General features: G+C 37.7%; 53 protein-coding genes (1 of these 53 running past the window's edge). 35 read left to right on the forward strand and 18 right to left on the reverse strand.

Annotation, left to right across the window (positions count from 1 at the left end):
- Positions 1-211: 211 nt before the first annotated feature.
- The 5 genes from DF947_RS00005 to DF947_RS00025 all read left to right on the forward strand — a co-directional run bounded on the left by DF947_RS00005 (position 212) and on the right by DF947_RS00025 (position 3999).
- Positions 212-562, forward strand: coding sequence for a nuclear transport factor 2 family protein (locus tag DF947_RS00005; RefSeq protein ID WP_262510056.1), 351 nt, complete (start codon positions 212-214; stop codon positions 560-562).
- A 24-nt stretch (positions 563-586) separates the two neighbouring features.
- Positions 587-1642 (forward strand): alpha/beta hydrolase, encoded by a 1056-nt coding sequence (locus DF947_RS00010; RefSeq protein WP_109927654.1) that lies wholly within the window; start codon positions 587-589, stop codon positions 1640-1642.
- Positions 1643-1657: 15 nt separating this feature from the next.
- The gene (locus DF947_RS00015) at positions 1658-2374 is read left to right on the forward strand and encodes a carboxymuconolactone decarboxylase family protein (RefSeq protein ID WP_109927655.1); all 717 of its coding nucleotides are present in this window, start codon (positions 1658-1660) and stop codon (positions 2372-2374) included.
- 81 nt (positions 2375-2455) lie between these two features.
- A complete protein-coding gene (locus DF947_RS00020) occupies positions 2456-3517 on the forward strand; it encodes an alpha/beta hydrolase (RefSeq protein ID WP_109927656.1) in 1062 nt (353 codons plus the stop codon).
- 11 nt (positions 3518-3528) lie between these two features.
- Positions 3529-3999 carry a cupin domain-containing protein gene (locus DF947_RS00025; RefSeq protein ID WP_109927657.1) on the forward strand — a complete coding sequence of 157 codons (471 nt, stop codon included), beginning with the start codon at positions 3529-3531 and terminating at the stop codon, positions 3997-3999.
- Positions 4000-4023: 24 nt separating this feature from the next.
- Here the strand turns inward: DF947_RS00025 and DF947_RS00030 are convergent, their stop codons facing one another.
- A complete protein-coding gene (locus DF947_RS00030; protein ID WP_109927658.1) occupies positions 4024-4626 on the reverse strand; it encodes a Crp/Fnr family transcriptional regulator in 603 nt (200 codons plus the stop codon).
- A gap of 171 nt (positions 4627-4797) precedes the next feature.
- Between DF947_RS00030 and DF947_RS00035 the strand changes: the two genes are divergently transcribed.
- From DF947_RS00035 to DF947_RS00045, 3 genes are all read left to right on the forward strand, one after another.
- Positions 4798-5865, forward strand: a complete 1068-nt coding sequence (locus DF947_RS00035) for an SDR family oxidoreductase (RefSeq protein ID WP_109927659.1) — start codon at positions 4798-4800, stop codon at positions 5863-5865.
- A gap of 167 nt (positions 5866-6032) precedes the next feature.
- Positions 6033-6782 carry a glucose 1-dehydrogenase gene (locus DF947_RS00040; RefSeq protein WP_109927660.1) on the forward strand — a complete coding sequence of 250 codons (750 nt, stop codon included), beginning with the start codon at positions 6033-6035 and terminating at the stop codon, positions 6780-6782.
- A 68-nt stretch (positions 6783-6850) separates the two neighbouring features.
- Positions 6851-7432 (forward strand): TetR/AcrR family transcriptional regulator, encoded by a 582-nt coding sequence (locus tag DF947_RS00045; RefSeq protein ID WP_109927661.1) that lies wholly within the window; start codon positions 6851-6853, stop codon positions 7430-7432.
- 30 nt (positions 7433-7462) lie between these two features.
- On the opposite strand, the gene DF947_RS00050 is transcribed toward DF947_RS00045, so the two are convergent.
- The 6 genes from DF947_RS00050 to DF947_RS00075 form a co-directional block, all read right to left on the reverse strand.
- Positions 7463-9298 carry an ABC transporter ATP-binding protein gene (locus DF947_RS00050; protein WP_109927662.1) on the reverse strand — a complete coding sequence of 612 codons (1836 nt, stop codon included), beginning with the start codon at positions 9296-9298 and terminating at the stop codon, positions 7463-7465.
- A 241-nt stretch (positions 9299-9539) separates the two neighbouring features.
- Positions 9540-9866 (reverse strand): hypothetical protein, encoded by a 327-nt coding sequence (locus tag DF947_RS00055; RefSeq protein WP_146202850.1) that lies wholly within the window; start codon positions 9864-9866, stop codon positions 9540-9542.
- Positions 9867-10201: 335 nt separating this feature from the next.
- Positions 10202-11125, reverse strand: coding sequence for a helix-turn-helix domain-containing protein (locus DF947_RS00060; RefSeq protein ID WP_109927664.1), 924 nt, complete (start codon positions 11123-11125; stop codon positions 10202-10204).
- 16 nt (positions 11126-11141) lie between these two features.
- Complete coding sequence (locus DF947_RS00065; RefSeq protein WP_109927665.1) at positions 11142-12068, reverse strand: NAD(P)H-binding protein; 927 nt, start codon at positions 12066-12068, stop codon at positions 11142-11144.
- Positions 12069-12118: 50 nt separating this feature from the next.
- Positions 12119-13009: an SDR family oxidoreductase gene (locus DF947_RS00070; RefSeq protein ID WP_109927666.1), complete on the reverse strand. Its 891-nt coding sequence runs from the start codon at positions 13007-13009 to the stop codon at positions 12119-12121.
- Between the two features lie 181 nt (positions 13010-13190).
- Positions 13191-14048, reverse strand: a complete 858-nt coding sequence (locus DF947_RS00075; RefSeq protein ID WP_109927667.1) for a helix-turn-helix domain-containing protein — start codon at positions 14046-14048, stop codon at positions 13191-13193.
- Positions 14049-14248: 200 nt separating this feature from the next.
- Here DF947_RS00075 and DF947_RS00080 point away from each other — a divergent pair, with 200 nt between their 5' ends.
- The 7 genes from DF947_RS00080 (at position 14249) to DF947_RS00110 (ending at position 23744) form a co-directional block, all read left to right on the forward strand.
- On the forward strand, positions 14249-14737 hold the full coding sequence (locus DF947_RS00080; protein ID WP_109927668.1) for a hypothetical protein: 489 nt from the start codon (positions 14249-14251) through the stop codon (positions 14735-14737).
- Positions 14738-15018: 281 nt separating this feature from the next.
- Entirely contained in the window at positions 15019-15600 is a 582-nt protein-coding gene (locus DF947_RS00085) for a hypothetical protein (RefSeq protein WP_109927669.1), read from the forward strand.
- A gap of 186 nt (positions 15601-15786) precedes the next feature.
- Entirely contained in the window at positions 15787-16350 is a 564-nt protein-coding gene (locus DF947_RS00090; protein WP_240615280.1) for an RNA polymerase sigma factor, read from the forward strand.
- 99 nt (positions 16351-16449) lie between these two features.
- Positions 16450-17559: a FecR family protein gene (locus tag DF947_RS00095; protein ID WP_109927671.1), complete on the forward strand. Its 1110-nt coding sequence runs from the start codon at positions 16450-16452 to the stop codon at positions 17557-17559.
- A 189-nt stretch (positions 17560-17748) separates the two neighbouring features.
- Positions 17749-21015 (forward strand): SusC/RagA family TonB-linked outer membrane protein, encoded by a 3267-nt coding sequence (locus tag DF947_RS00100; protein WP_158526200.1) that lies wholly within the window; start codon positions 17749-17751, stop codon positions 21013-21015.
- 11 nt (positions 21016-21026) lie between these two features.
- A complete protein-coding gene (locus DF947_RS00105) occupies positions 21027-22454 on the forward strand; it encodes a RagB/SusD family nutrient uptake outer membrane protein (RefSeq protein WP_109927673.1) in 1428 nt (475 codons plus the stop codon).
- 24 nt (positions 22455-22478) lie between these two features.
- Complete coding sequence (locus tag DF947_RS00110) at positions 22479-23744, forward strand: TlpA family protein disulfide reductase (RefSeq protein WP_109927674.1); 1266 nt, start codon at positions 22479-22481, stop codon at positions 23742-23744.
- A gap of 149 nt (positions 23745-23893) precedes the next feature.
- Here the strand turns inward: DF947_RS00110 and DF947_RS00115 are convergent, their stop codons facing one another.
- From DF947_RS00115 to DF947_RS00130, 4 genes are all read right to left on the reverse strand, one after another.
- A complete protein-coding gene (locus DF947_RS00115; RefSeq protein ID WP_109927675.1) occupies positions 23894-24412 on the reverse strand; it encodes a GNAT family N-acetyltransferase in 519 nt (172 codons plus the stop codon).
- 71 nt (positions 24413-24483) lie between these two features.
- Positions 24484-24873, reverse strand: a complete 390-nt coding sequence (locus DF947_RS00120) for a VOC family protein (protein WP_109927676.1) — start codon at positions 24871-24873, stop codon at positions 24484-24486.
- A gap of 207 nt (positions 24874-25080) precedes the next feature.
- The gene (locus DF947_RS00125) at positions 25081-25863 is read right to left on the reverse strand and encodes a response regulator transcription factor (protein WP_109927677.1); all 783 of its coding nucleotides are present in this window, start codon (positions 25861-25863) and stop codon (positions 25081-25083) included.
- The gene (locus DF947_RS00130) at positions 25848-29024 is read right to left on the reverse strand and encodes a ligand-binding sensor domain-containing protein (RefSeq protein WP_109927678.1); all 3177 of its coding nucleotides are present in this window, start codon (positions 29022-29024) and stop codon (positions 25848-25850) included. The genes DF947_RS00125 and DF947_RS00130 overlap by 16 nt, the downstream gene beginning before the upstream one ends.
- A 639-nt stretch (positions 29025-29663) precedes the next feature.
- Between DF947_RS00130 and DF947_RS00135 the strand changes: the two genes are divergently transcribed.
- From DF947_RS00135 to msrA, 8 genes are all read left to right on the forward strand, one after another.
- A complete protein-coding gene (locus tag DF947_RS00135; protein ID WP_240615281.1) occupies positions 29664-32795 on the forward strand; it encodes a SusC/RagA family TonB-linked outer membrane protein in 3132 nt (1043 codons plus the stop codon).
- A 19-nt stretch (positions 32796-32814) separates the two neighbouring features.
- A complete protein-coding gene (locus DF947_RS00140; RefSeq protein ID WP_240615282.1) occupies positions 32815-34272 on the forward strand; it encodes a RagB/SusD family nutrient uptake outer membrane protein in 1458 nt (485 codons plus the stop codon).
- Positions 34273-34310: 38 nt separating this feature from the next.
- The gene (locus DF947_RS00145; RefSeq protein WP_109927679.1) at positions 34311-35363 is read left to right on the forward strand and encodes a glycoside hydrolase family 2 TIM barrel-domain containing protein; all 1053 of its coding nucleotides are present in this window, start codon (positions 34311-34313) and stop codon (positions 35361-35363) included.
- Positions 35364-35389: 26 nt separating this feature from the next.
- Positions 35390-37105: an arylsulfatase gene (locus tag DF947_RS00150; protein WP_109927680.1), complete on the forward strand. Its 1716-nt coding sequence runs from the start codon at positions 35390-35392 to the stop codon at positions 37103-37105.
- Between the two features lie 132 nt (positions 37106-37237).
- The gene (locus tag DF947_RS00155; RefSeq protein WP_109927681.1) at positions 37238-38101 is read left to right on the forward strand and encodes a sugar phosphate isomerase/epimerase family protein; all 864 of its coding nucleotides are present in this window, start codon (positions 37238-37240) and stop codon (positions 38099-38101) included.
- 89 nt (positions 38102-38190) lie between these two features.
- On the forward strand, positions 38191-38376 hold the full coding sequence (locus DF947_RS00160) for a hypothetical protein (protein WP_109927682.1): 186 nt from the start codon (positions 38191-38193) through the stop codon (positions 38374-38376).
- A 239-nt stretch (positions 38377-38615) separates the two neighbouring features.
- On the forward strand, positions 38616-39077 hold the full coding sequence (locus DF947_RS00165) for a PA2169 family four-helix-bundle protein (RefSeq protein WP_109927683.1): 462 nt from the start codon (positions 38616-38618) through the stop codon (positions 39075-39077).
- Between the two features lie 152 nt (positions 39078-39229).
- Positions 39230-39721 (forward strand): peptide-methionine (S)-S-oxide reductase MsrA, encoded by a 492-nt coding sequence (gene msrA / locus DF947_RS00170; RefSeq protein ID WP_109927684.1) that lies wholly within the window; start codon positions 39230-39232, stop codon positions 39719-39721.
- A gap of 160 nt (positions 39722-39881) precedes the next feature.
- Here msrA and DF947_RS00175 read toward each other — a convergent pair whose 3' ends face one another.
- Entirely contained in the window at positions 39882-40112 is a 231-nt protein-coding gene (locus DF947_RS00175; protein WP_109927685.1) for a hypothetical protein, read from the reverse strand.
- A 293-nt stretch (positions 40113-40405) separates the two neighbouring features.
- Here DF947_RS00175 and DF947_RS00180 point away from each other — a divergent pair, with 293 nt between their 5' ends.
- Both DF947_RS00180 and cysM read left to right on the forward strand, forming a co-directional pair.
- Complete coding sequence (locus tag DF947_RS00180) at positions 40406-41218, forward strand: serine O-acetyltransferase (RefSeq protein WP_109927686.1); 813 nt, start codon at positions 40406-40408, stop codon at positions 41216-41218.
- Between the two features lie 7 nt (positions 41219-41225).
- Positions 41226-42098 (forward strand): cysteine synthase CysM, encoded by an 873-nt coding sequence (gene cysM / locus DF947_RS00185; RefSeq protein ID WP_109927687.1) that lies wholly within the window; start codon positions 41226-41228, stop codon positions 42096-42098.
- A gap of 188 nt (positions 42099-42286) precedes the next feature.
- Here cysM and DF947_RS00190 read toward each other — a convergent pair whose 3' ends face one another.
- Entirely contained in the window at positions 42287-43381 is a 1095-nt protein-coding gene (locus DF947_RS00190) for an AI-2E family transporter (protein ID WP_109928455.1), read from the reverse strand.
- Between the two features lie 138 nt (positions 43382-43519).
- Here DF947_RS00190 and DF947_RS00195 point away from each other — a divergent pair, with 138 nt between their 5' ends.
- Complete coding sequence (locus DF947_RS00195) at positions 43520-46780, forward strand: glycosyl hydrolase (RefSeq protein WP_109927688.1); 3261 nt, start codon at positions 43520-43522, stop codon at positions 46778-46780.
- 14 nt (positions 46781-46794) lie between these two features.
- Here the strand turns inward: DF947_RS00195 and DF947_RS00200 are convergent, their stop codons facing one another.
- Positions 46795-47970: a chondroitinase-B domain-containing protein gene (locus DF947_RS00200; RefSeq protein WP_109927689.1), complete on the reverse strand. Its 1176-nt coding sequence runs from the start codon at positions 47968-47970 to the stop codon at positions 46795-46797.
- Positions 47971-48174: 204 nt separating this feature from the next.
- The gene (locus tag DF947_RS00205) at positions 48175-48603 is read right to left on the reverse strand and encodes a DUF1810 domain-containing protein (RefSeq protein WP_109927690.1); all 429 of its coding nucleotides are present in this window, start codon (positions 48601-48603) and stop codon (positions 48175-48177) included.
- A gap of 247 nt (positions 48604-48850) precedes the next feature.
- Between DF947_RS00205 and DF947_RS00210 the strand changes: the two genes are divergently transcribed.
- On the forward strand, positions 48851-49438 hold the full coding sequence (locus DF947_RS00210) for a DUF4142 domain-containing protein (RefSeq protein WP_109927691.1): 588 nt from the start codon (positions 48851-48853) through the stop codon (positions 49436-49438).
- Between the two features lie 132 nt (positions 49439-49570).
- On the opposite strand, the gene DF947_RS00215 is transcribed toward DF947_RS00210, so the two are convergent.
- Positions 49571-49822, reverse strand: coding sequence for a hypothetical protein (locus tag DF947_RS00215; protein ID WP_109927692.1), 252 nt, complete (start codon positions 49820-49822; stop codon positions 49571-49573).
- 118 nt (positions 49823-49940) lie between these two features.
- On the opposite strand from DF947_RS00215, the gene DF947_RS00220 reads away from it, so the two are divergent.
- The 4 genes from DF947_RS00220 to DF947_RS00235 all read left to right on the forward strand — a co-directional run bounded on the left by DF947_RS00220 (position 49941) and on the right by DF947_RS00235 (position 52706).
- Positions 49941-50177, forward strand: a complete 237-nt coding sequence (locus DF947_RS00220) for a hypothetical protein (protein ID WP_109927693.1) — start codon at positions 49941-49943, stop codon at positions 50175-50177.
- Between the two features lie 23 nt (positions 50178-50200).
- Positions 50201-51049: an SDR family oxidoreductase gene (locus DF947_RS00225; RefSeq protein WP_109927694.1), complete on the forward strand. Its 849-nt coding sequence runs from the start codon at positions 50201-50203 to the stop codon at positions 51047-51049.
- Between the two features lie 27 nt (positions 51050-51076).
- Positions 51077-51901: an ion transporter gene (locus DF947_RS00230; protein ID WP_109927695.1), complete on the forward strand. Its 825-nt coding sequence runs from the start codon at positions 51077-51079 to the stop codon at positions 51899-51901.
- A gap of 79 nt (positions 51902-51980) precedes the next feature.
- Entirely contained in the window at positions 51981-52706 is a 726-nt protein-coding gene (locus tag DF947_RS00235; protein WP_240615283.1) for a competence protein CoiA family protein, read from the forward strand.
- 34 nt (positions 52707-52740) lie between these two features.
- Here the strand turns inward: DF947_RS00235 and DF947_RS00240 are convergent, their stop codons facing one another.
- A complete protein-coding gene (locus DF947_RS00240; protein WP_109927696.1) occupies positions 52741-53094 on the reverse strand; it encodes a hypothetical protein in 354 nt (117 codons plus the stop codon).
- 239 nt (positions 53095-53333) lie between these two features.
- On the opposite strand from DF947_RS00240, the gene DF947_RS22145 reads away from it, so the two are divergent.
- Positions 53334-53504 (forward strand): hypothetical protein, encoded by a 171-nt coding sequence (locus tag DF947_RS22145; RefSeq protein ID WP_158526201.1) that lies wholly within the window; start codon positions 53334-53336, stop codon positions 53502-53504.
- Here the strand turns inward: DF947_RS22145 and DF947_RS00245 are convergent, their stop codons facing one another.
- Entirely contained in the window at positions 53505-53891 is a 387-nt protein-coding gene (locus DF947_RS00245; RefSeq protein ID WP_109927697.1) for a transmembrane 220 family protein, read from the reverse strand.
- 164 nt (positions 53892-54055) lie between these two features.
- Between DF947_RS00245 and DF947_RS00250 the strand changes: the two genes are divergently transcribed.
- The 3 genes from DF947_RS00250 to DF947_RS00260 all read left to right on the forward strand — a co-directional run.
- On the forward strand, positions 54056-56035 hold the full coding sequence (locus DF947_RS00250) for a sialate O-acetylesterase (protein ID WP_109927698.1): 1980 nt from the start codon (positions 54056-54058) through the stop codon (positions 56033-56035).
- Positions 56036-56160: 125 nt separating this feature from the next.
- Complete coding sequence (locus tag DF947_RS00255; RefSeq protein ID WP_109927699.1) at positions 56161-57027, forward strand: OmpA family protein; 867 nt, start codon at positions 56161-56163, stop codon at positions 57025-57027.
- Between the two features lie 191 nt (positions 57028-57218).
- Positions 57219-57671, forward strand: the 5' portion of a protein-coding gene (locus DF947_RS00260; RefSeq protein WP_109927700.1) for a helix-turn-helix domain-containing protein. Its footprint extends 336 nt past the window's final position; the window shows 453 of its 789 coding nt (coding positions 1-453); the start codon lies at positions 57219-57221; the stop codon falls past the right edge of the window.

The following is a 57671-nucleotide window of genomic DNA, read 5'->3' on the forward strand; positions in this document are numbered from 1 at the left end:
TAGCAGGCTTAAAACGGCTATAAATCAGTCAAGTGCACACTTTTACCGCTATATACTGGCCACTTTAGCTGAAAAGAAAGTGGCCACTTTGAGTAAAAAACGGTGGCCACTTTTTGGATAATCCCCATTCATTTTCATTGCTGGCCTACAATATGCCTCGGCTCAAGAAAATACAAACACTGTTAAGGCCATCTCCAAACAGGAGCAACAATTGTTAGATTTATCCAAACAAAAATGGCTTTGGATGGCAGATAAAAATGCAGATACCCTTGCTCATTTGTTCCACGAAAAAGCTGTTTTTGTGCATATGGGCGGCTCTTGGGGTAGAGAACGTGAGCTCAATGTGATCAAAAGCGGTGGCATTTGGTACAAAAAAGCAGATATACTCAACGCATCTGTACAGGTTATTGGAAATACGGCGGTATTGCTTAACAGAATTACACTGCTTGCTGTAGTTGGTGGGAATGAGGTAACCAATCCCTTTATCGTAACCGAAGTTTATGTCAACGAAAATGGCAACTGGCAACTTGCTTCTCTATCCTTTACCAAAACGTCTACCTAATTTTAATCCACTAAAACGGAAATCATGAATGTAAAATTAAGTTCAGCGATATTAGTTACTATATTGGGTGTATGTACCTATACATATGGACAAAAGCAAAAACCATTAATTTTATCCTCGCAGGGCACTTTTTCTGCAGGCGGCACAGTGGCAAAAAGCGAAGGAACATTTGATCCCTTAAAAGCTTGGAATGTACCACAGGGCGGACAAAGTCGCCATGGTGATCATGCTGATGTATTCTATCAAATTCCTATAAAATCTAAAAAGCTTTCGATGGTGTTTCTGCACGGTTACGGACAATCTCGCCGAAGCTGGCAAACTACGGCCGATGGTAGGGAAGGTTTTTCGGATATGTTCCTGCGTAAAGGTTACAGCACTTACTTAGTAGATCAACCCGGTCGCGGTTTGGCAGGGCAGGCTACCAAACCTGCACAGATAACGGCAATACCAGACGATCAAACTTGGTTTACCCAGTTCCGTATTGGATTGTATCCAAATTTTAACGAGGGCGTACAATTTCCAAAAGACAGCTTGTCGCTCGATAAGTTTTTCAGAATGATGACACCGAATACGGGTGCTGTTGAAGAGGCCACAATAGTCAATTCTATGTCGGCAGTGTTTGATAAATCTGGTAAAGGCATTTTATTTACGCATTCTGCAGGTGGAGCTCCGGGCTGGAAAACAGCAATCAAAAATGAAAATGTAAAAGCAATTGTGGCATTTGAACCTGGTGGCTTCGTATTTCCGGAAGGACAGGTGCCAGAGGGCAATCGAGGCGGTAGGGGTATACCTATGGAGGATTTTAAAAAACTGACTAAAATTCCTATCGTAATTTATTTTGGCGATTATATTCCGGAAACAGAAACAAATGCTGCATCGTTAAATTTTTGGCGTAATGTATTGGCTACGGCTAGGCAATGGGCCAAAGTTGTTAATGCAAATGGTGGCGATGCTGCTGTAGTTCATCTTCCGGAAATTGGCATTAAAGGCAATACGCACTTCATCATGTTAGACTTGAACAGCAAAGAAATTGCAGACCACCTGATGAGGTGGCTAAAAGAAAAAGGGCTTGATAAGTAGCATTAAAAGAAAACAATGATACAAATAAGATATTTAGGTTTAATTGCAATGATGGTAGGCACGTTTCAGTTTAGTAGCAAAGTAAAAGCCCAAGGACTTAACGCGAAGGAGAAAAGCATTATCTCCATTTCTTCACTTACCGCAAAAGGTAAATTAGAAAACCTCAAAACAGAACTAAATACAGGACTCGAGGCAGGTTTAACGGTAAATGAAATCAAAGAAATATTGGTGCATTGTTATGCCTACTGTGGTTTTCCAAGAAGCATCAGCGGATTGCAGACTTTTATAAAAGTGATGGAAGAGCGTAAGGCAAAAGGAATAAAAGACAATCTGGGTGCTGAAGCCTCGCTGATTACAAATGAAAGCAGCAAATACGAACGCGGTAAAAAGATATTAGGCGAACTAACTGGTGTGCCTCAACCAGAGCAACTTTCGGGTTATGCCGCATTTGCACCAACTATTGATACTTTTTTAAAAGAACACCTATTTGCTGATATTTTTGAAAGGGATATTTTAACCTATGCGCAACGCGAACTGGTTACCATTTCGGTCATCAGTGCCATTGGTGATGCAGAGCCCATGTTGCAGAGCCATCTTGGTATTTCATTAAAAGTAGGTACGGCACCCATGAAATTGAATGAGTTTATAGAAGTTATCAAATTAAAAGTTGGAGAAAAAGAAGCGCATTCAGCTCGTAAAGTGTTGGATGAAGTATTAAAAGGCAAAAGATAATCTCAAATGAAAACATCATAATTTATCCCATGAGAAAGGGAAACAATTATCGCTTCATCAACGTTAAAAAACAATAAATAGATGAAAAAATTAACATCAATCATAGCAATAGCCATATCTATGTCGGGCACAGATATAGCCAACGCACAGTCTGAACAAAAAAAGAATCAGCAAAATCCTTTTACATTGGTATATGATGATGCAATTACCAAGAATGAAAAGGGTAAAGTAAATATCCATCCCGTTACATATAAACTTAATGGTATAAAAATCGCTGCCAATGTATATACACCAGCAGGTTATGACACGTTAAAAAAATACCCTGCAATAGTTGTTGCACATCCGAATGGTGGTGTAAAAGAACAAACTGCGGGATTGTATGCGCAACATTTGGCAGAAGCAGGTTATATCACCATTACGGCAGATGCAGCCTATCAAGGCGCAAGTGGTGGGGAACCACGCCATACCGATAAACCTGCGTTTAGAACCGAAGATATCAGTGGCATGGCAGATTTTATTAGCGGTTACGCAGGTGTAGATGCTAAGCGTTTGGGTGCATTGGGGATCTGTGGCGGTGGCGGTTATACCTTGAAGGCGGCACAATCGGATAAACAGCTGAAAGCTGTTGCTACACTGAGTATGTTTAATTCAGGTGAAGTAAGGCGAAATGGATTTCAGAATTCCCAGCTGGGTACAATTCAAGAACGCTTAAGGGAAGCAACTGATGCTCGTACGCAGGAGGCGGCTGGTGGTCAAATCATTTATGCAGGCGTTGCAAGCATCACGGATGAAGAAATTGCCAAAACCCAAACAGATTTATATCGAGAAGGATATGAGTACTACTACCGTACCCATGCGCACCCTAATTCTACGTTTTTATATACCAAGAGTAGCTTGCTCGATTTGATGGCCTGGGATGCCACTGCTGGTATCGACTTAATTATTCAGCCATTATTGATGATGGCAGGAAGTAAGGCGGATACAAAATATATGACTGATGAAGCATTTGGCAAGGCGATTAACGCAAAAAGTAAGGAGCTTTTTATTATAGACGGTGCTTCACACATACAAACGTACTGGAAACCAGCGTATGTTGCCCAGGCCGTTGGCAAATTAATAGATTTCTATCAGCATCATCTGTAAAACTTTATAGAATGAAACTTATATTCAAGTGTTTAGGTCCACTTTTATTTCTTGCAATAACAGCAAATGGTCAAAAGAATAAATCGGAAAATCCTCCTGTTTTTCCACTTGGCAATAAAGTGACCAATGGTAATTTCACAGGAAACGTTTGGTTGCAGATGTTGGTTCTAAATGATACCATCTACAATAGCAATATCGGTTCAGTAACCTTTGCTCCAGGAGCAAGAAGCAAATGGCATTTCCACCCGGGTGGGCAATTGTTATTGGTTACAGAGGGGAAAGGGTTATACCAAGAGAAAGGAAAGCCCATTAAATTGATTAAGAAGGGTGATGTAATCAAATGCCCACCAAATGTTGTACACTGGCATGGCGCAACGCCTACCGATGATATGACACATATTGCTATTGGTACAAATTCACAAAAAGGGAATGTAGTTTGGATGGATTATGTTTCCGATTTTGAGCACAAGTCGTTTAAATAACATTTTTTTATTTCATCTAATTTCTCACAACTTAGCGCCCGATTCATCTTTTTTGTAAGCAAGATTTCTTTTGATTCGGCTAAGCGTTTCTGGGGCTATGCCTAAATAGGAGGCAACCATATTTTGTGGTATTCTGCTAATCATTTCAGGATTGGATTCCAGTAACTGAACATACTTTTGTTCCGCAGTATGGGTAATTGAGCTCATCAGACGACGCTCTTTAGTGACTAAGCTGTTCTGGAACAATATCCTAAAATAGCGATCCATAATGGGCACCTGAATGGTGATTTCGTCATAATCAGATCTGGAAATCATATACAATTCAGTGTCTTCAATCGCATCTATATTAAAAAGCGCAGGTTCTTTAGATAGAAAGCTGTTGAAATCCGAAATCCACCATCCTTCCCAGCCAAAAACACTCATGTGCTCGTCGCCTTTTTCATCTACATTGTAGGTTCTTATTAACCCTTTGGCAACAAATGAAAGATACTTGCAGATGTCCCCATCCTGGAGGAGGTATTGCTTTTTGCGCAATCTCTTTTTAATAAAGAAAGCGGTAATTTTTTCTTTATCAAGAGGGCTAAGATTAACCTTTTTTTCGATATGATTAAACAGTATTTCGATCATCTTGGAATTCTCTGCCCAAATATAATTTATTCAGCGTAACTATTGTTTCCAAAACCACAAACCGCTTGATTTAGATTAAGTGTTTTAGTTGATTCAGGTCATTTGTGGCTGGTTAGGGCTACATTATTTTTGTTGAATAAATAAACACGTATATCAATAAAACGATAAGAAATGGATAAAATAGCATTGGTAATAGGTTCGAGTGGCATTACTGGAAGCAATTTAGTTGAAAAACTGATCTCTTACGGGTGGGAAACTTACGGCCTAGCCAGAAAGCCCAATACAGACAACAGCAAACTTAAGCCCATATCTGCCGATCTTTTGGATATTGAAAGTCTTAAGCTGGCCTTACAAGAGGTAAAACCTACACATGTTTACATTACTACATGGATGCGTAACGAGACCGAAAAAGAAAACATTAAGGTGAACGGGCAAATGGTTCGGAATATTCTTGATGTACTTTCGGAAAAGGGTTCGGTAGTGCATGTAGCCTTGGTAACAGGCTTGAAACATTATTTAGGTCCGTTTGAGGCTTATGCCAAAGCGGGATTTTTGCCTGAGACCCCTTTAAGGGAAGAGCATCCTAGACTTGATCTGGAGAATTTTTACTATGCGCAGGAGGATGAGGTATATGCTGCGGCTGAACGAGATGGATTTACCTGGAGCATTCACCGGCCACATACGGTTATTGGAAAGGTAATTGGCAATGCCATGAATATGGGTACAACTTTAGCCGTTTATGCCTCAATTTGTAAAGAAGAGGGTAGGCCTTTTGTGTGGCCCGGATCTGCTGCCCAATGGAACGGCTTATCTGACGTAACCGATGCCCGATTGTTAGCGGAGCACCTGATATGGGCATCTATTACTGACGTTGCACGCAACGAAGCTTTTAATGTAGTTAATGGAGATGTATTCCGTTGGAGCAGATTATGGAATCGTTTAGCGGCTTTTTTTGATATAGAAGCTGTTGGATATGGTAACCAAATTAAACCATTAGAAAAAGAAATGGCCAACGATGTAGACACCTGGCGTAAAATTGCCGAAAAGTACAAACTTAAAGAAACTGATTTAAGTCGCGTAGCCACAGCTTGGCATACAGATCTTGATTTGGGTAGGCCAATAGAAGTGATGACAGATATGACTAAAAGTAGAAAATTAGGATTTTTGGTTTATCAAGATACAGAAGAAACATTTTTCGAGCTATTTGAGGAACTGAGGAACGCTAGATTAATTCCATAATGAGCTGTTACTTAGATGAAACAAGTATTTTATTAAAATGTCGTTTTTATCAAACTTCCAAATTTGTCATTCAAAACTAATAATAAATAATAACGGAACAATCGTTCCTGAATAGTTTATATGTTTGCGGAACGATTGTTCCACTAAAGGAATGACAGCAGATAGATATGAAAAAATTAGAAAATAAAATAGCCGTAGTTACTGGCGCATCAAAAGGTATTGGTGCCGGTATTGCTAAAAGTCTTGCAGCAGCAGGTGCAAGTGTTGTTGTAAATTATGCTTCAGCAAAAGCTGGTGCAGATCAGGTAGTTGAAGAAATTAATGCAGCGGGTGGTAAAGCAATTGCCATTCAGGGCAATGTTTCAAGTGTATCGGATCTTGATAAATTATTTGAAGAAACCCATAATACTTTCGGTGCGGTTGATATTTTGGTAAACAATGCGGGCGTTTATCAATTTGGTGCCATTGAAGAAATTACAGCGGAAGACTTTCACCGTCAGTTTGATACCAATGTACTTGGTTTATTGTTGAGTACACAAGGCGCACTTAAACACTTTAATTCAGCTGGTGGGAGCATTATTAACATTGGATCGGCAGTGACTGCGATAACTCCAGTAGCAAGTTCTATTTATACAGCAACCAAAGGCGCCGTAGATTCCATTACCCATGTATTGGCCAAAGAATTGGGCGCTAAGAAAATCCGTGTAAACTCTATTAATCCTGGTATGGTCGAAACGGAAGGAACACATACAGCTGGTTTTATTGGCAGCGATTTCCAAAAAGAAGCCATTGCTTCTACGCCTTTAGGTCGTGGTGGAAACCCAGATGATATTGCCGATGTTGCCGTATTTCTTGCTTCGGAAGATTCGCGTTGGTTAAGCGGCGAGATTCTCATCGCAAGCGGAGGCGTAAGGTAAGGCTTCGTTTTACGAGAATTAATTTAAAATGAATAGCTTTGCTTTATTAAGCAAGGCTATTTCTGGTTATGGCAAGAACGAAAGATTTTGATGAGAATGTAGTGCTGACAAAGGCAATTCAACTGTTTTGGCATAAGGGCTACAATGCTACCTCTATGCAGGATTTGGTGGATGGGCTGGGAATTAGCCGCTCGAGTTTGTACGATACCTATAGCGATAAGCATACCCTGTTTCTAAAAGCATTGGAAAGTTACCAGATGGCTGGAAACGCAAAAATAAATGAAATTATAGCTCAATCGAGTTCTGCAAAAGAAACCGTAATTAAATTGATGGAACTTGCTACCAATGAATTGGTTGGCGATAAACAACAAAAAGGCTGTTTTATGGTTAATGCTGAGGTGGAAGTTGCGCCCCATGATCAGGAAGTGAGCCAATTGGTCTGCCAAAATGAACAGCACATGGAAGCCGCTTTTTTCCAAGTGATAAAAAAAGGTCAAGAAAGTGGAGAAATCAAAAATAATCAAGATGCATTGGTGTTGGCTAAATTCATCTTCAATGCAGTAAAAGGCATGCAGGTTACCGCTAAATCCAGTCCTGATGCCATAAGCTTTGCGAATATTATTAGGCTAACTGTAGCGGTATTGGATTAAGTGGTAAACTTCAGATTGTATTGTAGATTATTATTTATAACCCCTTGCCTGTAAGTTAAAAAGCTCTGCGTATCTGCCACCCGACTTTAGGAGTTGATCATGCGTTCCCGATTCCAATAGCGTTCCCTTTTCCAAAACCAAAATCCGATCGGCTAGGCGAGCAGTAGAGAAACGATGGGAAATCAATACGGCAGATTTTCCGGTTGTGAGCTGCGCAAAACGCTGAAAAACCTCATACTCTGCTCTGGCATCCAGTGCAGAAGTGGGCTCATCTAAAATCAGTACCTGAGCATCTTTCATATATGCTCTTGCTAAAGCCACTTTTTGCCACTCGCCACCAGAAAGTTCGATACCATCGTTAAATTTCCTGCCCAGCCATTGCTGATAAGCGCCAGGTAGTTTTTGAGCAAGCTGATCTGCAAGGCTTAGTTCGGCCGCTGTTTTTACCAATTGTTCGTTATCAATTTCCTTAATGTTGCCAACTGCAATGTTTTGATAAAAAGTCATCTGGTAACGAATGTAATCCTGGAAAATAATGCCCAGGTTATGTCTTAAGTCATCCAGATCATAACTTTTTAAATCTTTTCCGTCTAACAGAATGCGCCCTTCACTGGGATCATACAATCGGGCGAGGAGTTTTACCAAGGTGGTTTTACCTGCACCATTCTCGCCAACAAGCGCTAATTTTTCTCCAGGTTTGAGTTCGAAGCTTAAATTCCTGTTTGCCCATCTATCGCTATTGTGGTATTGGAAACCTACATTTTCGAATACGAAACCCGATTGTATCGGATTTGGAAAAGGCAAGGCGTCTTTTGGTTTGGTGATTTTCGGTTTTATTTCAAAAAAATCAATAAAATCTTGCAGATAAATGGCGCCCTGAGAAACCATTGTAAACCTCGAAAGCATGGTTTCCATTAAACTGCTCAGTTGACGAAATGATCCGGCCAAGAAGGTTAGGTTTCCAACCGTTGATTTTCCGGTAACCGTTTCGTAAACAATAAATCCATAGGCTGCATAATAGCCGATGGTGCCTAAAATGGAAAAAAATGTTCCCCAAAGCGAACGGCGAACGGCCAACTTACTATTGTCTTTATAAAATTTATCCGATAGGGTTTTAAACCTGTTCATGATGAAATCTGAAAGGCCAAAAATCTTAACTTCCTTTGCAGTTTCATCGCTGGCACCCAAGTAACGCACATAATCGAGTTCTCTCCGTTCTGGTGTTTGACTCCGGGATAGCGCATAATTCTTGCTGTTAAAATACGATTCGCCCAGAAACGAGGGAATAATGGCCAGTACCAATAACAGAATCAGCCAGGGGTTAAAGGCAATTAATCCTGTTAGGAGAAAAGCCATAGAAATTAAATCCTGTATCTGGCTCATCACTTGTGAAAGCATGACACTTCTGCCCACTGTTTGTTGCCTTGCACGTTCCAGCTTATCATAAAATACAGAATCTTCGAATTGATCTAGGTCGAGGGTGGCGGCATGCTCCATAATTTTCATGGAGGTATAATTTGAAAACTGATCACCCAAAAGGCTATCCGTCAGGTTGATCATCCGACTCAGCGCATCGTTCATTATGGCTAGGAAGAACTGCAAGCCTACCAATTCCCAAAGCCGATGCATATTGCCACCTGTGGCGCTGGTGCTCAAGACCACAACTTCGTCTATAATCAGTTTCCCAACATAGAGCAATGCAACAGGCATGGCAGAGCGCAAGATTCTAAGGCTAAAACTGATGATGGTTTTACTTGGACTGCTTTGCCAAACCAGTTTAAATAGACTTGGTAAATTCCTTAAGGAAGAGAGTCGTTCTTTAAATGTAATGTTTTCGACAGGGATAGTATTTATTTTCTTCGCCATAATAATCGGTACAAGGCAAAGCTAATTTATTGAAGGACTAGTTTTTTATATTATTTGTAAAAAATAGGTGGTTTTAATCGAGGTTGTTTTGGATCAGTCGCTGTAAAATGGCTCTTAATTTTCTATTGATTAAGCTTCTGATTTTAGGGTGAGGCAGTTTCCATTTAGCCAAAGCGTCTCGCTTGGATTTAGTTAAATCAAAAACTCTAATCCATCTCTGCAAGCGTGCACACCTTCTAAATCATGTTATAACTTTTACCTGTTTTTTTTCCATATGGAAGAGCGCTAGGCCGATCAGCGGAAAAGCCAAAAGCGGAATCATGTAATCGAAGTTGCACTGTACAATGTCATAATTTACAACTGTACCGATGGTATTGTCGTTGTAGTTTGTGGTAAAACCACAATTTTCCAAAGTGAGGCCTGTAATGGAAGCATACTGGAACGCACCACCTACTGGACAGGATCCTCCATAAAGACCAAGAGCTGTTGCGGGATCGCTATCGAACTGTGGACGATTTCCCAGTCCGAAGGGGCCTGGTATATTGGTAATCTTACCAGTATAAACCACGCTTCCAATTCTGCAACCCTCGGCGGCAATGACTTCGCATAACGGGTGGAATATACAAGATACAAACAGTAAAAAAATTTTCATCATCATTTCCCAAATCGGCCTGAAAGCCTGGTTGATGATCAAAGGTATAGGCCTAATAGGCGCTAATGGGTATTCATTATATTCATTGTAAGCTCTGTTTTAAACAACTGTAGGAATAGCAAAGCGGTTTTTAGATGTGGTGCGTTCTTTTAATCCGTATAAATACGGTTAAGGATACCACAGTGCATGTCGTTCATTATTTTAGGATAAGTGAACAGCTGTTATGATCATTATCTTAACCTATTGGATATTCAGTTAAAGGAATGCCTAAACTCCAGTGGCGAAAGACTTGTTTTGGTTTTGAAAAGCTTGCTGAAAGATTGTAAATGCTCGAATCCCAGTTCGTAGGCAATTTCGCTTACAGATAGTTTTGTGGTGGAGAGCTTTTCTTTGGCCAGCTCAATTAGCTTATTATGAAGATGTTGTTGTGTATTTTGCCCGGTTAGGGATTTGAGTAGGCTACTCAGGTAACCTGGGGATAGGTTTAGCTTTTCGGCAATATAGGTTACGCTGGGCAAACCTTGTTTAGCAAGGGTACCACTATAGAAATAGGCATCTAGCAGATCTTCCAATTTGGTTAAAATTTCGTGGCTGGCCATTTTACGGGTTATAAACTGGCGCTGATAGAACCTTTCCGAATAGGTAAGTAGGAGCTCGAGTTGGGCAATAATTACACTTTGGCTAAATCGATCGATATTTGCATGGTATTCCTGTTCGATATTTTGAGCGATGGTGGTAATCATGTTTTCTTCCTTATCTGATAAATAAAGCGCCTCGTAAACCGAATAATTAAAAAATTCATATTGTTTAATGCCTTTGGCTAAAGATGTATTCCACAGAAAATCGGGGTGGATCAGAATCATCCAACCCTCGGGGCGATGCAAGGTGGCACCCTTTTCGATTTCCATTCCAAAAACCTGCCCTGGCGACATAAAGAACAATACTCCTTCATCGAAATCACTGGTCTGTTGCCCATATTTGAATTTGGCATTTTGAACCCTTTTCATGGAGATGGAGTAAAAGTCGTAAATCAAACTGAATGAACCTTCGGCGAGAGGCCTGTTTAGGTCTTGCATGTTTACCAAGCTTATAAGTGGGTGAGCAGGTTTGGGTAAACCTGCCGCCCGATGATACTCGGTAATGGAATGAAAATGGAAAAGCGGATTGTTGCTCATGTTAAATTAAAGTTCGTTAATTTTTGTGATAAGCTTCGGCAAATTCCTGAGCAAAATCGATGAGCATAATTTTGCCCATTTTTGGATTATTTTGACGAAAGTTTTCCAGGGCTTTGCCACTGTGCATGGCGGCCTGCATCTCGACCAGCATTTCGGCCAGTTTTTCAGGCAATTTGGCCATCTTAAGTCCTCTTAGCATTTCCTTATCAGAAAGCAAAACCCATTTTAGCCAGGGTTTACCTATTGCATTGCCAATAATCTTGGCTGCCTCATTGCAGGTCATTTCTTCACTGCCCACATAGCGAATGGTTTTCTCTTCCGGCAACAACAGCAATTCTTCTGCTGCGGCATCTGCAATATCCTTTGGCGATACAAAAACGATGCGGTCTTCTCCACCGTAATTCCCCATCAGCAAACCGGTTTTACCTGTTAGTAAGGCACGAAGACCAAAGTAACGCAAGGTCAGGAATTTCCCGATTAGGCCTTTTCCCTTGATTAAATCTATAGATTGATAGAAATTGGTGTAAAAAGCTGCAGGCCTCAAAATGGTTACCGATGTCTCTAATCCATCGAAGATATCTTCAATATTTTCTCCATTAATTAGGTCTGCTGACCAACCGCTTAGGAATACCAGGCGTTTTGTTTTGGATTCCCTTAAGGGCTGTGCATAGTTCTGGCTAATGTTGTGAAAATATCCGACTAGGTCTGGTTCAGTGAAACTGAGTGGGATCATTGCATAAACAGCATCTGCGCCTTTGAAGGTATTCGTCAAAAACCTAACATCAGATATTGAGCCGATAGCAGGTATTGCACCAAGGTTTTCGATTGCGTTGTGTTTTTTCGGATCGCTGCTCACTACGGTTACTTCATGGCCCTGTCTAATTAGTATTTCTGTTAACGGGAAGCTGATGTTGCCTAAAGAACCGGTTACGATGATTTTCATTTTTGGAAATTGTTTAATGCCATAATTTTTAACGGCAAGCCTTTGATTTTTTATTTGGAATATATCCCTTGTTCAATATCAGTAAGTAGGGTAGCATGTGTAGGAACCCAGCTTAATTGATCTTGTGTCCACTTGCTTGAGGCTGGACAATCGATTGCTGCCATGTGCGAAAACCATCCAAAATGTTCTACGGCTGCTTCTGGAGCAATTGATTTTACAGGTAGACCGAGCTGTTTTCCAATGGCTTCGGCAATAGATTTGACTGTAATGGCTTCTTCAGCCACTGCATGATAACGGGCGCTTGGGGTAGCATGTTCAAAAGCCAAGCGGAATAAACGGGCAGCATCCAAACGATGTACGGCGTTCCATTGGTTTAGTCCATCGCCTATGTAGGCAGAAAAGCCTTTTTCTTTTGCGATGTTGACCATTATGGGTATAAAACCATGTAGATCTTCATTGCCATGTACCGATGGGGACAGGCGAATGACTGCTGCACTAACCCCTTTTTGAGCTACAGCATCTGCAGCCTGTTCGGAAGCACGAGGCCAAGCCGGGTTAAAGGCTGGAATGATATCTTCGGTGGCAAGTCTTCCGGGGCTCACCAAAGCGGTACCCGAAGTCACAATAAAGGGACGGTTTGAGCCTTCCAATACATTCCCAATGGTTTCGATCGCAATTTTATCGACCTCGCAAACTTCAGCGAATCGGGTAAAATCATGAATAAAACCGGCATGGATTACGCCGTCTGCCTGGGCGGCGCCACTGCGTAAACTATCTAGATCTTCAAGATCACCGCGGTGCACGGATGCACCGGCATCCATTAGTTTTTGGGCCGAAGCATCTGAACGGGCCAATCCCAAAACCTGATGACCGGCCTCTATTAACTCCTGTACTATTGCAGTACCAATGAAGCCTGTGGCTCCTGTGACAAATATGCGCATAAATGATTTTCTTTTGTTTATACAAAGAAACATCGTTTTTGCCAGGTCTATTTAGCCAAATCTGTGTTTGTTTTAGCCGAAATCATGAAAGATTAGCCTCGCATAATCATTCATATCGAAAGGTTTGGTACAATTGATTTTCTCTTTGGATAAATTGATACGCACCACAGAATTTACATAATTAAAGGGCTGGTTTTTTTTGCTGGCGATAACTTGTAGGGGTGGCGTTGTATTTTTCATTGAAGCTTTTGGTAAAATTTGCGAGGTCGTTAAAGCCACAGTTAAAGGCAATGTCGGTAATGCGTTCTGTAGAAGCCAAAAGGAGTTCAGCTGCTTTTTCTAGCTTTTTAGCTTTTATATAATTGGCGGGCGTATCGTTGTATAATCGTGCGAATTCTCTTTTAAATGAAGAGATGCTTAAATTGTTTTGTGCTGCAAGTTCTTCGATCGAAAGTTGAGAGAATAAATTTGCTTCAATGATTTGATTAAAGGTATACTTATTTGGCGAAAAGAGCTGTGATAAAATAACTTGTATAGCATTGGCATTCTGTGTTTGAGAAAGCAAAAGAATGATTTCCTTAAATTTCAAAATTAAGATATCCTCGTTAACCAAAGATGGGTTTTCAAAGTAAAACAGTAATCCTTCAATGTATTTTAATATTAAATAATCGTTGCTTATTTTTTCGCTTGATTTGTTCGATACCGGATTAATGGGCGCCTGGAGCAACGTAGGCAATTCTCTCTCATAGATTTTCTTTAAAATATCTGGATAAAAGGTAACGATTACAATTTCACAATTGCGGTTTGAACTGGAATTTTGAATCTGTTTGCCAGAATTGATGCAGTTTAGAAATAATGAATAATTGGTTGGAATGTTTATTTCCTCTTCATCTATCTGGTAATTAACCTCTCCTTCCAATACATACAAAAAGCAAGCCCGATCCGTAACCGGAAATTCAAATTTGAAAGGGGGCTTGAGTACAATTTTTTGTATTAACGATTTCCCAAATAAATCGAATTTTTTATAGTCGTTTACCATATCAACTGAAGTTGCTTTTTAAAATGAACCAATTTGCCAAAAAATTGGACTAATGTACAAAGTTCGGCTTTCTTTTCTTTAAGAGCTTTGTGGTGTAAAAGAAATGAGTAAACACCAAAAATTAAAACAAGGCTTAGCTTTTCTTTTTGGCCACTTATTTCTCAAGCATAAAATTATTTAATATTTAAAAATAAAACCTCATGGGACTATCAAATTTAGGCATTTTTCACACGGCCGTTGGCGTTGTTGCAATTGTATCGGCAGTTGCGTCTTATATCAAGTTCGGCAAAATCAATTTAGCTGCATGGTCTGGGAAGATCTATTTTTATGGCACTGTAATTACTTCCTTAACGGCTTTAGGCATATCCAAACATGGCGGATTTAATGCTGGGCATGTATTTTCCTTATTAATTGCAGTTTTAGTATCTGTGGCCTTTCTTCTTTATCACAAGAAAGCAGGCCATAACCGAAGCAGGTATTTTGAAAATTTTTGTCTATCCTTTAGCTTTTTTCTATCCTGGATACCTACGGTTAACGAAACCTTTACGCGTATCCCAATTGGACACCCTTTGGCGAAAGCACCAAGCGATCCCATTATCGGCATAACCCTGCTTATTCTCTTGGTATTGTTTATTGCTGGATCTATTTATCAGTATAGAAAGCAAAGAAAACTAAATTTAGGGAGATAGGTTTTTAAAATAGTTTCTTAATCATTTGAAAGGTAATTTAGGGTGGCATTGGTTCGGAAGCCCTGGTCCATCGGCACTCCATTGGAGCTATTAGTTACCAATTCCCGATATAAAAAATCGGGAATTTCCACTATTATCGGTTTTTTTACTTAGCTTCTTCCAGAAGACAAATTATCGCTTATAATTATAACGAATTGTAAATCAACCTTAGCGAATTGTAAAAGGCCGAATCAATTTTAATATTAAATTGTTTTCTTCAGACATTGAAATTTGAGATTATTATGAAAAAATATTTACTCCTGTTTATTACCCTCATTTCTTACAGCTTTGGTTTTGCCCAAGAAAAACTGATAAAGGATATCGATTTGGACGGTATAAAAGACACTGTTTATATTGACGTTAAAGGTTTTATTGTTTGCCAACTATCGACTCAAAAATTTAAGAAAATAAAAAGTAAGGTAATAGAAATCATGAATGATAATTCTAGAATTTCGGGTACGAAAAATGGTTTTGAGTTCCGCAACAATTGGATGCGAGCGGGTTATGCCAACCAGTTTCGCTACAATAAAGCGTTAAAGAAAGTACAGCTTATTGGTATGAGCAGATATGAATTTGGCAACGCTGCAAATGATGGAAGTGGCGAATCGAGCGTGAATTTGCTTAATGGGGATTATCTTGGCAATTGGAATTACTTTAGTGTTGCCAAAAACAAACTAATTAAAATTCCAACCATCAAAGCAAAAATGGTTTTTGCGAAAATTTATCTCGAAGATTTTGGAGAAGAAACCTATTTTAATTTTTCTGATAGGTGTACAAAATTATATGAACAGGGCAAGGCAAAAACGCAGAAAGTAAAAGGTTGATGCTAAAACCTACTTATGGATCTAAAGATTGCTTCACTTTGGAACAGCTTTATCTAACATAAATAATAGGCAGAATGAAGCGTATAAGTAAGCCACTACTACTGTTTAGTTTTGGGCTTTTAAACGAATACGTTATTTTTTATGTTAATTTAGTGTTACTTTCGTGTTGTGGAATCTCCTTATAACTTGTTGACAGATAATGAGCTGCTTGCGCTTTTGAACAAAGGTGATGAAAACGCATTTTCTGTTATCTACGAACGTTATTGGCCCTTACTGCTTAGGCATGCTAAACGGATGCTATCGGATGATGAAGACGTGAGGGATGTTTTGCAGGAAGTTTTTTCCAAACTTTGGAATCAGGCATTCGATCTTGAAATTAACACCACACTTGCATCTTATTTATATGCGCTGACTAGAAACCGAATACTAAATGTCATCGCTCATCAGAAAGTAAGAACAAACCATATAGACTCGCTTAGTAGTTTTATGGAAAATGAACAGGTTGCGACAGATTATTTGGTTAGAGAGCGACAGTTAAGTTTGTTAATTGAAAAGGAGATTGCCTTATTGCCCGAAAAAATGCGTGTAATTTTTGATTTAAGCAGGAATAAACATCTTTCTTATAAGGAAATTGCTCAAAAATTATCTATATCGGAGAATACGGTTAAAAAACAGATCAACAATGCCTTAAAAATACTTCGTTTAAAGCTTGGTCTCGTAGCTTTTATTACTTTTCTACTGTTGAAATAATTTTTTTTAAAAAAAAATATTAATTTCTTCTTATACTAAGCTTCCGCTGAACTGTCTTATACTCGGGCAACATCTTCATTTAAGGATTGCCTCTTTTATATGAGTAAAGAAAAAGCCGAACAGTTATTGAAAAAATTTGTTGAGGGCAGATGCACACCTTACGAAAAGGCAATTGTAGAGTCTTGGTATATTTCTTTTTCTACTGAACAAAAAGTTTCGATTGAAGACGAAGATTATGAGGGAATGAAAGCCGAGGTATTTCAGTCTGCACTTGCACAAAAAACTGTTACCTCACAGAAATCTTATCGCTTATGGCCACGATGGGTTGCGGCTGCCGGTATCGTAATTGCAATATCGGCAGGGTTGATGCTTATGAAAACTAGAAGCACTCCTGCAATGGTTACAGCATTTGAAACTCGACACATTAAGGCCGGGAGCAGCAAGGCAGTATTGGTTCTCGCTGATGGCACACAGATTAACCTTGGAGAAGCGCTTTCAAGAACACCGGTTTTGATTGGTAAAACTCAGGTTGCATTGGATGAAAGCGGACGACTTGTTTATCAGGCATCGGAAAAGGGGGGAGTGAGTACCGATTTCAATACCATTTCGACACCCTTGGGCGGACAATATGAAATTATTTTGCCAGATCAAACCCATGTTTGGTTAAATGCATCCTCTTCCTTACGTTTTCCAACTCGCTTTAACGGAGATTTTAGAACCGTAAATCTTACCGGAGAGGCCTATTTTGAAGTGGCACATAATGCTGCTCAACCCTTTCATGTAAACAGTAACGGACAATTGATCGAAGTTTTAGGCACTCATTTTAATGTAGAAAGTTATACGGGAGGAGCTACCATATCAACGTTGTTAGAAGGAAGCGTTCGCATCAACAACAACGTGCTTTTACACCCTGGCGAACAATCGGTGAATGATGGACTAAAAATTATCACACAACCTGCGATAACTGGTGAGGCAACTGCGTGGAAAGATGGAAAATTTAAGTTCACAAACAAAAACATTAAGGTTATTATGCGGGAGATTGCAAGGTGGTATAATGTAGAGGTAGCCTATCAAGGTGATGTTGACGGCAAAAGTTTTTCTGGTAGCGTTTCTCGATTTGATCAAATCCATAAAGTGCTTAACCTATTGGAATCGACAAATACCATTCATTTTAAAGTAGAAGGAAGGAGGATTACCGTTATGCCATAATGCTACCAAACAAAACGGTGACCAAAAAAAAGCTAGGAGCGCTTCGAACCACCCCTAGCAATGAACGGGCATCTTAAATATTGCGACTAAACAACAATCTAATTTAAACCCATACCATTCAAATATATGAATTTTTGCGTTCGTAAGCGTGGGGATAATTCCCACCTTATTCAAAAAATACTGCTCGTTATGAAATTAGTTATGATTATGCTGACCATAGCCATTGTTCAAGTAAGTGCAAAAGGCTTTGCTCAGAAAATCTCCCTAAATGAAAAAAACATACCCTTAGAAAAGGTAATTGATCTGATTAGAGCCCAAAGCGGATATGACTTTGTATACAATGATCAAGATGTAAAAAATACCAGTTTGGTAACTGTTCACTTAAATAATGTTGATCTTAAAAAAAGTCTGGAAATCTGCTTTAAAGGGCGTGATCTAGATTTTGAAATCAAAGAAGGAACCATTGTAATCAAAAAAAAGGTAAAAAACATCGAGGATAAACTGTTTAATCTCTTCTCGGCCTTTGCCAGTGTAAAGGGAACCGTAATCGGACCTGATGGCAATCCACTCCCAGGGGTTATTATCCGAAATAAGGATAAAGTAACATTGGGTTCATCAAACTCAAACGGAGAGTTTTCTCTCGATGTACCAGAGGGAACGGTATTGTCCTTTTCGTACGTCGGTTTTAAAACACAAGAAATTGTAGTTGGCAAAACAAATAAAACCTTGGTGATAAGCTTAGAACAAGATATTTCTAAGTTAGACCAAGTATCTGTAGAGGGTTACCGAAAAGGTTCTCGGCGTAATGGTACTGGTAACCTATCCGTAATTACCAGTGAGGATTTAGAAAAACAGCCAGTACAAAACCCATTGCAAGCATTAGAAGGCCGAATTCCGGGTATGATTGTAAATCAGACCAGTGGAGTTCCGGGAGCCAGATTAAATGTTCAGGTTCGAGGCCGATCAAATTTTGATAAAAATCTATCCTCTGATCAGCCCTTATTTATTTTAGACGGTGTACCAATGGCTGCGGGCAATGAGAAAGTTAATTTATCTGCTGGTCCTTTTGGTTCTGCCTTAACTGACGGATTAAGTGCTTTTTCGGGTATTAATATGGCCGATATAGAAAGTATAAATGTTTTAAAGGATGCCGATGCTACTGCGATTTATGGAAGTCGAGGTGCTAATGGTGTAATCCTCATCACAACCAAGAAAGGCGCACCCGGACGAATGTCGATTACCGCAGGCGTTTATTCTGGAGTAAATACTGTTACTAAACTCACCCCAATGTTGAATACCGAGGAGTATTTAACTATGCGGAATGAGGCTTTAGCTAATGACAAGCTGATTAAAACCAATGGTAATGCATACGACCTTTTGTTATACGACCAGCACAGGTACACGAACTTTCCAGAACTTTTGCTTGGAGAAAAAGCCTCGACAACTGATGCCCAGCTTACCGTATCGGGTGGTTCAAAATACAGTCAATATCGAATTGGCGGTGGCTACCATAAAGAAGGAACGGTTTGGCCTGGAGATAAAACCAGTGATCGGGCATCGTTAAGTTTTAATATGAACTCCATGTCGAACAACGAAAAGTTTACGGCAAACCTATCTGGCATGTACAGTGTGGGCAACAGTAATTTAACCGCTGTAGATTTAGCTAGTGCTGTGATTTTGCCTCCTAACTATAGGCTTTATGATAACAATGGCAACCTATCTTGGAACGAGGGTAACTTTAATGATGGAAGGACCAATCCGTTGGCGCAACTTAATCAGTTATATGTTTCCCAACTCTCTAATCTCAACGGTAATCTGGTACTCAATTATAAAATTATTAAAGATTTGGTATTAAGAAGTAGCATGGGATATAGTGCTACCTACAATAACGATAGAAGAATTACGCCGATTACAGCATGGAATCCATTATCGACCAATACTGGAACAATGACACTGGGTAACAACTCTTTCAAAAACTGGATTATAGAACCCCAAGCGGAATATACCCACAACATTTCTAAAGGAAAGCTAAATGTGCTTGCTGGGGCTACCTATAACAAAAGAAAAACAAATTCAGAGGCCACCAGTGCAACAGGTGCCACCAGTGTAGATTTAGCCGGCTCTATTAAGGCTTACACAACCTATACCCCAACAAATACCATTACACAGTATAACTATCAGGCATTTTTTGGAAGGATAAACTACAACTGGGAAGATAAATACATCATTAACTTTACAGGAAGAAGAGACGGATCGAGCCGTTTTGGACCTAATTACAGGTTCTCGAACTTTGGCGCTCTTGGTGTGGCCTGGGTGTTCACCAACGAAAAAGCTTTAAAATCAAATACCACATTAAGTTATGGTAAATTAAGGGGCAGTTTTGGTACCACGGGCAATGATCAGATTGGTGAATATACTTATTTAGATAGCTGGGCCGGAGGAAGTACCTATAACGATTCGACAACTTTAGCCACTACAAAGCTTTACAACCCAGATTTACACTGGGAGCGTAACAACAAAATGGAACTGGCCTTAGAACTTGGTTTCTTTAAAGATCGAATTTTATTCTCTGCATCTGCTTATCGCAACCTCTCATCCGATCCTTTGGTAAGCTATGTATTGCCACGTACCACAGGATTCGGATCAATTGTAAGAAACCTAGATGGTGTGGAAGTAGAGAATAAAGGATTGGAAATTACCTTAAGTACCCAAAATATGGTTAAAACCAATTTTAGATGGTCTACTGATATCAACTTAACCATCCCAAAAAATAAATTAAAGAAATATCCAAACTTAGCCAATTCTTCTTATGCCAATAGCTATATAGTTGGTGAATCATTAAATAGTATTATTGTTGGGCAATATCTAGGTGTAGACCCAAATACAGGTTTGTACACCGTAAAAGATGTTAATGGCGATGGACTGGTTTCAAGCGCAAACGACTGGGCTTTAATGGGCAATACCGATCCAAAATATTTTGGAGGTGTAAACAATACTTTTTCTTACAAGGGCATTAGCCTTAGCTTTTTCCTTCAATTTACAAAGCAATTGGGAAGAGATTGGAGAAACGGCGCTGTACTTACGCCAATTGGCACGGCCAACAATGTACCTACCCTGGCACTCGACAGATGGCAAAAGGTAGGAGATGAAACAAATGTTCAAAAATTTACCACTAATACAGGTAGTTTAACGGGCACATCTGGTTTGTATGCTGGATTTTTCTCAAATCTATATTATGTAGATGCTTCATTTCTGCGTTTAAAAAATGTTTATGCCTCCTATAACGTTCCGATTAAATTGTTAAATAAAGCACATATATCTTCGCTAAAAGTATACGTACAAGCGCAAAACCTTTTTGTAATCACCGGATATCAGGGATCAGATCCTGAAACGCAAAATTATACCATAATGCCTCCACTACGTACGGTTACCGCTGGTTTACAATTATCACTTTAATTATTCCTATTATGAAGATCAATCATATTTACAAAAAAATAAGCCTAAGCATTATCATGTTGGTATGTTTTAGCTTCTCTGGTTGCAAAAAGTTTGTAGACATTCCAGAACCTATTGATACCATTCCATCTGATTTGGTATTTACCAGCGATTCGAAAGCTGATGCCGCCGTACGCAATCTGTATCTGAACATGGTAGGCGGTGTAAACGCCGGTTTTGGCGGCGGATTGCAAATTGCCTTGGGCGTAAGTTCAGACGAGCTTACTGTTACCGTGGCCACCAACCAATTTAACGATTTTTTTATCCATACTGTAAATGCAGGCACAACAGCCAACGCCAATCAGTACAACCCATTATATTCGATTATTTATTCTTGCAATGCCATAATTGAAGGGATTACCAAGGCACCTGCGGGCATGACTGCAGCAGGCAAGGCTCGTTTTATGGGTGAAGCGAAGTTTATTCGTGCCGCGATGTATTTTTATTTAATTAATATGTACGGAGATGTACCAATGCCAACCACAACAGATTACGTAGCGAATAGCAATATCGCCAAAACGCCACTGGCTCAGGTTTATGAATTAATTATTAACGATTTAAAATTCGCTCAAACCAATTTACCAGCACCCTACTTAAATCCTACACAACGTTTTAGAGCAAATCGCTATTCGGCAAGTGCGTTATTATCAAGGGTATATTTGTATCGACAAGATTGGGTAAATGCCGAGTTAATGGCAACTGAAGTTATAGATGCGTTAAATGGTGCTAGTAAGTTTTACGATTTGGAAACCGATTTAAGTAAAACTTTCTTGATTGGAAGCAAGGAAGCTATTCTGCAAATGCCCCCAATATCGACCATTAACTATACTTATGAGGCTTTCTCTTTCATATCAACAGGTGTACCCAACTATCAGATTTCTGATGCGCTTTATGCAACATTTGAACCGGGAGATCTTCGGAAAACCAATTGGATTAAAACAAATACAATAACCACTGGAGGTGTACCCAAAGCCTATAATTTCCCCTTTAAATATAAGATCAACAGTGGTGCTGGAGGTGCGAAAACAGAAGGGACGGTATTCTTAAGGATCAGTGAGGTATATTTAAATCGGGCAGAAGCTAGGGCACAACAAAATAAATTAGCTTTGGCTATTTCAGATCTGGACGTTATAAGAGGCCGCTCGGGAATCACCAAAATTGCCATAACCAATCCTTCAATAAGTCAGGCCGACCTCTTAAGCACTTTGGCACACGAGCGTTTTGTAGAACTCTTTCAAGAATTTGGTCATCGCTGGCTGGATTTGAAGCGTACAGGTAAAGCAGATGAGGTGTTAAAAAATACACCCAATTGGAGACCAGAAGCCAAGCTTTTCCCTTTTCCGGCTAATGAAATTAAATATAATCCATCATTAATTCAAAATCCAGGTTACTCGAATTAATAATTAATTAATATAAAGATCATCATGATGAAAAATATAGTTTATCTTTTTTCTTTGTTTGCGTTACTTGCATTTAAAGGTTTTAGCCAAACAAAAACTGCAGATAGTGTGAAGAAACCGGTATATGTACCAAGTCCCGTTTTAAAGGGCTTTTATTTGGTTAAGGGAATTCCCGAACGGCTGGAAATTTACAACAATTCGCTGAAGCAATATCCCGACACTGGCAGGTCTGCTGGAATCGGTTATAATTATGCCCGGATTACCTTGGCAACAGATTATGCAGCACTAGGAGATTTTAAAACAGCGGAGAAGTGGGTAAATCTTACAGCCAAAGATTACCGGAATGACGCCATCCTACATGTAGCTGAACAGGCCACCAAAAACGGAAATTTTGAATACGCAGGTAAAACGCTGAAACCAATAATTGATAGTATTGGCCTGGCGGGATTAAAATCCAGAAAATCTTATGAAGCTTATAATGCCTTAGTAGTGGTTTATGCAAAAGTGCTTAAGCACAGTAATCAAAATAGTGAACTGGTTAAATATATTGGGCCATTATATTTAGGGAAAGGTAAGGTTATTTCTTCAGATCAGATGAGTCTGGTAATGACCAAGCCAGAAAATTATGATTTTCAATCCAATTTAATGTTTACATATGCCAATGCTTTGGCAGCAACAGGAAAAAGTGAATCTGCACTACAGATTTTAAGCTACATGAGCACAAGCGGTATGTATAGTTCTCCAGCTTTAAAAGAAACGATTTCAAAAATAACGGCAACATCACCAAACGGGAAAGCTTTCTATCAAAAGTTTACCGATTCACTTATTCAGGCTTCTACGAATAAACTTTTAGCTTTTGCTCAGTACAAAGTGGATGTTAATGGAAAGCCGATAGATTTTAAATCGTTAAAAGGAAAATATTTTCTTCTTGATTTTTGGGGAAGCTGGTGTGGACCATGTAGAGCAAGCCACCCACATTTAAAAGAACTTTACAACAAGTACAAAGGATCTGGATTCGAAATTGTGGGCATTGCTCAAGAATCTGGAAATAACTTGGTAATTGCCCGTTCAAAGTGGACGGAGGCTATTGCCAAAGACGGTTTGACATGGCTTCAGGTTTTGGATAATGAAAATATCAAAGCATTTAGTGCCGTTAACGAATTTGCTGTTACTGCATTCCCAACTAAAATACTTTTAGATAAGCAAGGTAATGTTATTGCAAAATATGTTGGAAATGGTGTAGGGGGCGAAGGATTTACGCAGAAACTGGCCGAGATTTTCGGAAAATAGAATTTATAATCTACCTAAAGAAAAATTCTACATCCTTATTCAAAAAGCAGTTCTTTAAAGAGCTGCTTTTTGTTCTTAAAGGCAATTCCATCATTCGCAACGGAATTTTTATCCCAAACCATAAATCAATTCAAAATTTTTCTAATTTTTTAAACCAGATCCTTTTTCATTGAGATTAATCTAATTGAAGCCTGTTTAGGTTCGCCGAAGCGGCCACTAATGTCTTCAAATGCAATTGATGTTCCGGTTGGCACATAACCATGGCGTTCATACCATGCTATGAGTTCTATGCGTGTACTTATAACGGTTATAGCGATGTGGCTGCACTTATTTTTTAATGCGAAAGCTTCTGCCTCAGTTAATAATAATTTACCGATGCCTTTGCCCTGTGATACTGGAGATACAGCAAACATGCCTAAATACAGCTCTGGCTTTTTTACTTCAAGATTAACAGTGCCTAAAATATGGCCATTATGATCGGTGTATTTTAATATGCTGATGTTGTTCTGCTTAAAATAACCGGCTAAACCAGGTTCATCAATTCGAATGCCACCTAAAATTTCTTCCTCGGTTGTCCAGCCTTTTTTAGATTCTTCGCCACGGTAAGCAGAATTGATTAATTTATTTAACGCAGGTATATCTGCTGTTGTTGCTTTGGTAATGGACATATTGTAGAACTCTAGGCCGCGAAAATAACAGAAATTATTGACGCTCTCCATCTAGCTCAGGAAAGATTTTTTTACTTCCATTTTAAAATGTTAAACTTATGACCATCAGGATCAGCAAAGGCACAGCCGTACATTCCCTGAAAACTTTCTGGCTGACTAAATACATTGCCACCTGCTTCTTTTACTTTTACCGCCCAATCATTTACTTCAGCTTCGGTTTCGGCAGAGATCGAAAACATCACCTCATTTCCTTGCTTTAAATCGGCCAATTCGCCCTTCATTCCATTTTTTAAACTATCTTCTTTAAAAAAATGAATCACAAAATCCTTTTCGCCAAATAAAAAGCTGGTTAATTCTTCGCTTTCTGGTCCAGTGTTTTTCTTAAAGCCAAGCTTGCTGTAAAAAGCCTCGGTTTTCTTTACATCTTTAACACCTAAATTTGCCCAAATTTGTACTTTCATATCTGTAAATTTTATTTTGTTACAATAATATAGAACGCTACCGCTTTTAAGTTATTGGATATCAAAAAGCTTGACCTTAGTTTTAAACGTAGTTGTTCATCACAAATTTCTATAAAATATCTATACAGTGTAGGTGGCATTAGCGCCAAGTTGTGGGTGTAAAGATGACAAGTAATTGATCGGATTTTATACGAAAAAAATTTATCGCTATGCGTTTTTTAATTGCGAGGCATATTCTAACGGATTGATACCGAAGTACTTTAAAAAGTTTTTTCCAAAAATACTTTGCGAGTTATACCCAACCATCTGAGCTACCTCAAAAAGCTTTAAGTCGCTTTCTGCAATTAATTTGGCTGCCTTTTTTAGGCGAACTATATTGACAAGATCCTTGGGTGTAACATCAGAAATTGCCTTCACTTTGCGGTAAAAGGTGGGGCGACTCATATTCATGTGATAAGCCAATTGATCGATTTCTAAATTTGTGTCTTTTATGTTTAGGTGAATGTATTCTTCTACCTTTTTCATAAACATTTCATCTGTTTTAAGATGTGTAGTAATCCAGCTATCTTCAAAAGGCGTGCTGGCAAAATGTTCTCTAACTTTGAATCGGTTTTTTAAAAGATTGGCCACCTGAAGTAAAAGGAATTCGGGAGAAAAAGGTTTTTGAACGTAAGCATCTGCACCAACTTCCAAACCAGCAATTTGTGCCTGATAGGTATTTTTAGATGTTAAAAGTATTAGCGGGATGTGGCAATAATCGATATCTGATTTTATTTGCTGGCAAAATTCAAAACCATCAATTCCGGGCATCATAATGTCGCTAATAATCAAATCGATAACATTGTTCTTTAATATGGCTGAAGCCTGTTCTGCATCTTCGGCCGTAACCACATCATAGCCATCGCTAAAAATCTCCGTCAAAAAATCGAGTATGTCTTCACTGTCATCAATGATTAAGATTAGATCGGTTTTTGTTAAATTTTTTTCCACTTGCTTAAATTAAACTCGATTGAGTGGTGAATAGGCAATGTTAATTCAAATATATTTAATCCATTTTGGTATTCGGCTAAAATTAGCGTACCGCTGTGCAATTCTGCCAAAGATCTGGCAATTGGCAAACCAATACCCGTTCCGGGTTTATCTATATTTCTGCTCATTCGGTAAAATGGCTCAAAAATTTTCTCCCTTAACTCTTTAGGGATGGGATCGCCATCATTCGCAAACTGAATTATAAATGCATCCGTACCTTCTAAACCTGGCAATAGTTCAATTATGATTTTAGAGCGAGCATATTTGAGGGCATTTGAAAGGAGGTTGCTAATTATTTTTGTAAATGCTTCATAATCCACAAATGCTATCAAGCTCGTTTTAGGGAAATTCAGTTCCAGCTTAATGTGCTTTTTTTCAATTTCTGGTTTAAAGGCAGTAACCTCCTGTCTTAAAACCTGAGTGATGTTGAGCTTAACAAAGCTTAGCCCGAATTGATCAATTTCTGTTTTTCTGAAATCAAGTAACTGAGCGGTGAGCGCAAGTAGCCTGTTGGTATTTTTATCAATCATCTGCAAGCTTCTTTTAATAGCGGGCACTTCATCTATACGATCGAGAATACGCTCTACCGGTCCTTTAATTAAGGTTAATGGGGTTTGAATTTCGTGGGTAATGTTGGTAAAAAACTCAATTTTGGCCTGATAAATTTCCCTATCCTTTTCAAATTCAAAAAGCTGAAGTTTTCTCTGATTTTTGGATTCAAGCATTTTACGGTAATAGTTGGCCGAAAGGTAAAACGTGAGCAGAATAAGCAGGATGTAAAATAGATAAGCATAACTGCTTTTCCAAAATGGAGGGTGTATCTGAATAACCAACTTGCGAATCTTGCTTTCCCAACCTCCCGCGTTATCAGTGGCTTTAACCATAAAGGTGTAAGTCCCTGGCGCTAAATCAGTAAAATAGGCTTTTTGATTATTCTTTAAATTTGTCCAACCATCGGTGCCTACGCCAGCCATGCGATAATAGTAATCTATGGTTTTGGGTGAGGGATAACTGAAAGCAGCAAACTCGATATTGAAGCTCGATTGGTTATAATTTAAACTCACCGTATCGGTATAAAGAATAGACTGCGCAAGTACAGCATTTTTTTGACCCGGAATCACTTCTTCATTATTAACCTGAAACGCCGTTAGATAAAATGGGGGAGCAGTTGATTTTACTAAAATATCAGCAGGATTAAAGGAGATAAGTCCTTGAACAGTACCAAAATACATCTTTCCATTAACGTCTTTATAGGCCGAATTGTAATTAAACTGATCGGTAATTAAGCCATTTGCCTTGGTAAATACCTTGATTTTTTTAGTGTATAAGTTTAAGCAAATCAACCCTTTAAGTGAGCTGATCCATAAATTGTGTGCATCATCTTCGAGCATTCTAAAAAGATAATTGCTTGGCAAACCATTGCCAGTGGTAATTTTTGCAATTTTTTTTCGATCTGGATCTATGCTAATTAAACCGCTACCTTCACTAGCCAACCATAAAAAATGGTTACTGTCTTCTAAAATACCCTGAATTTGATAGTCGAAACCATTTCCCTTATTAAATTTAATATTGCCTTTTAAGCCGCTTTTTGGGTTATAATAAAACACACCGTTTTGCAAACTGCCAACCCAAATTGTGCCATTATGATCTTCGAATATGGCGTAGATATTGGAGTTTTCAGGGATAAAATTAAGCCGCTTAAAATTGTCCTTCTTTTCATCGTACTCAAAAAGTCCACCATGAATGGTACCGATTAAAATTTTCTTATCAGAAGTTTGATAAATAGACATCACAAAATCGCTTGTGAAGCCATCGCCAGAATCTATAACACCGTGTCTTTTTATAATTTTACCGGTTTTTAGATCCATAACATCCAAACCGTGCACAAAAGGACCAATGTAAAGCTTATTTTTTGTGGCAAAAAGGCCATGAATGTTTGGGTAAGAAAGGCTATTGGCAAGCCCGGTTGTGGTAAACTGTGTAAATTTCCCTGTGTTAAGATCAAGCCGATTTAAACCTGCATCTTCGGTACCGATCCAGATATTTTTGTTATCATAACTGCAAATTTCTCTAACAGCATTACCAGATATGGAATTTGTTCCCTTAATGTTGGTGTATTTGGCAAACTTGACGTTTTCTGGCGAAAGGTAATTCAAACCGCCGAAAAAAGTACCCGCCCAATATCCATTTTCCTTATCTTTTAATAAACAATATACCGCATTATCAGAAAGTGAATACCGATTGCTCGGAACTTTCTCCAGCTGTGTAAATTCTTGTGTTTTAAGATTATATACATATATTCCAGCTTCTGTAGCTACCCAGTAATTTTCTTGTTCTGCGGATATGATGTCTCTCACATAAATATCCGTATTATCTTTATTTTTAGATAAGAGCGCTTTAATTTTCCTGGTAACGGGACTATAAGTGAGCAAACCGTGTTTGGTGGTGCCAATTAAAATCTGATCCTGCAATATCAAAACCTTGCTGATAAGTTTTTGGTTATATGGCAGATTTTTATCCAGTACCTGGATGATGTTTGAAACGCTGTTTTTTTCTGGATCAAACTTGAAGATTTCACCATCATGATTTCCAATCCACAGTTTACCGTCAGCATCAAATACCATTGAATTTCCGTTAATGCCAGGGAAATAGGTGAGGTGTTTTTTTAATTGATTATATCTGCAGAGCGTATTGCTTTTCAAAAACCAAATGTTATTGGCCGTATCAACCTTAATCTGTTCTATTCCATCGGCAACATCAAAGGGAATCTGAAAGAAAACTTCATGAACAGGATCAAAGCGTAAAATGCCACGGCCCGTTCCAATCCAGATCATTCCATTTTTATCCTCACTTAAGGAGTTAATAAAATTGTTTCCAATGGTACCATAGCTGTTGTTGCTATTAAAGTACGATCTGAAATTATGCCCGTTAAAAGAATTTAAGCCCCCTTTTGTACCTACCCAAATCATTCCCTTACGATCTTGCAGTAAACTGATTATGGTATTGTGCGATAAGCCCTCATCTACCTGATAGTGCCGAAAGTAATAGGGCTGAGCGATTGCTGGCCCAATGGCAAACAGTAAAAGAATAAAAAGAAAAATTCTGGTCTGAAGGCGGCTCATAGTTGGTATCCAAAGTTAAAAAATCGATGATGAGTTGCAAGTCTCCTTTAGAGAATTTGATTCTGTTGGAATGTTAAAAAGCTTATAAACCAACTTAGAATATCAGAATGAAAGATAAGCATTCAGTTTTGAGACAAATCCGCTAAAGATTGATCAGAATGTAATACACCAATTGTTTTTATTTGATTGATCAAATATTACTTTGATTAACCTACAACCAAATATTAAACGTTATGAAAAAAAAATTACAAAAGAAGCTTCTTGATGAGCTCCAATCTGGTGGCGTAGACTTTTGCTCTACAAAAAAAAGAGAGACCTAATTTCCTGAAATTACTTTCGGTTTTAAGCTTAAAGCAAAAATGAAATATTCTAAGATAAATGGTTTCTGATAAAAAAAACTACAAAAACTATAGACTTTGTATTGTTTTTATATATTTGCGCCTCAATCCTTATTTTATGAATACAATTTACACTTCTAAGTCGGCAACTTTTTACGCTTTATATCCAAAATTAAGCTGTTGTTGTACCAGCTAAAAACCAAATTAATCTTAATTAATTAAATTCTTATTGCCATGTATGTAGCAACGAACAATTGTTGGTGCTATTTACTTTACCTAAATCCCTTAACCATCATTAAAAATGAAAGAAAAAATGAAAACTCGAAAGTTTGATTTTTCGAAAATGGTATTCAAATTTCCGCTTGCAAACAAAAACCAGCTGTTTAAATTGCTTGGGTTACTGTTAATTTTATGTGGCAGTTTATCTAACGCAGTTTATGCCCAAACCTCGCGTGTAACAGGTACTGTAAAAGACGAAAAAGGAGAAACCATAGTTGGTGCTACTGTAAAAGTTAAAAACCAACCCATAGTAGTTAGTACAAATGCCTCTGGAACCTTCGCAATCGATGCAGCTTCGAATGCTGTTTTGCAAGTCAGTTTTGTTGGCTACAAAAACATTGAAATTGAACTAAATAAAAGAACCAACGTAAATATTATTTTAGAACCAGAAGCCGGGAATTTAGATGATGTTGTGGTTGTGGGTTATGGTACCGTTCGTAAAAGCGACTTAACAGGTTCAGTAACATCATTAAAAGCCAGCGACCTTACAAAAGGGGCTAATGTGAATGTTCAACAGGCCTTAGTCGGTAGATCTTCTGGTGTTCAGATTTATCAAAAAAGCGGCGAACCAGGCGCAGCCATGAGCGTGCAAATTCGAGGCATTACTTCAATAACTGGTAACAATAGTCCGCTTTATGTAATTGATGGTCTACCAGTTAACGATGCATCAGCAATAGGCGGATCAGCTCCAGGCGGAACAACCAATAATCCAAATCTTCGCTCTGCGATGAACAATTTAAACCCATCGGATATTGCCTCTATAGAAATTTTGAAAGATGCTTCGGCCACAGCAATTTATGGATCGAGGGGTGCAAATGGCGTAGTAATTATCACAACGAAAAAAGGCGACACCGGAAAATTGAAGGTAAACTATAATGGTTCTGTTGGTACACAAAAGGCCACACGTTTATTAACCTTTATGACTGGCGATGAATATACGCAGGCCATTAACGGAATTATTGATTTGGGAAATTTATCTACAACCAGAGTTACAGGTGCAAATGCCAATACCGATTGGCAATCTTTGTTGCTAAAAACGGCCTCGCTCCAAAGTCATGATGTTTCCTTTTCTGGAGGTGGTGGCAATACCAAGTTTTACATTTCAGCTGGATTGTACGATCAGGATGGGATTATGTTAAATTCTGGTAATAAGAGATACAGTGGCCGTGTAAATGTAGAGCACTCGGTGGCGCAAAAATATGCAGTGGGCATTAGCTTGGAATCATCTTATAGCAGAGATAATTACAATGCTACAGGTGTAGGTTTAAATGATAATGCGAGCGCATTGTATATGGCTCAAAATTACGATCCAACTGCTGCACCTTATACTGCAACTGGCGGTTACAATCGTTCGGCATTAATGAATCCGATGGATAATCCCCTTGCCGTAATTAATGGCCAATATGGAATGGGCGATACCTACAGAACAATTGGAAATATTTATGCAGAGTATTATTTTATTCCTTCTTTATCGGCTAAGGTTAGGGCAGGTGCTGATGTGAACGATAGCGAGCGTTATTTCTGGATTGATCCAACTACTTTAACCGGAGCCTCGTACAATGGTTATGCTGATGTTCGCGATGGCAAGCGTGCCTATTATTTGGGTGAAGCCACTTTGAATTTTAATAAAACCTTTGGCGATCACAGCATCGCTGCCGTAGCAGGTTCTACTTATGAGCGTTACACTTCGAGCGCATTGATTGGAAGCTCAAGGTCTTTTGCATTGCCAGATTTAGCTTATGATGGTTTGGGAACAGGCGATAATACCTTAAATGGGGTAAGCAATAGCCGACAAGAAAATATTCTAGTTTCATTTTTGGGCCGGGTTAATTATGCTTATAAAGGAAAATATTTATTAACGGCATCACTAAGAGCCGATGGTTCTGCAAGGTTCGGGCCGAACAAGAGATTTGGGTATTTCCCATCGGCTGCAGTAGCCTGGAAAATCCATGATGAAGATTTCTTAAAAGACAACAAAATTTTAAGCGACTTAAAGTTAAGAGTAAGTTATGGTGCCACAGGAAATCAGCCCAATGCCAACTATATTTATTTCAGTACCTATTCTGCAGGTAGAAATGCCATTTTTGGCGGAACGAGATACAGCTCTTTAAATCCTACAAGGAGCGCCAATCCAGATTTACAGTGGGAATCGGCCAATCAAGTAGATTTGGGTTTAGATTTCGGTCTATTTACCTCAAGAGTAACTGGAAGTATCGAATATTATAACCGTAAAACATCAGATTTACTGTATGATATTCCACAGGCGGCCAGTACAGGTTTTGGTTCACAAACCCAAAACGTAGGCAGTATGCGCAATACAGGTGTTGAATTCTCGTTAAAGGGATCAATTTTAAACAGAAAAGATTTTACCATTGATGCAGGTTTTAACATTACCACCCTTAAAAATCAAATTTTAAGCCTTGGCGATTTAAGCCAGGTAATTTATGGAGGTGTAGGTTCTATAGGAGCACTGGGAATTTTAAAACCAGGTGAATCAATTGGTTCTTATTATGGATATATTGTTGATGGCGTTTGGCAAACAGGCGATAATTTTTCAACAGCTCAAGCTGGCGTTCGCCCTGGTGACTTAAAATATCGCGATTTAGATGGCAACAAAATTATCGATGCTAACGACCGTACCATTATTGGTAAATCGATGCCAGATCTTTATTATGGTTTTAATGCAAGTTTTGGATATAAAATTGTTAGCCTAGATGTATTTTTAGAAGGATCACATGGTGCAAAACTGTTAAACAGCAGTTTGGTTGATGCCCTTTATCCTGTAGATCTTCGTAGAAATAAATTAGCGGAGCCCTATTTAAACCGTTGGACACCAACTAATCCAACAAATGATTATCCATCCTTCCTGCCAAACGATGTTCAGGGCCAAAGACAGGTAAACACCAGAACGGTAGAAGATGCCTCGTATTTGAGATTACAGGCAGTGAGATTAACCGTTAAAGTTCCACTTCCCAAAAACAAATTTGTAAGCAACTTATCGGTATTTGCAAATGGATCTAACTTATACACCTGGACTAAATATTCTGGATCAGACCCTGCAGCGAACTCATTGGGAGATAACATTCAGAAGGTAGATTACAACTCTTACCCACTTTCTAGAACATACACTTTCGGGATAAATCTTCAGCTTTAAAATTTAAAAATTGATTGACATGAAAAGAATATTCACATATATATTATTATCGGGAATGGTGGTATCGATTACTTCGTGCGAAAAATCGCTAGAGGTATCTCCAAATTCGGAATTCTCTCCAGATAATGTTTTAACCTCTGATGCAGGTATAAAGTCGCTATTATTTAGTGCCTATGCACAGGCGCAAACCCAAACCAATTCACGCTGGGTAATTAATGGTGCAGAAATGAGTACCGATGTTGGCTATGATACAGGTGGCGCTGAAAATGGTGGTTTACTTACACTCATTAACTACACCTGGGATCCAACAACAGGAACATTTTTTGATGACCTTTGGGCACCAAACTACAGAGCCATTCGCGATGCCAATAATGTGATCCAAAACATTGCTGCGGTAAACACGACTGATGCCAATAAAAAATTATATACTGCCGAGGCAAGAGTGATAAGGGGACAAGCCTATGCGATTCTTTACAACAATTTTGGTCCCGTGCCATTAAGAACTCCAGAAACACAAACGGGCGCTTTAGCTAAAGCAACTAACCAGCAGATGTTAGATTTTATCGAAGCCGATATTACCTCGTCGATTCCTGATTTGCCAAATCCCGGAGCGGAGGTTGCCTTTGGCAGATACAACAAGGGTGTGGCTTACGCAATTTTGGCCAAATTTTATTTAAATACAAAACAATGGCAAAAAGCTGCTGATGCGGCAAAGGCTGTAATCGACTTTAACTATTACTCTTTATTTCCTTCATTTGAAGGCTTGTTTAGAGTTGAAAATGAGCGAAATAAAGAAATTATTTTAGCCTTGCAATGCCGTCCTGAAGATCCGTTTGGAAACTGGTTTCAGGCAGGTGCTTTACCGCCAGCATATAAAAGCAGTCCGCAGTTTCCAAACTATGTTTACACAGCATCGATGTCGAATTTCGCTACGATGTATCGCTTAAGAACAGCATTTACAAACACATTTGCTCCAACAGATAAGCGTCTTTCTTTAATCTGCACAAGCTATGTAAACACAAGCAATGCAACAGTCGATTTATCGACAGGAGACAATGCCAGAAGTTTCAAATACTGGGATAATGCAACTGTAGGAAATAACAGCGGAACGGATGTGCCTGTTTTGCGTTATGCAGATATTTTGCTAACCCGTGCCGAAGCCTTGAACGAAGTAACAGGGCCAACAATTGAGAATATAGGTTTGCTTAATCAAGTAAGAACAAGAGCGGGAATTGTTAGCCTTACTTTGACAGATTTGGCATCTAAAGATTTATTTAGAGATGCCATATTAAGAGAAAGAGGATGGGAGTTTGTATCCGAAGGTAAACGCCGAGAGGATTTAATCCGTCAAGGAAAATTAATAAGCAATGCTGTTGCAAGAGGCATTACCAATGCAAAAGACCATCGGATTTTATTTCCAATACCGCAATCTGAATTAGATGCAAATAAACTTTGCACACAGAACCCTGGGTATTAAAACGTTTTAGTTACATTAGCAACAATAGATAATACATTATGAGATACCTACTTATTTTAATTACGTGCTTGAGCATTAGCACTTCCTTTGCGCAGAGCAGATGGACAACCGAACAGGCAAATGCCTGGTACAAAAAACAACCTTGGATGACGGGCTGTAATTATCAACCGGCATCAGCCATTAACCAATTGGAAATGTTTCAGGCCGCTACTTTCGATCCAAACCAGATTGATAAGGAATTGGGATGGGCACAGGAACTGGGCTTTAATACCATGCGGGTATTTCTTCATCACGTAGCCTGGACATCCGATAAAGAAGGTTTCAAAAAAAGATTGGATAACTATTTAGACATTTCTTCCAAACACAATATTAAAACCATCCTTGTTTTTTTTGATGATTGCTGGAACGATAAATATGCCCCGGGAAAACAGCCAGAGCCAAAAATTGGAGTACACAATAGCGGTTGGCTACGCGATCCTGGAACAGATATTAGAAATAATCCAGACAGTTTGAAAATGCTTGAGGCTTATGTAAAGGATATTATTACGGTGCATAAGGATGATAAACGAGTAGCCATGTGGGATTTGTATAATGAGCCAGGAAATAACGGTTATGTTGATAAAAGTTTAAATTTATTGAAACGGGTTTTTGCCTGGGCCAAAGCTGTAAATCCAAGTCAGCCCCTTACAGCAGGTGTTTGGAATTATGGCAATAACTTTGAAAACCTCAACAAATTTCAGTTGGAGAATTCTGATGTGATTACCTATCACCATTACGGTTATATCGATCGTCATCAGGCTAAAATCGCTGAGTTGAAAGTTTATAAAAGACCTTTAGTGTGTACTGAATATATGGCCAGAAGAAACGGAAGTTTGTTTCAAACCATTTTACCGATGTTAAAAGCAGAAAACGTTGGTGCCATTAACTGGGGATTTGTATCGGGAAAAACCAATACAATTTATGCTTGGGATACGCCAATGCCGGGTGGAAAAGAGCCCGAATTGTGGTTTCACGATATCTATAAGCAAGATAAAACACCTTTTAGCGAAAACGAAGTGAAAACCATCAAAGCGCTAAACGGTAAAAAATAAAATCTTTTAACATATATCTATTAAAAATGAAATCGAAAAAACTATTCCTCTCCTTAGCCGTCGTCTCTGGATCGGCGTTGATATTTTTGAGTGCTTTTGACAAAAATCCAAAGAAAACCAAAGTGGAAATAAAGCCAGAAAGACCAAATATTGTAGTCATTTTGGCCGATGACATGGGTTTTTCAGATGCCGGTTGTTATGGTGGCGAAATTAATACGCCCAATCTAGATTTTTTAGCAAACAATGGTTTACGTTATAAGGAGTTTTACAATACTTCTAGATGTTGTCCAACTAGAGCATCTCTGCTTACCGGCTTATATAACCAACAAGCGGGAATTGGCAAAATGACTGAAGCCGAAGATGAGCCTGGCTATTTAGGCCGCCTTGCGGATAATACGGTAACCATTGCCGAAGTGTTAAAGACTGCTGGTTACAATACGGCGATGTCTGGGAAGTGGCATGTATCCAATACCTTTGTGCAGAAAGATCCGAAGGAGCAGTTGGAATGGTTAAATCATAAAAAGGATTTCGGCGATTTTTCTCCAATAAGCCAATATCCAACAAGCCGCGGTTTTGATCAGTTTTTTGGGACCATCTGGGGCGTTGTAGATTTTTTCGATCCATTTAGTTTAGTGAGCGGAACAAAACCGATTAAAACGGTTCCGAAAGATTATTACCAAACCGACGCGATTAACGATACCGCTGTAGCTTATATAAATTCATGGAAGAAAATCAATAAACCCTTCTTTTTATATGTAGCTCAAAATGCACCACACTGGCCTTTGCAGGCAAAACCAGAAGATATTGCAAAATATAAAGACACGTATAAAGGTGGCTGGGATGTGATTAGAGAGGCGAGATACAAGAAAATGGTTAAGCTTGGTCTTATCGATTCGAATACAACAAAATTGTCGAAGCCACTGGGCCGTACCACTACTTGGGAGAACAATCCGGATAAGATTTGGGATGCAGAAGCAATGGCTGTACACGCGGCCATGATTGATAGAATGGATCAAGGAATCGGTCGGATTATTGATGCTTTACGCAAAACCGGAAAGCTAGATAATACCATTATTATTTTCTTATCGGATAATGGAGCAAGTCCAGAAAATGCAGCTGCTTACGGTCCAGGATTTGATCGTCCAAGCGAGACCCGAACAGGATCTCCGATTGTTTATGCCACTAAAAAACAGGCCATGCCAGGCCCGCAAACTACCTACAGTTCTATCGGACGCATTTGGGCAAATGTTGCCAACACACCATATCAATATGCTAAGGCAGAATCTTTTGAAGGTGGTATTCATACCCCAATGATTGCTTATTGGCCTCAAGGCATAAAAGCCAAAAAAGGAAGTTATAGCAATCAACGCGGACATGTAATGGATTTTATGAAAACCTTTGTTGAATTGGCTGGAGCAAAATATCCGACTACCTTTAAAGGGAAAAGCATTCTTCCGACTTCGGGCGTAAGTTTAGTTCCATCCTTAAAGGGTAAAGAGAGTGCTGGGCATGCCACACTTTTCAACGAACATTTCGGTGCCCGTTATGCCAGATCCGGGAACTGGAAATTGGTTTCGTTAAGTAATGACACCACTTGGCATTTGTTCGATTTATCAAAAGATAAAGCAGAAACAATCGATGTGGCCAAACAAAACCCAGCAAAAGTTAAAGAATTGGAAGGACTTTGGAGAAGCTGGGCAAATACAAATCAGGTATTTCCTAAACCAGGGCGTTCGAAATAGTATTACAGAGATACTTTTTAAATGCTTTTATTATTAAAAGGAGCGAGCAATCGCTCCTTTTAATTTTTATAAAACAATTTTTATAAGTTTGGTAATAATTGTTTAGGCCAGAGATCATTTCTATTTAACCTTATGAAAATTAGCACTTTAATTTTTTGTTTCTTAATTTCTTTTTTAAGCTTAACCGCAAATGGCCAATCGCTTCCACAGCTTGGTGTTGCAACAAGTTTAGATCAAGATAGCCTTGCCTATTCTGCAGGCTTTAGAATGATTACCGAATCGGCACAGAAAATACTTTCTCCCAATTTAACAGATGAAGAATTTCAAACCCATTTAAAAAAGATAAAATCTGCAAAATGTAAGGTAATGACCTGCAATCTCTTTTTTCCGGGCAACATAAAAATCGCCGGACCAGCCGTAGATGAAGACCAGGTGTTAACCTATGCTGATGTTTTACTTTCCAGAGCAAAACAAGCAGGGGTGAAGTTTATAGTTTTAGGAAGCTCAAATTCAAGAAGAATTCCAGATGGTTATGATTTGGTTAAAGCAAAATCAGACTTTGTTAAATTGTGTTATAAGTTAGGGCAATTGGCTAAAAAACATCAGGTTACAATTGTGCTAGAAAATTTAGAAACCACAGAAACCAATTTTATTACCTCACTAAAATCGGCAGCAGAAATTGTAAGAATAGTCAATCATCCTAATTTCAGACTTAATGTGGATGTATTTCATATGATGCGTGAAGGCGAATCGCCTGATGAGATTAAAGCAGCAGGAAACTTAGTTGCTTTTTGCGAAGTAGCAGAGAAACAAAAGCGCACTTTCCCAGGAGTTAATGGAGATGATTTTAAACCTTATTTAAGCGTTCTGAAAAAAATAAATTATAAGGGTTTTATTTTTATTGAGGGGAGCACAACAAATATTTCAGTAGATCTGCCACTTTCTTTTAAATACTTATCTGGCCAAATCGCTGAGGTTTACAAGCAGAAAAAATAAGAATGAAATAATTATCGTAAATAATTTCTTTCATTAATCTTAATTATTTTAAACATTTTCTTTTTGAGCTTGTTCATTTTAAAAGCACAATGAAAATGGACTTCCAGAACGACAGCAATTTTAATCATACAGAGGCCAACTTAAATGCTCAAAGTGTAAATCTAGATTTTAGCAAACTAGAAAAAGGCATTAATGAAATTAGTTTATCTTTTTGGGAAGAAATTAACAATGAGACGCAGTTGAATGATGTGCCTTTGTGGAGAATGTGGCGTTAAATAAAATAATTGAATTTTTTAAAAACAATTGGATCAGAGATCCGTTTATAAGATAGTTTGTTTGGTTTAGTTTTATCGGTGGATACTTATAAAACATTCAATATAGCCTCATAGTAATATGAGGCTTTCTCATTTTAAGCCATTCTCATAATCCAATCGGCAGATAATCAAATACTTTAAAATATTCTAAACTTTTAACCCAAAAATGTTGTTCATAATCTAAACATCAAAAATACATTATGGAAAATACAGAGAAAACAGTAGCAGTTTTAAATGATCTTATCGAGATCAATAATGACAGAGCAGATGGGTTTGATAAAGCTGCAAAAGATTTAAGTGAAGAAAACATTGATCTAAAAGCGGTATTTGAAAAATTCTCTTCTGAAAGCAGAACCAATGTTACAGAATTGGCTGGATTAGTAGGTAGAAATGGTGAGAATCCAGATACAGGAAACACCATTTTAGGAAGCTTACATAGAGCTTGGATAGATATTAAAGCAAGTTTTGGTGGCGATGACCGCCATAGTATTTTAGCAGAATGCGAACGTGGAGAAGATGCAATTAAAAAAGCATATAGAGAAGCGCTTCAAGAAAACGAGCTTGGGGAAAACATTAGAGAAGTTCTTTTGGGCCAACAACAAGGTATAAATGCAAGTCATGATGCCATTAAAGCTTTAAGAGACGCCCAGGCAGCGCTATAATCACTTCAAATAATTTTAAACCGTTTATGTTCAATCATAAACGGTTTTTTATTTTATGGCCCTCTACTGGGCGATTTTTACTTTTGGATTATCCATAATCCTTGTCATTTAGAATGGAGCACTGTACCTTTATTTAATCAAATTTAATATATATGAACACTGAAAAAGCCATTTTAGCAGGCGGTTGCTTTTGGGGAGTAGAAGAACTGATTCGCCACTACCCGGGCGTAACCTCAACTGTTGTGGGTTACACGGGTGGAGATGTTCCAAACGCAACATACCGAAATCATGGAACGCATGCTGAAGGTATAGAAATAACTTTCGATCCATCTCTACTTTCTTACCGCAAGTTACTTGAATATTTTTTCCAGATTCATGATCCAACAACTAGAAACAGACAAGGAAATGATGTTGGAACTTCTTACCGTTCTGCAATTTTTTATTTAAATGAAGCACAGCAAGAAACGGCTAATCAATTGATAGATGAAATGAATGCATCTGGTGTTTGGCCAGGGAAAATAGTAACAGAAGTTGTTCCTGCCGGTGATTTTTGGAATGCGGAAGAAGAACATCAAGATTATTTACAGAAAAATCCTTACGGATACACCTGTCATTTCGAACGACCAGATTGGAAAATGAGTTAAATCTTTAATGCCAGTTCAAAATATATAGAATGGTGTATCATAAATCATTTTCCTATAGATTTTTGTCAAATTGAGCTTGTCGAAATGCTTTAAGTACAATTCGACAAGCTCAGGATGATAATTCTTATTATGATACAGCCTTTTTTATTTTGTAAGCTGATTAAAACGGTTCAGCGTAAAAGGTTTCGAGATTTGTACATCTATAGCCAACCTCATTAAAAAGAGAAATTACCTCTTCGTTTTTATTGGTATTGGAATCAATTCTTAAGATCTTATCAGAATCCAATAAATCTATATTCCAAATAATTTCTGAGATGCGTGCATTTAAATAAGAAGCAATTTTTTGCAACTCATTTTCGGAGTGGATGTTTGTTTTAAAAATAGAAATCATAATTTTTGTTCTCTTGGTTTAATAATGGTTTTACATTGTTAAAACTTTAAGGTTTTTAGGGTAGACGAATGAGTCTGAATATTACTTTAAAAAAAAACATTTTATTTAATGATTTCGGAAAATGAAATTAAACGTGAATTTAAGCAGAGCCTGATGTAAAAAATTCATTAAAAATCTTTTGTTAATAATTCGCAATTTTCCTGTCCAGATACCATGTGTTTTGTCTGATTTAAAAAACAAAAGCTAACTTTAAGGGCTTTAATTTTGAAGAAGAGCAGTACAGAACAAATTTTATGGAGGATCAATTTTTAAATTATCTTTTTGATAAGCCGAACCGAAAGGTCAGCATTCCATCAAATGAAATTATTTCAGAATGGGCAAAAAAGGTAGTGCACTTTCTTTTTCCTGAAAGCTCTGGTAAAATATTTGCCAGTGCCGAAGAATTAAAAAAATATGCCATTGAACTTGAGCATGATTTGTTCGGAATTATTTCAAAAAGCTGCGAATTGCAACACACCGATTGTAAGGAAACATCAATGCGGTTCTTTGATCAATTGCCAGAACTCTACCGAATTTTAAATACAGATATTACAGCCATTTACGAAGGAGATCCGGCCGCGGTAAGTAGATTTGAAGTGGTTAGATCTTACCCAGGTTTTTATGCCATTTGTTTTTATCGCATTGCTCATCTGCTTTTCAATCTTGGTATTCCAATTATTCCCCGCATACTAACCGAGCATGCACATTCCAGAACCGGTGTCGATATTCATCCTGCGGCAATAATTGGCGAATATTTTTATATCGATCACGGAACAGGCATTGTAATCGGCGAAACAGCTGTAATTGGCCAGTACGTTAAACTTTATCAAGGCGTAACACTTGGTGCGCTAAGTGTGCGTAAGGTTTTGGCAGGTGTAAAGCGTCATCCAACAGTGGGAGATCGGGTTGTAATTTATTCTGGAGCAACGATTTTAGGCGGAGAAACCGTAATTGGTCATGACAGCATAATTGGCGGCAATGTTTGGTTAACCGAAAGTATCGAACCATTCTCTACAGCTTATCATTCTCCTATAATAAACATTCGAAACACGAAACAAACCAGTTAAAAACTTTATGGCGCACCTAATAGATCTCATCGGAAATACTCCAATGGCCGAACTGGAAAAACTTAATCCAAATCCCGCAGTTAAAATATTTGCAAAACTTGAAGGCAACAATCCCGGCGGAAGTGTAAAGGATCGGGCTTCGCTGAATATGATTCGGAGTGCCTTGGAACGTGGAGAAATTAAGCCGGGTACCAAATTGGTAGAGGCAACAAGTGGAAACACCGGGATTGCCTTAGCCATGATTGCCAGTTTATTTGGATTGGAAATTGAGCTTGTGATGCCAGCAAATTCTACCCGAGAACGGAAAGTAACCATGGAGGCTTTTGGGGCTAAGGTAACTTTGTTGGAAAGCATAGAAATATGTAGAGACTATGCTGAGGAGAAAGGTGCAAGGAATGGTTATTTCCTACTTAATCAATTTTCAAACCCTGATAATTATCTTGCACATTATAAAACCACTGGACCAGAAATTTGGCGGGATACCGAACAAAATATCACACATTTTGTAAGTTCTATGGGTACAACGGGCACCATTATGGGCTGTTCCCGCTTTTTAAAGGAACAAAATCAAGCCATTCAAATTGTGGGTTGCCAGCCAACGGAAGGATCATCTATTCCGGGCATTAGACGATGGCCAGAAGAATATTTACCTAAAATATTCGAACCAGAAAGGGTAGACCGGGTTATGGATATAACGGAAAATGAAGCGGTAGAAATGGCCCGTAAACTTGCAAGAAAAGAGGGTATTTTCGGTGGAATGAGTACAGGTGGTGCTTGTGCTGCCGCAATTAAACTGGCAAAAGAAATAGATAAGGGTATTATCGTTTTTATTGCCTGCGATCGCGGAGATCGTTATTTAAGCAGTGATCTTTTTGGATAAATGCAATTAGCCAAAAATTAAGGTATCAATTTATAAAGATTAAAAAGAAATACATTTCCTCCAATTTTCTGGCTAAAAGAAATGTGTCTTTTGTGGTGAGATTTTACCACAAAAGACACAAAAGAAAAAATAGTTTTTCGAGTCAAAAATATTTATGATAATCGAACATTAGCAAATAATTTCCTTGATTATTCTACAATAGGTTTTACCGTTTTTCGCCTCAGTCTTTTTAATTGCCCCATATGTTCTGTCGGAATATTATCTCCCAAAAGCTTGCCCCAAGGTTTTAAGCCATCAATTCTATCGAAAATAATTTTAAGCACCGCTATAAACGGTATGGAAAGAAACATACCTGGAACGCCCCAAAGTGCGGCACCCAGCAAAACAATTACAATAGAAATTAAAGCGTTTATCTGAACCTTTGATGATACAATTCTGGGAACAAGAATGTTATTGTCAATAAACTGAATTAATGCATAAGCGCCTATAATTAACAATTGGGTACTAAATCCATCCTGGGTTAAAGTAGCCATTAATACAGGTAAAGCTATTGCTATGATACCGCCAATGTATGGTAACAAGTTTAAAATTGCACCAATTACTCCAATAAGAATGGCATTTGGCACGCCTAAAGCAAGCAATGCAACAGAATTAAGTACAGCAACTATTGATGTTTCAATTAGAAGGCCAACTATATAACTTTGTATTGCAGCCTTCGTTTCAGCAAGAATTTCGCCTACCTTTTTCTGGTTTTCTTCTGAGAAAACTTCATATAAAAAATTTAAAATCAATGTTTTATACAACATGATTAAAAATGTATAAACAGGAATTAAGAATACAACGCTGAGCACACCAAGAACGCCATTTAGTGTTTGTCCAATTACAGCTTTACTTCCGTTTGCAGCTTCGTTAAGCATTTGTACCTGTTTGCTCGAACTAATTCCGAAAGTCTTTTCTAGCCATTGCTGGATAATATGAAGAAGTTCGGAAAACTTCTGCTTCATGGCATCTACATTATCAAAAAAGTGTGCAATTTGAGAAGAAAGAAAATACATCAATCCCATCACAATTAAAAGCGCTATTAGCATGCTAATAATAATGCTTATAATTTTAGGAATTTTACGCTCTAGCCTATTCGATAAGGGATTAAGCAGAATTGCAATTAACGCTGCGAAGGCTAGAGGCACCAAAATATCGCGGAGCACGCTAAGCATAAACACTGTAATTACCAGTCCCAGTAATATAACTGGGGCCTTAATGTAGAAAGGGTATTTTTTAATCATTTCAAGATATTTCATACCCTAACAAAAAATAACCTGCAATGTTCTACATTCATCATTATATTAATCTTTTATTCGCAACTTTAACAATCAGAATCAAATCAGAATTTAGCCGATCATCTCACCGAACAAATATTTAATATGAAAAGAAAACCAATCCATTTCTATAAAAACATAATTGGTATAACCTTTTTGATCATCATTTTAATATCTTGTAAGGTTCAATTGGTTAATCAAGCATCAAAAACTAGCCTCTCGGCAATTCAAAATGTTTTTTCTAACAGCACGGATACCGTTCAAACCAGTATTTATTGGTATTGGATGTCTGATAATATTTCGAAGGATGGTGTTGTAAAAGATCTTCAGGCCATGAAAAGTGTTGGTATTAATCGGGCTTTTATAGGCAATATCGGATACCCAACCACCCCTTATGGCAAAGTGAAAATTTTCTCAGCAGAGTGGTGGGATATTTTACATACGGCATTAAAAACAGCTTCCGAACTAAATATAGAAATCGGGATTTTCAACAGCCCAGGCTGGAGCCAGTCTGGGGGGCCTTGGGTTAAGCCAGAGCAGTCTATGCGTTACCTTAGCTCATCCGAAACAATTATAACCGGAGGGAAGCAGGTAAGTGTTCAGTTGCCTAAGCCCAACAAAATTTTTGAAGATGTCAAAACCATTGCCTATCAGGTTCCTAAATTTTATGGCGATCGTTTAAGCGAAAAAAACACAAGGGTTACAAGCGCTCTATCGGTAGGCCAATTGAATAAATTAGTTGATGGCGATACCATAAACGATTTGATTTTTCCAGTTGATAAAACGTTTTATATAGATTTTAATGCTGAAAAGCCCATTACTGCTCGGAGTTTAATCATTTATCCAGCTCATTTTACCATGACTGCAGATGCTGAAATTTTAGCTCTTATTGATGGAAAATATACCTCCATAAGAAAGTTCTCCATTGATAGAAGAAATGATAATCTGAATGTTGGTTTTGCGCCCTATGGTCCGATAGCGATTTCTTTACCTGAAACTGAATCAAAAAGTTTTAAGCTGGTGATAAGCAACGCCTCATCTAGATTTGGAATTTCAGAGGTAGAGATCTCACCATCTCTTAGAATAGAATATTTTACAGAAAAAACACTTGCGAAAATGTTTCAATCGCCATTGCCATATTGGAACGAATATCAATGGGGTCCGCAACCTAAAGTTTCAGATCAAGCTTTGCTAATTAAACCAGAAAGCGTTTTAGATCTTTCTAAATATTTAACGGTTGACGGACAATTAAATTGGAATGCTCCAGCTGGAGATTGGATCGTGTTAAGAATGGGTATGACAACGACAGGTGTAACCAATGGACCAGCATCAAAAGAAGCCACCGGACTTGAAGTTGATAAAATGAGTAAAAAGCATGTAGAAAGCCATTTTAATAGTTTTCTTGGAGAAATTATAAAACGGATTCCAGCAGAAGATAGAAAAACGTGGAAGGTTGCCGTTCAGGATAGCTATGAAACTGGCGGACAAAACTGGACGGATGGAATGGCAGAAAATTTTAAGAAGAATTATGGCTATGATCCCTTGCCATACTTGCCAACTTTATCTGGTAAAGTAGTTGGAAGCCCTGAAATTTCAGATCGATTTTTATGGGATTTACGTCGGTTAATTGCAGACCGCGTGGCTTATGATTATGTTGGCGGTTTAAAGGCTGTCAGCCATAAATATGGTTTACATACTTGGTTAGAAAATTATGGTCACTGGGGTTTTCCGGGAGAATTCTTGCAATATGGAGGTCAATCTGACGAAATTGGTGGCGAATTTTGGAGTGAGGGAGAACTTGGAAATATAGAGAACAGGGCGGCCTCTTCTGCTGCCCACATTTACGGTAAAACAAAAGTTTCTGCAGAATCTTTTACAGCGGGGGGCAGGCCTTATGTGCGTTATCCGGGATTTATAAAACAACGTGGCGACCGCTTTTTTACCGAAGGCATAAACAATACGCTTTTACATGTTTACATAGAGCAACCTACTGATGAGCTCGTTCCTGGAATTAACGCCAACTTTAGCACTGAATTTAATCGCCACAATACCTGGTTTAGTTATCTTGATCTTTTTACGGCTTATTTAAAACGCTGTAATTACTTATTGCAGCAAGGTAAATATGTTGCAGATGTTGCGTATTTTATTGGAGAAGATGCACCAAAAATGACAGGTGTTTGTGATCCCGCGCTCCCGGCTGGATATTCTTTTGACTATATAAATGCAGAAGTTCTTAAAAATCGGGTCACCGTAAAAAATGGAAGACTATTCTTACCAGATGGAATGAATTATGGTTTGTTGGTATTGCCAAAATTGGAAACGATGAGACCAGAACTTTTAAAAAAGATCATGAAACTGGTTGGACAGGGAGCGCATGTTTTTGGTCCACCACCCTCAAGGTCGCCAAGTTTGCAAAATTTTGGCCACGCTGATCAAGAAGTTTTGAAAATGGCAAAAGAGCTTTGGGGAAATAGCAACGCTAACAGTGAATCACAGCATCAATACGGTAAAGGAACGGTATCGCAAGGAACATCTCTTCAGCCTGTATTAAGTTCATTGAATTTACAGCCAGATTTTATAGTAAAACCAAATGATCCAGTTTTATTTATTCATCGGAAACTGCCTGATGGTGATTGCTACTTCATTAGCAATCAGAGTAAAAATCCAATTTCAATTAATCCACAATTTAGAATTGAAGGCCATATACCTGAAGTTTGGGATCCCATTACAGGAGAAGTTCAAGGCTTGCCTGAATTTAAAACAATCAATGGCTTAACCTCAGTACCTTTAAAATTAGAAGGTTTACAAAGTGTTTTTGTAGTTTTTAAAGAAGGTATAATAAAACAACCGGCAGAAATAACCGAGGTTCCTGTAGAACATACACTTTTAAGAATATCTACGCCATGGACGGTAGAATTCGAAAAAAATAGGCGAGGACCAGCCGAACCAGTTCAATTTGATACCTTAACAGATTGGACGGAAAACGCTCGCACAGACATAAAATATTTTTCTGGGACGGCAACGTATCGTAACGCATTCACATCAGAATCTCCAAAACTTAAAGAACATGTTTTTTTAAATCTTGGTGAGGTAAATGTTATTGCCAAAGTAAAGATAAATGGAGTTTATGTTGGTGGCGCTTGGACAAATCCCTGGCGTGTTGAGATTACTAAAGCCCTTAAATCTGGCATTAACACTGTAGAAATTAGTGTGGCAAATACATGGGTTAACCGACTTATCGGCGATAGCAAATTACCAGAAAAAGAACGCAAAACGTGGACAAACGATAACCCTTACAAACCAGATAGTAAGCTTGAACCTTCTGGATTGAAAGGCCCAGTTTCAATTAGTTCGATTACTTATTAGATTAAAATAACCTTTTACTGTTTTAAGATTTCGATTTTAACATTTTTGAAATGATTTCCATAAATTTCATTATCAAAAGGCTGAACATTTTGTAAAACAGGTGAAGGGTATTTTTTTACATCGAATTTTCCTGTCCAGTCGGCATTTTTACTGTCGCCAACTAAAATTCCGGTATCGGCATTTGAAATTGTATTGTTCGTGATTTTGCAGTTGCTTGCACTAATGTAGAATCCAGTTTTGGTTTTGCCTTTCGCCATTCCATACATTAACCTAATGGCTGTTTTTATACCGGTTATTTTGTTGTTTGTTACTAAATGGCCGGTTCCATTTATTCTAATTCCGCCTGTTCCTCCTTCAAAACTATTATCAGAGATTATGCAATCGTGTCCGCCACGCATTACCAACTCCCCATCATTATTCTTGAAATGATTTTTGGTGTAGCTATTGCCACTACTTTTATTGCTAATGACCTCGTTTTCTCCATTACATGCTGTAAAAGTATTTTCAGATACAAAAGTTTTTGGCGTCTGATTTCCAAGTAGAACAGGATCTTGCCCAACCTGAACACATTCGCCACCATTACCATTTTTCCAGCTCACCTTATTTTTAAAGGAAAAACTATTGTGAATAATTTTAGTATTTAATGGAAAAGATTCTTTAGTCACCTTAATTTGCACATCTTGATTATCAACGTTTGATGTAAAATTACAGCTGTCAATTTTGTTCAATTCTCCATTGCCCGAAATAACCACAAGAGGCATAAATTGAGACTTTACCACATTACTTTCAAAATTACAATGGCTAACTTTACAGTTTGATGTACCATTAAGTTCGATTAAAACCCCTGTCGATTTTTCTGCTTTTTTTAAGACACAGGTTTTAAAATTAATGCCTTGTAGGTAAATAAAATTGCCAGTTATTTTAAAGATAGTTCTTTCTACATCGCCAGAGAATACAACCTGCCCATTAGTTTCTGCCATTATGATGATAGGTTTTTCTGCTGTGCCTTTATTGTTTAGTTCGATAAACCAATTCGTGTAGTTCCCATTTTGGATAATTACCTTATCTCCGGCAACAAGCTTTTCGGCTATACTTTTAAAGTCCTCTAAAGTTTTCACCTTGTAAGTTTCTGCGAAGGTGATTTTAATGGAGCATAAGAAGATCAAGGTGATAAGGATATTTTTTTTCATGCAATTTGGTTAAAACTCGAATGGTAAAGTTAAATTATAAATCGCTTTGACTGAAGTTTCAACGCTAATTACACACATTTTTTACTTAAAGAAAAAAAAATTAAATTCTTTGCAACATTTTGAACTTCACGTTGTCTTATTGATAGTTTGGTTTAGTAATCAAACGATCTGAAAAAAAGGGTGGTCATGGATTTGACTGCCCTTTTATGCTTTTCCTAAAATAACCACTGTTTTTTCGTCCTTTTGCCCATCAAAATATTTTTCCAATACCTGTTCAAAAATGGTATCGCTATGCGGAACTAAAGAAAATAAGGTCATTGAAGATTTTAGTTTGAGATCGTCTGGGCTTCCGAAGATTTTATGGGCATCCGTTTCTTTAAGTTTAAGTAATTCTTTACTGATGGCCATTAATCTACTTCCGAGAATTGGATGTTTGAAAAATGCTTCTGCTTCTGTAAGATTTTTAATTTCGAAAAACCTAGCAGTTTGACTTTGACCCAATCCAACAATCTGTGGAAAAATGTACCACATCCAATGACTTTGTTTTTTACCTTTTTGAATTTCTGAAAACGCGATTTGATAATCTAGTTTTTGCGCATCCAAAAATCTTTTCAAACTATCGTTTTCACTCATATTAAATTTCTAAGCTTCATAATCAACAACTGCCAACAAAAACTTGTTTCAAGAAATATAGAATATCACAATTTGTAGGTTAAGGTTATCTTATTTAGTCAGTTTAAATTATTCGCAGATTAATAAGCAGTCTTGTACCAATAAATTGTTTACCAGCGATTTATATTAGTTTATGTAAGATAATTAATAAGTTGTTTAAACTTTTTAAAATATGAATTGTTGTATACCAAACATCAAAACCAAGAATATGAAAAAATTAATTTACGCAATAGCACTCACAGGAGCTGCATTTGCATTTCAGGCATGTAATAGCGGAAACAAAGATGCCAAAGAAACAGCCGATAGTATGAATAAGGCTAAAGACACTACAAATAATACAGCTGCTACTGGCGGTATAGCCGTAGATCAAAAAGATGCTAAATTTGCAACAACCGCTGCTGGTGGTGGCATGGCCGAAGTTGCTTTGGGTAAATTGGCGCTAGAAAAAAGTACAAATGCACAGATAAAAGAATTTGCGACTATGATGGTTAACGATCATGGTAAGGCAAATACTGAACTTATTGGAATTGCACAAGCGAAAAACATTACTTTACCAGATATGGTAGATGAAGAACATCAGAAAAAAATGGCCGATTTAGAAAAGAAAACCGGAAAAGATTTTGATAAAGCTTATGTAGATGCAATGGTAGATGGTCATAAATCGACTTTGAAACTAATGCAAGATGAAGCAAAAGACGGAATGGATGCAGAACTTAAAGCTTTTGCCTCTAAAACTGCTCCGGTTGTTCAAGGTCATTTAGATATGATTAATAAAATTCATGATTCCCTAAAATAATCAATTTTATAAGAACACAATTAAAGAATCCTGATTGATAATCGGGATTTTTTTTTGTTGACAATTTTGCTCAGAAATACATTAATCTCAAACCCGTTTTTAAGTCTTCCCGACCTAAAGCAAAGCTCACCTTTAGTTTTTTTCGAACCACTTCGGCACGGGAATGTAATCATCATTCCAGGTTACCTCATTTTTTTCATTTCTATAACCCGATGAAATGTAATCAATTCTTGGTTCTGTCTCAGAGATTTCACTCTTAAACTGATAAGCATCTATCGTAAGGTGATGATAAAGCTTTTCCTGCTCATCTTTATTTTCGGCAAGTAGTATGAGTGCCTTTTCACCATTTTTTAAGGTGAATATCATTGATCCCTGAACTTTCATATCATTCTTTTATTTGTAAGACACAAAATAATTGGTAAAGTTTTCCATTTCTTCATTGTTTGTCGAACTAAAACTTTGATGGGTTAATAAGTGTTATCCATAAAACCGGATTTGAACTATGGAGCACATTGCACAAGCAATAGAACAAGAAACTAGGAAAAGACTTTATGAAAGAAATGAAGCATTGATGTTTTCGTTGAGGAATTACATCCGTTTTGCAAAAACAGATTTAAACGCACAGGTAGAATTTGATTGTGAAACAGCGATAGGAACATTTGAGCGGATGGTAGAAGAATTTAAAACATTGCTTCAACATACACATGATGAGGTTAAAGCAGAAATGCTTAACAGATAGCATCTATTAATGATTATTATAACATGAAAAAGCAAACACCAGCAAAACAAAATAAACAACCTGGGATAGAATCCAAAATGGATCCAAAACCCGAAGTTATAAAATCGAGTTATAAAGGTGCAGATAAGCTTAAAGGTAAGGTTGCATTAATTACAGGTGGCGATAGCGGAATAGGCAGATCGGTTGCTGTACACTTTGCCAGAGAAGGTGCAAATATTGCCATTGTATACTTTAACGAAGATATTGACGCCAAAGAAACGAAGAGCATGATTGAGGCTGAAGGTGCATCGTGTTTGTTTATTAAGGGAGACGTTAAAAAGTCGGAATTTTGCAAAAACGCCGTACAGAAAACTGTAAAGAAATTTGGTCAGCTCAATATTTTGGTCAATAATGCAGGTATTCAAGTGCCTCAGAAAGATCCCAAAAAAATTGATGATCAACAATTGGATGATACTTTTCGCACCAATATTTTTGCCTATTTCTATTTTGCCCACGAAGCGCTTGAATACTTTAAGGCGGGCGATTGTATCATCAACACCACATCTGTAACCGCCTATCGTTCGTCTCCAAACTTAATTGATTATTCATCTACCAAGGGAGCAATAACTTCCTTTACGCGTTCTTTGGCAACGAATTTAGCTAAAACCGGAATTCGGGTTAATGCAGTTGCGCCTGGCCCGGTTTGGACCCCACTGATTGTTTCTACATTTGATAAGGAAAAAATAAAATCCTTCGGATCTGAAACGGCTATGAAACGTGCGGGCCAACCTTCAGAACTTGGGCCGGCTTATGTTTTTTTAGCCTGTGATGAAGCATCATTTATAACAGGCCAGGTAATTCATGTTAATGGTGGCGAAGTTGTAAATGGATAATTTAAATAGCGCTTAGATAATATAACTATGGCTTCAGAACCACATCAGGATTGGCGATTTAAATTGCATGAAATCATTTACGAATCAAATACTCCAGCCGGAAAAGCATTTGATGTAGGTTTATTAATCGCAATTTTTACCAGCATTATCGTGGTTATGTTGGATAGCGTGGTCAGTATCCATCAAAAATATGGCGACTTATTCAAAACACTGGAGCTGATATATTCTGTACTTTTTACCATAGAGTATATCCTTCGGTTAATTAGCATTAGAAAGCCAGTAAAGTATGTATTCAGCTTGCTTGGAATTATTGATTTAATCGCTTTAATTCCATCCTACCTTAGTATTTTCTTTATTGGAGCCCAATCATTATTGGTATTTAGAGCATTAAGGCTGCTGAGGGTTTTTAGAATATTTAAACTCGGACATTTTTTAACAGAGATTAATTTTTTAACTCAGGCGTTAAAAGGAAGTGTAAGAAAAATCAGTATTTTTCTACTTACGGTTTTAACCATTACGGTCATATTGGGTTCAATTATGTATTTGGTAGAAAAGCGTGAAAATGGTTTTTCTAACATCCCTGAAAGCATCTATTGGGCCATAGTCACCATTACAACGGTTGGTTATGGAGACATTTCTCCAGTTACTCCAATCGGTAAATTTGTTGCTTCGGTTGTAATGCTAATTGGTTACGCCATTATAGCTGTACCAACAGGAATTATTACGCATGATATCGCGTTAGCCTCTCGCCAAAAAAAGGAACTTCCAGAATCTTGCCCAAGCTGCAGTAGGGAAGGCCATGATACCGATGCGCTGTTTTGTAAATACTGCGGATCTTCTCTCTATAGATAATTTTTGAAATTTCTACCTGCTTACAACTTGTTTTGCTAAAATTTTTGGTATAAATTTGAATTCCCTAATTACAGCAAAAATGGCATTCCTATTTCAACAGGATCAAGAAATTGAAAACGAAATTGTTTCTAATACTATTGAAGGCCAAATTGCTGTTAATGATTTATCAACAGTTCCCGAAACACCAAGAAATTATCCCGGAGAAACGCCATGGCATAGAAACTGGAAAAAAGCCTTTCCTAAAAATTACCGTGAAGTTTGCTTTTATGATAAGCAATTTGGAGAAACGCACCGAGCAGATGTACATACTCCATGTGGGACAACGCTAGAATTTCAAAATTCGCCCATAACTTTAGCTGAACTGGAAAGTAGAGAAGCATTTTATCCCAACCTAATCTGGATTTTAAATGGCAAAAAATTTAAAGGATTCCGAATTCTTAAAAATTTGCCCGATGTTGATCACCCTAGATTAATGGATTACGAATTTTGTCATTCTGATCATTTATCCATGGTTAGAAAATCTGAAGTCGCCATGGGGATGATTAAGCCTAAAATTCTTAACTTTTATCACCCAGAAATTAAAGGAATTCCATTCACTTCACATTATTACTCCTTCTGTTGGAAACAACCTCACAGTGTTTGGTTTTCTGCAAAATCTCCAATTATCGTCGATCTTGGCGGTCATTTTTTGTACCAATTAAAAAAGAGAGAACAATTATCCGGCGATTATGCTTATTTACAGATGATGACACGAAAATCTTTTATTGATCAGTATTTGATTCTTGATAGGAGTTGCAAGATATAAAAAAAATGCGCCTCGATATTAGAGGCGCATTTTTTTACAATGATTTAAATTGCTCATCTTCAGAATCTGGAGTTTCGTCCTCATCATCAATCAGTTCATCATCTTCGGTTTCATCTAGGTCATCTTCTGATAATGAATCATCATCCAGTTCTTCACTTTCTGTTGATAATGGGCTTTCTCCGTCTTCATCTTCCTCGTCGCCAAATTCTCCATCTTCTTCTAAACCATCAACTTCTTCATCTAATTGTGTTCCTTCGCCATCAGCAAAAGGCACCTCATCTTCGGTGTATTGATTCTCTTCAGATTCATTTTCAGCCGGCTCTTCAGCCTCCGAACGTGAGATTTGAAATTGATCGATGTTTTTGATTTCTTCTTCTTGATTTTCCATGGTTGTAGATTTTAAGTTTAGTTAGACAACCATACAAAACAGGGATAAGTTTCCTTTAAATAACTATTCCTTACAACTTTTAGTTGAGATAATTTTAACTCGTAAGAAAATCCTCCTGTTGTTTGTAGTATATCTACATTTTAATATCGTTCATCGATTTTCTATCCAAAATGACTTTTAAGCCCAAACAATTCTCGATTTTTGATGTTCCAAACTTGCAAAAACAGCAATAAAATAAAATGGAACAAGGTAGGTCTAAAGCTCAAATCGACTCGAATAATAAAATGATGGCAACTTTTTTAATTGCCATATTTGTATTTGTTGTTTTCGCATTTCTGGTAAGCTTTATTAAAACAAAAAATCCATTTATTTTAGAAATTCAAGCTCAAATTGCTTTGGTAAAAAAATAGCTATTTAGCTGGTTTCCCCATAATCATTTTAGCATAAAAATAATCCACCAATAAGACAACGATTAGAATTAATAACCCACCAAACTCCCGGGTTTCCTCAATCCAGGGTTTTGTGGCTTTCATGCTCTGCACAATATTTTCTGCGTGATGATTTTCATACCAATTCAAAACACCTGTTTTATCGAATAGTAAATAAAGCGCATAGATAGCGTAAACGGCAATGCCGATTAAATATGCACGAGGATAAAATTTATTTTGAAAAGCGCTGAAGCATAACCAGGCACCATATAGATAAATCGGGGCCCAGATATAGGGATCAGGATCGTTGTATTGAAGACCAGCGCTTACTATAAATAAAACACAAAAAATAAGGTTAAAAACTTTCATGGGGATTTAGGAAAGCGTAAAGAAAATAATTTTTTTCACAAAATCGAAACGGATTTGCAAGCTTGAAAAATTTTATAAAAAACTGCGTTATTTTTATACAACATGTTTATTAAATCGATTTAGAAAATGTAAATTAGCATTTCTAATCATCATTAAACATATCTATGAGCAGTTTTAAATACCGTTTATTCGCCTATCTTGCTATTTTTATTTGTAGCCATCAATTGGTAGAGGCAAAAGTAGTTTTACCATCTGTTTTTAGTGATAACATGGTTTTGCAACAAAAAACGAATGCTTCAATCTGGGGCTGGGCCGGTGCTGGTAAAAAAATTACAGTCACAACCTCTTGGAATTCGAAACAATATAATACCACAACAGATGCAAGTGGAAATTGGAAACTTAAAGTTACAACACCGTCTTTCGGAGGACCATATACCTTGACAGTATCTGATGGAGAAGAGGTTAAATTAAATAATATTTTAATCGGAGATGTATGGATTTGCTCAGGTCAATCGAATATGGAGATGCCATTGGCAGGATGGGGCAGAATTCAGAATTACGAAAAGGAAATAGCTGATGCAAATTATCCAAACATTAGATTGTTGCAGGCAGATCATGTTACGAGCAATACACCTTTAGATAATGCTAAGGTTCAAAATGGAGGCTGGCAACCCTGTAATCCTCAATATATTGCAGAATTTTCATCTACAGCTTATTTCTTTGCCCGGGAGGTTTACAACAAAACAAAAATTCCAATTGGTTTAATTCATACTTCTTGGGGAGGAACAATTGCCGAGGCGTGGACAAGTGGCCAATCACTTAAGAAAATGCCTGATTTTGCTTCGGCAGTAGAGAAAATCGAGGCCTCTTCAAAAACCGCTCCAGCAGTTCCATACGAGCAAAAACTCCAAAATTGGTTAAAATTGGTGGCAGATAAAGATTTAGGATCTCAAGCGGGAAAAACCTGGGCATTAACAGATGCTTCGGCTTGGCAAAATATGCAATTGCCTACGATTTGGGAAGATGCCGGATTAAAAGATTTGGATGGAATTGTGTGGTTTACCAAAAAAGTTAATGTACCTGAAAGCTGGATCGGTAAAGATATTAAGCTTAATTTGGGCGTAATTGATGATAACGACGTGACTTGGGTTAACGGAATAAAAGTTGGCGAAACTCAAGGTTTTAATATCGGGAGAAAATATGCTCTCCCTAAGAATGTACTTAAAGTTGGAGAAAACACCATCACTGTTAGAGTATTTGACAGTGGAGGAGGTGGAGGTTTGTATGGAGATGCAAAAGATATTAATTTGATAAATGCCACTAACGAAAAGATTTCGTTAGCTGGAGATTGGAAATATAAAGTAGGCCTAAACTTTAAAGATATAGCACCAGCACCAGCATCGGATAATAATCCTAACCGCCCAACGGTTTTGTATAATGCAATGATACATCCTTTTTTACAGTACTCTATTAAAGGCGCAATCTGGTATCAAGGAGAAAGTAATGCTGATAGGGCTTACCAATACCGAGAACTTTTCCCGATCATGATTAAAGATTGGCGCAATAAATTCGGACAAGGAGATTTTCCATTCTATTATGTTCAGCTCGCTAACTTTATGCAGAGAGAAAGTCAGCCAGCAGAATCTGCATGGGCTGAGCTAAGAGAGGCACAGCTGAAAACGCTTTCATTACCAAATACGGGCATGGCAACGATTATTGATATTGGAGATGATAAAGACATCCATCCGAAGAACAAACAAGAAGTTGGTAGGAGATTGGGGCTAATTGCCGATGCAAATACATACAAGCAAAAAGTTAGCTTTTCTGGACCTCTTTATCGCTCGCAAAAGATAGATGGCAATCAGATAAAATTAACATTCGATTATTCTGATGGATTAAAATCTGCTGATGGAAAAGAACTTAAAGGTTTTGCCATAGCAGGAGCCGACAAGAAATTTTATTGGGCAAAGGCAGTAATTCAAGGTAATGAAATTATAGTAAGTAATGATCAGGTTCCTAACCCCGTTTCGGTTAGGTATGCTTGGGAAAACAACCCGGCAAATAACCTAACAAATGGATCTAATTTGCCAGCATCACCTTTTAGAACAGATATTTGGGAAGGCATTACAATTAATAAAAAGTGATCTCTAAACCAGTTTGAAAGCCTTAATTTTTTAATTAAGGCTTTTTTTATGCCCAATAGTTGTAAGCTTTAAAACTTAAAGGCATCAATTTTGTTACGCTATAGTCTTTAAACAAAAATAAGATTATGAAAATGTACAAATCAATCCCAATAGTGCTCTTTTCTATCATCTTGATAGCAGGTTGTGTAAGCAACAAAAAATATGCTGAATTGCAAACCACTTATGCTCAACTTCGAGAAAGAAACCAAGAGTTGAGTAATAAATATCAAGACAGTCAAAGAGAATTAACTGGCGCAAATAGCCGGGTTAAAAGTTTAGAAGAACAAATTACATCAGAAAAAGCAAATGTTGTTGCCTTGCAAGATGCTTTAAACAAGTGCTTAAGTTCAAGCAATCAAGGCAATGTTAACATTTCCAAGTTGGTAGATGAGATCAATTCATCTAATAAATACATTAAGCAGTTAATTAATGCAAAAAACAAAAGCGATTCGCTTAATATGGTGTTAACCAACAACCTTACCCGATCATTAAGTAGAGAAGAATTGGGAGATGTTGATGTTCAGGTTCTTAAGGGCGTAGTTTATATTTCGCTTTCTGATAACATGTTATACAAATCTGGCAGCTACGAAATCTCCGATAAAGCCGGTGAAACATTAAGCAAAATTGCCAAGATAATTAAAGACTACGAAGGCTACGATGTACTAATTGAAGGTAATACCGATAATATTCCAATTGCTCAAACCAATATTCGAAACAACTGGGATTTAAGTGCTTTAAGGGCATCATCGGTAGTTCAAACCTTACAAAACAAATATGCGGTAGACCCTAAAAGATTAACAGCAGGTGGTAGAGGAGAGTACAATCCAATTGCGGATAATAGCACGCCGGCAGGTAAAGCTAAAAACAGACGTACGCAAATTATCATTACACCTAAGCTAGATCAATTTATGGAATTGATTGGTAAAGCGCCTGAGCAAGCTCCAAAACAATAATAAAAATGTATTAATAAAAAGGCAAAATCTAATAAATTTTGCCTTTTTTTAGTTTAATTAAATTTAAAATTCAATATATTTAATAAATAATTGGTACTGATTTAAATATATTGTAACCATTTTAATGCTAAATCGTCTAATTTGAAACCAATTTACTATTTTCAAAGCGTAATGGGTAAACAGATTTAATTATGATACAGCTTGAGAATATTAGTGGGCTGTACAAACGAGAACGTGGTCTAGATGCCTACTTTCCTATGCGGGTGCTTATAATTAAAGAGGCATCGGGCTTTTTGTGTATGAACTCTGGCGATTATGAGTTGCGGCCAGGACGGGTTTTTTTTATCCCTGAAGAAGGCATAATCAGGCTCGAAGCAAACATAAAATCTGCCTATTGGTTAAGCTTTACGAGTTATCTATTTATAGAATTTTTGCAACAACACCCAGATCCGCAGGCAAAAAATCTTTTCCTCACATTGTCTTATAAGGACCTTGATCAAAATAAGCTGATCAAAATGGTCAACCTAATCGAACAGCTTAAAAAAGACATTAAATTGAAAAAAGATATTTCCCTACTTTCTCAATATATTTATCTTTTTCTTGGATACGCATCGGGCTTAGATGTAATGCTCAAAGTGCTTACG

It is taken from the genome of Pedobacter paludis (genome assembly GCF_003173575.1).
GTDB classification, from domain to species: domain Bacteria; phylum Bacteroidota; class Bacteroidia; order Sphingobacteriales; family Sphingobacteriaceae; genus Pedobacter; species Pedobacter paludis.

What these genes read in the sequence shown, in the direction of transcription:
- DF947_RS00010 (WP_109927654.1), top strand. Translation starts at nt 587, where the DNA reads ATGAATGTAAAATTAAGTTCAGCGATATTAGTTACTATATTGGGTGTA.
- DF947_RS00015 (WP_109927655.1), top strand. Translation starts at nt 1,658, where the DNA reads ATGATACAAATAAGATATTTAGGTTTAATTGCAATGATGGTAGGCACG.
- DF947_RS00020 (WP_109927656.1), top strand. Translation starts at nt 2,456, where the DNA reads ATGAAAAAATTAACATCAATCATAGCAATAGCCATATCTATGTCGGGC.
- DF947_RS00025 (WP_109927657.1), top strand. Translation starts at nt 3,529, where the DNA reads ATGAAACTTATATTCAAGTGTTTAGGTCCACTTTTATTTCTTGCAATA.
- DF947_RS00030 (WP_109927658.1), bottom strand. Translation starts at nt 4,626, where the DNA reads ATGATCGAAATACTGTTTAATCATATCGAAAAAAAGGTTAATCTTAGC.
- DF947_RS00035 (WP_109927659.1), top strand. Translation starts at nt 4,798, where the DNA reads ATGGATAAAATAGCATTGGTAATAGGTTCGAGTGGCATTACTGGAAGC.
- DF947_RS00040 (WP_109927660.1), top strand. Translation starts at nt 6,033, where the DNA reads ATGAAAAAATTAGAAAATAAAATAGCCGTAGTTACTGGCGCATCAAAA.
- DF947_RS00045 (WP_109927661.1), top strand. Translation starts at nt 6,851, where the DNA reads ATGGCAAGAACGAAAGATTTTGATGAGAATGTAGTGCTGACAAAGGCA.
- DF947_RS00050 (WP_109927662.1), bottom strand. Translation starts at nt 9,298, where the DNA reads ATGGCGAAGAAAATAAATACTATCCCTGTCGAAAACATTACATTTAAA.
- DF947_RS00060 (WP_109927664.1), bottom strand. Translation starts at nt 11,125, where the DNA reads ATGAGCAACAATCCGCTTTTCCATTTTCATTCCATTACCGAGTATCAT.
- DF947_RS00065 (WP_109927665.1), bottom strand. Translation starts at nt 12,068, where the DNA reads ATGAAAATCATCGTAACCGGTTCTTTAGGCAACATCAGCTTCCCGTTA.
- DF947_RS00070 (WP_109927666.1), bottom strand. Translation starts at nt 13,009, where the DNA reads ATGCGCATATTTGTCACAGGAGCCACAGGCTTCATTGGTACTGCAATA.
- DF947_RS00075 (WP_109927667.1), bottom strand. Translation starts at nt 14,048, where the DNA reads ATGGTAAACGACTATAAAAAATTCGATTTATTTGGGAAATCGTTAATA.
- DF947_RS00080 (WP_109927668.1), top strand. Translation starts at nt 14,249, where the DNA reads ATGGGACTATCAAATTTAGGCATTTTTCACACGGCCGTTGGCGTTGTT.
- DF947_RS00085 (WP_109927669.1), top strand. Translation starts at nt 15,019, where the DNA reads ATGAAAAAATATTTACTCCTGTTTATTACCCTCATTTCTTACAGCTTT.
- DF947_RS00095 (WP_109927671.1), top strand. Translation starts at nt 16,450, where the DNA reads ATGAGTAAAGAAAAAGCCGAACAGTTATTGAAAAAATTTGTTGAGGGC.
- DF947_RS00100 (WP_158526200.1), top strand. Translation starts at nt 17,749, where the DNA reads ATGAAATTAGTTATGATTATGCTGACCATAGCCATTGTTCAAGTAAGT.
- DF947_RS00105 (WP_109927673.1), top strand. Translation starts at nt 21,027, where the DNA reads ATGAAGATCAATCATATTTACAAAAAAATAAGCCTAAGCATTATCATG.
- DF947_RS00110 (WP_109927674.1), top strand. Translation starts at nt 22,479, where the DNA reads ATGATGAAAAATATAGTTTATCTTTTTTCTTTGTTTGCGTTACTTGCA.
- DF947_RS00115 (WP_109927675.1), bottom strand. Translation starts at nt 24,412, where the DNA reads ATGTCCATTACCAAAGCAACAACAGCAGATATACCTGCGTTAAATAAA.
- DF947_RS00120 (WP_109927676.1), bottom strand. Translation starts at nt 24,873, where the DNA reads ATGAAAGTACAAATTTGGGCAAATTTAGGTGTTAAAGATGTAAAGAAA.
- DF947_RS00130 (WP_109927678.1), bottom strand. Translation starts at nt 29,024, where the DNA reads ATGAGCCGCCTTCAGACCAGAATTTTTCTTTTTATTCTTTTACTGTTT.
- DF947_RS00135 (WP_240615281.1), top strand. Translation starts at nt 29,664, where the DNA reads ATGAAAGAAAAAATGAAAACTCGAAAGTTTGATTTTTCGAAAATGGTA.
- DF947_RS00140 (WP_240615282.1), top strand. Translation starts at nt 32,815, where the DNA reads ATGAAAAGAATATTCACATATATATTATTATCGGGAATGGTGGTATCG.
- DF947_RS00145 (WP_109927679.1), top strand. Translation starts at nt 34,311, where the DNA reads ATGAGATACCTACTTATTTTAATTACGTGCTTGAGCATTAGCACTTCC.
- DF947_RS00150 (WP_109927680.1), top strand. Translation starts at nt 35,390, where the DNA reads ATGAAATCGAAAAAACTATTCCTCTCCTTAGCCGTCGTCTCTGGATCG.
- DF947_RS00155 (WP_109927681.1), top strand. Translation starts at nt 37,238, where the DNA reads ATGAAAATTAGCACTTTAATTTTTTGTTTCTTAATTTCTTTTTTAAGC.
- DF947_RS00160 (WP_109927682.1), top strand. Translation starts at nt 38,191, where the DNA reads ATGAAAATGGACTTCCAGAACGACAGCAATTTTAATCATACAGAGGCC.
- DF947_RS00165 (WP_109927683.1), top strand. Translation starts at nt 38,616, where the DNA reads ATGGAAAATACAGAGAAAACAGTAGCAGTTTTAAATGATCTTATCGAG.
- msrA (WP_109927684.1), top strand. Translation starts at nt 39,230, where the DNA reads ATGAACACTGAAAAAGCCATTTTAGCAGGCGGTTGCTTTTGGGGAGTA.
- DF947_RS00175 (WP_109927685.1), bottom strand. Translation starts at nt 40,112, where the DNA reads ATGATTTCTATTTTTAAAACAAACATCCACTCCGAAAATGAGTTGCAA.
- DF947_RS00180 (WP_109927686.1), top strand. Translation starts at nt 40,406, where the DNA reads ATGGAGGATCAATTTTTAAATTATCTTTTTGATAAGCCGAACCGAAAG.
- cysM (WP_109927687.1), top strand. Translation starts at nt 41,226, where the DNA reads ATGGCGCACCTAATAGATCTCATCGGAAATACTCCAATGGCCGAACTG.
- DF947_RS00190 (WP_109928455.1), bottom strand. Translation starts at nt 43,381, where the DNA reads ATGATTAAAAAATACCCTTTCTACATTAAGGCCCCAGTTATATTACTG.
- DF947_RS00195 (WP_109927688.1), top strand. Translation starts at nt 43,520, where the DNA reads ATGAAAAGAAAACCAATCCATTTCTATAAAAACATAATTGGTATAACC.
- DF947_RS00200 (WP_109927689.1), bottom strand. Translation starts at nt 47,970, where the DNA reads ATGAAAAAAAATATCCTTATCACCTTGATCTTCTTATGCTCCATTAAA.
- DF947_RS00205 (WP_109927690.1), bottom strand. Translation starts at nt 48,603, where the DNA reads ATGAGTGAAAACGATAGTTTGAAAAGATTTTTGGATGCGCAAAAACTA.
- DF947_RS00210 (WP_109927691.1), top strand. Translation starts at nt 48,851, where the DNA reads ATGAAAAAATTAATTTACGCAATAGCACTCACAGGAGCTGCATTTGCA.
- DF947_RS00215 (WP_109927692.1), bottom strand. Translation starts at nt 49,822, where the DNA reads ATGAAAGTTCAGGGATCAATGATATTCACCTTAAAAAATGGTGAAAAG.
- DF947_RS00220 (WP_109927693.1), top strand. Translation starts at nt 49,941, where the DNA reads ATGGAGCACATTGCACAAGCAATAGAACAAGAAACTAGGAAAAGACTT.
- DF947_RS00225 (WP_109927694.1), top strand. Translation starts at nt 50,201, where the DNA reads ATGAAAAAGCAAACACCAGCAAAACAAAATAAACAACCTGGGATAGAA.
- DF947_RS00230 (WP_109927695.1), top strand. Translation starts at nt 51,077, where the DNA reads ATGGCTTCAGAACCACATCAGGATTGGCGATTTAAATTGCATGAAATC.
- DF947_RS00235 (WP_240615283.1), top strand. Translation starts at nt 51,981, where the DNA reads ATGGCATTCCTATTTCAACAGGATCAAGAAATTGAAAACGAAATTGTT.
- DF947_RS00240 (WP_109927696.1), bottom strand. Translation starts at nt 53,094, where the DNA reads ATGGAAAATCAAGAAGAAGAAATCAAAAACATCGATCAATTTCAAATC.
- DF947_RS22145 (WP_158526201.1), top strand. Translation starts at nt 53,334, where the DNA reads ATGGAACAAGGTAGGTCTAAAGCTCAAATCGACTCGAATAATAAAATG.
- DF947_RS00245 (WP_109927697.1), bottom strand. Translation starts at nt 53,891, where the DNA reads ATGAAAGTTTTTAACCTTATTTTTTGTGTTTTATTTATAGTAAGCGCT.
- DF947_RS00250 (WP_109927698.1), top strand. Translation starts at nt 54,056, where the DNA reads ATGAGCAGTTTTAAATACCGTTTATTCGCCTATCTTGCTATTTTTATT.
- DF947_RS00255 (WP_109927699.1), top strand. Translation starts at nt 56,161, where the DNA reads ATGAAAATGTACAAATCAATCCCAATAGTGCTCTTTTCTATCATCTTG.